The organism is Streptomyces sp. NPDC098789, assembly GCF_044759975.1.
GTDB lineage: Bacteria > Actinomycetota > Actinomycetes > Streptomycetales > Streptomycetaceae > Streptomyces.
Genome location: NZ_JBIWAJ010000011.1, coordinates 1 through 55,869 on the forward strand (window position 1 = coordinate 1; position 55,869 = coordinate 55,869).

The window sequence follows — 55,869 nt, forward strand, 5'->3', positions numbered from 1 at the left end:
GCGGCGCGGGTCCGGGCGGAGCCCGGGGCGGCCCGCCAGGGCCGTTGTCCCCTGCGGGGCTCCCGGGGCTCCGCCCCGGACCCCGCGCCTCAAACGCCGGCGAGGCTTGATTTGGCCGGCGTCGGCCCGGTGGCGCAGCGCCTCAAACGCCGGCGGGGCTGGGTCTGGCCGGTGTCAGCGGAGTAAGGAGCTGGCTCGGGTGAGGGTGGTGGTGAGGGCGGTGGCGGTGGGGGCCGTGGCCAGGATGTAGGGGTGGGGGTGGGAGAGGTGGACGCGGAGGACGCCCGGGACGGCGCGGGCCGCGGCCAGGGCGGTGGGGCGGGACGGGGCCGGGGGGAAGTCGACGTAGCGCACCCCCGCGTGGGTGGCGCGGGGGTGCAGGGGCGGGGCCGGGAGGTCCAGGCCCGCGGCGATGGCGAGGGCCAGGACGTCGATGCCGGTGGCGAGGCGCAGCAGGTCGGGCTCCAGGACGCCCGGGCGGGCGTGGGCCTCGACCAGGCGGGGGCCGCGGGCGGTGAGGATGACCTCGGTGTGGGAGGGGCCGTCCCGGTGCCGGACCAGGTCCAGGACCCGGCGCACGAGGGCCCGTACGGACGCGGCCGGGCGGGGGTCCAGGGGCACCGGGAGCTGGTGGCCCGCGGTGGTGAGCCGGGGGCCGGGCAGCCGGTGGCTCCAGCCGAGGATGCGGTGGCGGCCGGCCCGGGAGAGCGCTTCGACCGTGAGCTCGGGGCCTTCGAGGAACTCCTCCACGAGCAGGTCGGTGATTTCGGGGTAGGCGCGGGCGGCGGCGCGCGCGTCCGCGGGGCCGGTCAGCCCCCGCACGCCCTCCCCGTCGGCGCCCGCGCGCGGTTTGACCACGCACGGGTAGCCGATGAGGTCGGCGATGAAGGGGAGCAGGTCGGCGCGTCCGCAGCGGGCGAAGGAGACGGGGTGGCCGGGGTGCAGCAGGGTGTTGGTGCGGGCGCGCAGGGCGGCCTTGTCCATGAGGGCCGTGACCGCGCCGCTGGGGGTGCCGGGCAGGCCCAGCGCCTCGTTGGCGCGGGCGGCCGCGAGCGCGCTGGCCGCGTCGAAGCCGAAGACGGCGGCCCGGCCGTCGCGGACCGCGGCCAGCCGGGCGAGTTCCGCGGTCAGTGCCCGGTGGTCGCGCCAGTCCGTCCGTACCGGCCGTTCCGCCCCCTCTCGGACGGACGGTACGGACGCGACCGGCGCGACCACCACGGGGCGCGCACCCGCTCGGCGGGCGGCGGCGATCACGGCCGGACGCGGGCTCAGCAGGATGGCGGCGGGTCTGGGGCTCTCGCTCTGCACCGTGTCCACCCCCGGGTCCGGCTCGCGCCTCCCCCCGGAGGGCCGCTGCCGTGGGTCCACTGTGCCGGTTCGGCATATGCCGCGGGGCCGCGGCCACGCCTCGTCTTGGCGCCGTGCGAGAACCCGAGGGGTTTACAACCCAGGAGATTCCGGGACGAATATGCCTATGCCTGCCGATGACGAAACGGCCGACCTGAGTCCGGCCGCCCGGCGCCTGTACGCGTACGCCGTCGAGCGGCACGCCTTCGGCGCGGCCGAGGCCATCGGAGCCCTGGGCGCCCGGGCCGCGGTCGCCATCACGGAACTGGCGGCGGCCCAGCTGCTCCAGCCGGCCCCGGCGGGACCGGCAGGGGACGGCGCCGAGCGGTGGAGCGCGGTGTCCCCGCGGGCCGCCGTGGCGCGGGCGCTGGCCCCGCTGGCGCTGCGGGTGCGCGAGACGCACGACGAGATGGAGACCGTACGCAGGCGGCTGGACGCGCTGGTGCCGGAGTACGAGGCCGGGGCCGCCCGGCGGGACCTGGGCGGGCTGGCCCCGCTGGAGCTGGTGACCGACCTGGGCGCCGTACGGGGGTTGATCACGGAGCTGGTCGCCTCCTGCGAGCAGGAGGTGCTGACCTCGCAGCCGGGCGGGGGGCGTCCGGCGGACGCCTTGGAGGAGGCGATCGGGCGGGACGAGTCGGTGCTGGCGCGCGGGGTGCGGATGCGCACGCTCTACCAGCACACGGCGCGCTACTCCCGGCCGACCGCGGCGTACGTCGACCGGATGACGGCGCGCGGGGCGCAGGTCCGCACCCTGGGGGACGGGCTGATGCGGATGATCGTGATCGACGGGCGCACGGCGCTGATGGCGGTCCCGGACATCGCCGGGGCGGCGCTGCTGGTGCGCGAACCGGCGGTCGTGCACTTCATGACGGAGGCGTTCGAGCGGTCCTGGGTGGAGGCGGAGCCCTTCGCGTCGAGCGTGAGCCCGGACCAGGCGCGGTCGCTGTCGGACGGGCTGCGGCGGACGATCGTGCGGATGCTGGCGGAGGGGCTGGAGGACAAGGTCATCGCGCGGCGCCTGGGCATGTCGGAGCGGACCTGCCAGCGGCACATCGCGGAGGTGATGCGGGCGGTGGGGGCGAAGTCCCGCTTCCACGCGGGGTACCTGTTGGCCAGCGTCAACGTCGAGAAGGGGGAGGAGGAGCGCTAGCAGGCCGGCGGCCTCAGAGGTCGGGGATCAGGCGGCCCCGGCGCGAGAGCAGGAAGCGCTTGAACTCGGCCACCGGCGGGGTGTCGGGGTGGCCGTCGAGCCAGGCGAGGCCGATCTCGCGGACCGCGCGCGGAGCGGTGACGGTCAGTTCGACGACGCCGGGGCGGGGGACGGCGGGCGGCGGCAGGAGGGCCACGCCGAGTCCCGCGGCGACCAGACCGCGCAGGGTCTCGGCCTCTTCGCCCTCGAAGGCGACCCGGGGGGTGAAGCCAGCCTCGGCGCACAGGTCGTCGGTGATCCGGCGCAGCCCGTAGCCGGATTCCAGGGTGACGAAGGTTTCCTCGGCGGCTTCCGCGAGCCGGATCCGCTTGCGGCCGGCGAGCCGGTGGTCGTCCGGGACGACCAGGCGCAGCCGCTGTTCGTCCAGGCGGCGGGCGACCAGATCGGGGGCGTCCGGCAGCGGGGAGGTCAGGCAGAGGTCGAGCTCGCCGGCGCGCAGCCGCTCCAGCATGGCCTCGCCGTAGTTCTGCACGAGGGAGAAGCGGACCCGGGGGTGGTCGACGCGGAAGGCGCGGATGAGCCCGGGGACGGTTTCGGGGCCGAGGGTGTGCAGGAAGCCGAAGGCGACCTTGCCGGCCTCGGGATCGGCGTCGCGCTGGAGGGAGGCGGCGGCGCGGGCGATGCCGTCGAGGGCCTGTTCGGCGGAGGCGAGGAAGGTGCGGCCCGCGGTGGTGAGGGCGACGGTGCGGCCCTTGCGGGCGAACAGGGTGACGCCCAGGTCCCGTTCGAGGCGCACGATCGCCCGCGAGAGGGTGGGTTGCGGCACGCCGAGTTCCTGGGCGGCCCGGGTGACGTGCTCGTGCCGGGCGACCGCGACGAAGTACGCGAGGCGCGGGGCCAGCGAACTTGTCACGCTCATGTCTTCTTCGTAACGAGTCATTGACAGGCGCTCCCCTGAGCTGCACTCATGCGTGGATGAATCAATTATCGCCAATCCACGCATTGGACGCATAAAAACCAGGGGCCTATTTTCGAGGTATGCCTCCCGCTCATACCGGGGCGTCCACCACCGTGGCCGCCTCCGCCCTGCCGTTCCCCGCTCCGGAGCCCCGCTCCCCCGGCCGCCCCGGCTACCGCCGGATGAGCCTCGCGCTCTTCGCCGCCGGTCTCGCGACCTTCGCCCTCCTCTACTCCACCCAGGCCCTGCTGCCCGCGATCTCCGACGGCTTCGGGGTGACGGCGGGTCAGGCCAGCTGGACGGTGTCCGCGGCCACCGGTGCGCTCGCCCTCTTCGTCCTGCCGCTGAGCGCGCTGTCCGAGCGGTTCGGCCGGACCCGGATGATGACGTGGTCGATGGTGACCGCCGTCGCCGTCGCGCTGCTGGTGCCCTTCGCCCCGAACCTGGAGTGGCTGGTGGTCCTGCGCGCGGTGCAGGGCGCGGCGATCGCGGGCATCCCCGCCTCGGCGATGGCCTACCTGGCCGAAGAGGTGAAGCCGAAGGCGCTGGTCGGGGCGATCGGGCTGTTCGTCGCGGGCAACTCCATCGGCGGGATGAGCGGCCGGCTGGTCACCGGTTGGGCGGCGCAGGCCTGGGGCTGGCGCGCCGGGCTGCTCACCGTCGCTGTGCTGTCGCTGGCCTGTGCGGTGGCCTTCCTGGTGCTGCTGCCCCGGGCGCGGTTCTTCCGCCCGGCCTCGCTGAACCCGCGGGCGCTGCGAGGTACCGTCGCCGGGCACCTGCGGGATCCGCTGCTGCTGCGGCTGTACGGGATCGGCGCGCTGTTCATGACCGTCTTCGGGGCGGTGTACACGGTGATCGGCTACCGCCTGGTGGAGGAGCCCTTCTCGCTGGGCCAGGGCGTGATCGGGTCGATCTTCCTGGTGTACCTGGTGGGCACCGTCTCCTCCGCGGCCGCCGGGCAGCTGGTGGCCCGCACCGGGCGCCGGGGCGCGCTCTACCTCGCCGTGACCACGACGGCGCTCGGTCTGCTGCTGTCGCTGTCCGACGCGCTGCCCGCGATCCTGGCGGGGCTGGTGCTGATCACGGCGGGCTTCTTCGCCGGGCACGCCGTGGCCTCGTCCTCGGTGAGCCGGACCGCGCGGACGGGCCGCGCGCAGGCCTCCGCGCTGTACCAGTCGGCGTACTACCTGGGCAGCAGCGCGGGCGGCACGCTCGGCGCGCTCGCCTACCACTCGGGGGGCTGGGCGGCGACGGTCGGGATCGCCCTGCTGGCCGTGGCGGGGGTCGTGTCGATCACCCTGTACGGGTCCCACGCGGCCCGCGCCGAGCGCCGCAGCACGCACCTGGCGGCGGTCGCCCGCTGACCGCCGCGCCCCCTTCGGGTCGGGAGTGGCGTTGCGCTGGTTCCTCCGTTGTCGGCGCGCCGGATCGCCGACAGCCGGCCATCCACCCGTACGACCACACCCGCCACGGACACCGAACGGTGGGGGCTCTCCGCGCCGTGTGGATGAGTCATCCCGTGCGCCCTGGGCATGTCCGACGCTTCCGGGGCAGCTGCTTAGCGAACCCGCAGGACGTTGGCTAACGTGGTACCACCCTAGGGAGAAATTGAGGTCGACCATGCCCGAGACGGCGCGACAGATCGCCGACGACTTGCGGGCACGGATCGACTCCGGCGAGTTCGGTCCCGATGCTCGGCTGCCCGGCGAACCAGCACTGGTCAAGCAGTACGGCGTGGCCAAGATGACCGCGGCCAACGCCTTGAAGCTCCTCATCGGCGAAGGCGCTGCTTACTCGCGCCCGGGTTCCGGGACGTACGTTCGCGAGTTCAAGCCGATCCGCCGGGTGGCGGCCAAGCGGCTGGCCCACTCGCAGTGGTCTTCCGGGAACTCGATCTGGTCCGCCGATGTGAGTGGCCGTCCGATGGATGTCGTGGACATCGAGGTCTACGAGTCCGTCGCGCCGCGCTGGGTGGCGCGCGCCCTCGCCCTGGAGGAAGGCGCGGCGGTGCTGGTGCGTAGTCGCCGCTACGTGGTGGAGGGCTCGGCGGTGCAGAAGGCCACGTCGTATCTCGCTGCCGACCTGGTGCGGAGCACTCCGATCGCCGAACCGAACCCCGGCCCCGGTGGTGTCTACGCCCGGCTCGCCGACATCGGTCGAGGGCCGGTCGACTTCGTGGAGGAGCTGCGGGCTCGCATGCCCAGTCCGGAGGAGTCCGAGGCCCTTGACCTGCTGCCCGGTACTCCGGTCGTGGAGATCTACCGGACAGCCCTCACGGCTGAGGGAAACCCGGTAGAGGTCAACCACATGCTTCTCGACGCCGGTTCCTACGTGATGCAGTACAACTTCCAGAGCTAGAACCCTCACCAGCACGAAGGCCCACTTCGGTTGGCCCGCGGCCGTCCGGATCTGCGTGGTCTGCGACCGCCCGATCCGTACTGGCGGGCGGGAGTTCATCCGCCACTCGGCATCCGGCGCCCGCCCCTCGGACTGGGCGCACGTTCTCCGGGACCCGGCGTGCAAGCCGGTACGGGTGGGCGCGCGGTGAGCCGGGAGTCGCCGCGGCGCGCGGGCGACGGCCGGAGCGCGGGTTCGCCGTCGCCCGCTGACCCCGTACACCGAGAAGACCGAAGGCCCCCACGCCCCTCAGTTCTAGAGGCGGGTGGGGGCCTTCGGCCCGTTCCGGGACCGGACCGGGCCTGGTGCGGGCCTGGTGCGGGCCCTCGTACGGGCAGCTGTGCAGGAACGTTCACTCATGCGCAGTGCGCAGACCTGAGCCTTGGCCTCCCTTTCACCGCACCCTCCCGGCGCGTCACGCTGCTGTGCATGAAGCGATATCCGTGACGGGACCGACCGGGAGGTAGTTCATGACGGGCACGGCGCAAGCCACCGCCGGAATAGACGAGTTGCGCTCGAAGCTCGACCGGATCGACGAGCGGCTCCTCGAGGACTTACGGGCGCGCATCGGCGTATGTGTCGAGATCGCCCTCGTGAAGAAGGACCAGGGCATTCCGATGATGCAGCCGCACCGCATCGGGCTGGTCCAGGAACGTGCCGCGGCCTTCGGGACCGCCCACGGAATCGACCGGGACTTCCTGCGCGCACTCTATGACCTGGTGATCGAGGAGACCTGCCGGGTCGAGGACTTGGTGATCGGATCATGAGCACTGCACACGTTCCGGGGACGCGAATCCTGCGGACCCTGTTGATCGACAATCACGATTCGTTCACCTACAACCTCTACCAGTTGCTCGGCGAGGTGAACGGCCGCCCGCCGGTCGTCGTCACCAACGAGACCGACTGGTCGACGCTGTCGATGGACGACTACGACGCGATCGTCATCTCCCCCGGCCCCGGCCGCCCCGAGCGCGCCCGCGACTTCGGCATCAGCGCCCGCGCCATCCTGGAGGGCGGCCTGCCCGTCCTCGGGGTGTGCCTGGGCCACCAGGGCATCTGCCACCTCTTCGGCGGCGAGGTCGGCCACGCGCCGCAGCCCATGCACGGCCGGGTCTCCGAGATCACCCACATCGGCGGGGAGATCTTCGCGGGCATCCCCTCCCCCTATCCGGTGGTGCGCTACCACTCGCTGGCCGCGATCCGGCTGCCCGAGGAGCTGGAGCCGACCGCCTGGACCGAGGACGGCGTGGTGATGGCGGTGCGCCACCGCAGCCTGCCCGTCTGGGGGGTGCAGTTCCACCCCGAGTCGATCAGCAGCGGGTACGGGCGCGAACTCCTGGCGAACTTCCGCGACCTGGCCCTGGCCGAGGGCGCGCGCCGCACCGCGGGTGCGACCGCGGCAGCGGCCCCGTACGCCGTGCAGGTCCGCAAGGTCGCGATGCTGCCCGACACCGAGGAGGCGTACCGGGAGCTGTTCGCCGGCAACGACCACGGCTTCTGGCTGGACAGCAGCAACGTCACCGAGGGCCTCTCGCGGTTCTCCTTCATGGGCGACGGCACCGGCCCGCTCGCCGAGTACCTCACCTACCAGGTGCTGGAGCACACCGTCCGCGTCCAGCGCCGGGACGGGCGCGACGAGCTCGTCGAGGAGGGCGTCTTCGACTACTTGGAGAAGCAGCTGGCGGGCCGGCACATCAAGGTCCCCGACGGGCTGCCCTTCGAGTTCAACCTCGGTTACGTCGGCTACCTCGGCTACGAGCTGAAGGCCGACACCGGCGGCCACGGGGCCCACAAGGCCGACACCCCCGACGCGGCGCTCCTGTTCGCGGACCGCATGGTCGCCTTCGACCACGCCGAGGGCTCCACCTACCTGCTCGCGCTGACCCGCGGCGACGCCACCGAGGCCGACGCGGCCGACTGGCTGACCCGTACGGCCGCCCGTCTGATGGCGCTGGGGCCGGCTCCGGCCGGGGCCGCGGGCGCCACCGCGCCGCGCAGCTTCGCCACCACCGGGATGACCGACCCGGCGCTCGCCGACATCATCCGGATGCGGCACGACCGGGCCGGCTACCTGGAGCGGATCGCCGAGATCCACCAGGAGATCCACGACGGCGAGAGCTACGAGGTGTGCCTGACCAACCAGGTCGCCGTGAAGGCGCGCATCGACCCGTTGGAGACCTACGCGGCGCTGCGCCGGATCAGCCCGGTCCCCTACGGCGCGCTCCTCGACTTCCCCGGGGTGTCGGTGCTCAGCGGCTCGCCCGAGCGGTTCATGACCATCGGCACCGACCGCACCGCGGAGTCCAAGCCCATCAAGGGCACCCGGCCGCGCGGGGCCACCCCCGCCGAGGACGAGGCGCTGCGCCAGGACCTGCTCGACAACGAGAAGGACCAGGCCGAGAACCTGATGATCGTGGACCTGATCCGCAACGACCTCAACATCGTCGCCGAGGTGGGCTCGGTCCACGTGCCCAAGCTGTTCCACGTGGAGACGTACGCCCCGGTGCACCAGCTGGTCTCCACCGTGCGCGGCACGCTGCGCGACGGCGAGTCCGCGGTCACCGCGGTAAAGGCCGCCTTCCCCGGCGGTTCGATGACGGGCGCGCCCAAGGTGCGCACGATGGAGATCATCGACCGGCTGGAGGAGGGCGCCCGCGGGGTGTACTCCGGTTCGCTCGGCTGGTTCGCGCTCTCCGGGGCCGCCGACCTGAACATCGTCATCCGCACCCTGGTGGCGACCGAGGACCGGGTCACCTTCGGTGTCGGCGGCGCGGTCATCGCGCTGTCGGACGCCGACGAGGAGTTCGAGGAGACGGTCGTGAAGTCCCGTGCCATGGTCCAGGCCGTGGTGGGCACCGCGCTGCACCCGGTCGCGTCGCCCACCGTACTGGTGACCCCCGCACCCCCCGTGGCCTCCGTGACGCCGCGGTCGTCCGGGAGCGCGGCGTGATCCGCCGCGCGGTCATCGTCGGCGGGCAGGGGGCCGTCGGTCGGCTCTTCACCGAGAAGCTGTTCGGCAGCGGGATCATGATCTGCGTGGTGGACCCGGCGGGTGCCGGGGAGCCGGCGGCGGGCGGCGCCCGCCGCATCCACGGGGACATCACCGACATCTCACCGGCGTTGGAGAAGGAGCTGCGGCTCGCCGACGTGGTGATGCTGGCGGTCCCGGAGCCGGTGGCGCTCGCCTCGATCAAGGGGGTGGCGGCCGCGATGCGGCCGGGCACCCTGCTGGTCGACACGCTCTCGGTGAAGCAGCGCATCGCCGAGGAACTGAGCGCCCACCTCGACGGGGTGGAGGGCCTCGGCCTGAACCCCATGTTCGCCCCGGCCCTCGGCTTCGAGGGCCGGGTGGTGGCCGCGTCGGTGACCTACGACGGGCCGCTCACCACCGAGCTGCTGGGCCTGGTCGAATCCTGGGGGGCCCGGGTCGTCCGGGTCGACGCGGTCGAGCACGACCGGCTGACCGCCGTCTCCCAGGCGCTCACCCACGCCACGGTGCTCTCCTTCGGGTTGGCCCTGCACGGGCTCGGCACCGACAGCGTGGAGGTGGGGCGGATCGCCCCGCCCCCGCACAAGACCCTGGCCTCGCTGCTCGCCCGCGTCTCCTCCGGCACCCCGGAGGTGTACTGGGACGTGCAGGCCGCCAACCCGCAGGCCGCGGGCGCCCGTGCGGCGCTCGCCGAGGCCGCCCGACGGCTCGCCGACACCGTCAAGGACGGTGACGAGGCCGACTTCGCGGCCCTGATGGCCACGGTCCGCGGCGCCCTCGGCGCCGAACTCGACAACTACCGCGAGCTCTGCGCGCGGATCTTCGCCTCGGTCTGACCCCGGACCGCCCCCGAACCTCCCCCGTACGGCACCCGTACGGCGCGCGCACGACGCCCCGTTCAGCATCCCGTTCAGCATCCCGTTCAGTCATCCGACCGAGAGGCACGAGAGACATGACCGACTCCCGCCCGGGCTTCGCCGACACCGTTCTCAACCCCGCACAGCGCGCCGCGCTCGCGGCCGACGGGAGCGTCGGCGGCGGCAACCTGCTGCGCTCCGCGCTCGCCGCCAGCCCGAGCCCGACGACCCCCTTCGTCCACTCCACCCGGCCGATCACGAACCTGGAGGGGGTGGAGCAGTACGACTACAGCCTGGCGGAGATCGAGCAGCTCGCCCAGTCCTGGTCGGCCTGGTACCTCAGCCAGGGCGTGCAGCCCAAGGACCGGGTCGCGGTCTGGTTCGAGGACTCCTTCGCCTACTCCGTGCACTTCTACGCGATCGCCCAGATCGGTGCGATAGCCGTCCTCATCAACAGCAAGGCGACCCCGGCGATCGCCGAGTCCCTGCTGGAGCAGACCGCCCCGGTCGGTCTGTACGCCGACCGGGCCCGCCTCGACGGTCTCGCCGCGACCAGCACGATCCTGGACGGGCTGGACTGGACCCAGACGGAGGAGGAGCTGCCGGCGCCCCCGGCGGCCGAGCTGGAGCAGGGCGCGTACTGGCAGCACGTGGAGGAGGACCCGGTGGTGATCCTGCACTCCTCCGGGACCACGGGTCGCCCCAAGCCGACGATCCACACCCACAAGACCATCGTGGCGGGGCCGCAGTTCCGGCTGGTCGACTTCAAGGAGAACCCGGGCGCGCTGATGCTGACCGCGCTCCCGCAGTCCCACCTGGGCTGCATCGCCTTCACCGTGTACGCGGTGCTGGCCGGGACCCCGGTCGTCGCGCACAGCGACCGCGACGGGGCCGACCTGGCGGCGACGGTGGCCGCGCACCGGCCCACCGCGGTGATGGCCTTCGCGCACTCCTACGCCGAGCTGGCCTCCCTGGAGAGCGCGGACGGCGCCCTGGACAGCGTCAACTCCTGGGTGTCCATCGGTGACGCCGTCCACCAGGCGCACATCAACAAGGTGCTGTCGCTGCGCTCGGCGGAGCTGGACTCGGCGCAGTTCTTCGACCGGCTCGGCACCACCGAGCTCGGCTGGGGCGTGCTGCTGAAGATCCGCACCCGTGACTCGGAGCGCAACGACCGCTGCGCCGGCCAGCCGGTGGGCGTCGCCGAGGTGGCGATCCTGCGCAAGGACGGCAGCCACGCCGACATCGGCGAGGTGGGCTTCCTGGCCGCCCGCGGTCCGGCCATCACCCCCGGCTACTGGGGCGACTCGGCGACCACCTACCGCTACAAGCTGGCGGGGCACTGGCTGCCGGGCGACATGGCCTACAAGGACGCGAACGGCGACTTCTTCCTGGTGGACCGCGCCGCCGACCAGATCCAGACCGACCAGGGACCGGCGTACTCGGTGCTCATGGAGGAGGTACTGCTCAACGACGTGCCCGCCTTCGAGGACGTCGCGGTGGTCGCGGGCGGCGAGGGCGAGAGCATCGTCCCGGTGGCCGTGGTGACCACGAAGGAGGGCGCGGACGACGTCGAGAAGCTGCTGGTGCGCGCCAACGAGGCGCTGGCCGCGGCCGGGCACCCGACGCTGCGGCTGCTCGAAGTCGCCGCGGACGAGTCGGACTTCCCGGTCGGCGTCACCGGCAAGGTGCTCAAGCGCAAGCTGCGCGAGAAGTACGCCGACCTCGGCTCCTACCTGCTGGGCGGCGACGGCAAGACCCTCGCGGCGGCGGGCTGAGCGCAACCACACGGGACGGCCCTGTCCCGGGCCGGCGAGGGGCGGACCGGGACAGGGCGAGGGGAAGGCAAGCGGAACGGGGCCCGGATCAGGGTCGGCGTACGAAGGCCGCGGCCACCGCGAGAGCGGTGTCGTTGGCCTCCGGGGTGCCGATCGTGATCCGGACCCCCTCGCCGGGGAAGGCCCGAACGGCCACCCCGGCTTCCGCGCATGCGGCGCCGAACTCCGCGGCGCGCCCGCCGAGCCCGAGCCACAGGAAGTTGGCCTCGCTCTGGGCGGGCGCCAGTCCCAGGTCGGTCAGCGCGCGCGCCGTGCGCTCGCGCTCCTTGACCAACTGCTCGACCCGGGACAGCAGTTCGGACTCGGCGGCCAGCGAGGCCACCGCCCCGGCCTGGGCGGCGTTGTTCACCCCGAAGGGCACGGCGGCCGCCCGGATCCGCGCGGCGACCGGCTCGTGGGCGACGGCGTAGCCGATCCGCAGGCCCGCGAGACCGTAGGCCTTGGAGAAGGTGCGCACGACGACCAGGTCCGGGCGGCCGGCCAGCAGCGCGACGCCGTCGGCCGACCGGGGGTCGGTGACGAACTCCCGGTAGGCCTCGTCCAGTACGACGAGCACCCCGGCCGGTATCCGGTCCAGGAACCGCTCCAGGTCGACGCCGGGGACGGTGGTGCCGGTCGGGTTGTTCGGATTGCAGACGATGACCACCCGGGTGTGTTCCCCGACGGCCGCGGCCATCGCGTCGAGGTCGTGGACGGCGCCGGGGCCGAGCGGGACGCGCACGCTGGTGCCCCGGGCGATGTCGGTGAGGTGCGGGTAGGCCTCGAAGGACGGCCAGGCGTAGAGGACCTCGTCGGTGTCCGCGCGGACGAAGGACTGGAGGAGGTGCTGGAGCACCCCGACCGAGCCGGCGCCGAGGGCGAGCCCGGCGGCGGGGACGCCGAGGCGCTCCGCGAGGCGGTCGGTGAGCTCGGTGGCGGCGCGGTCCGGGTAGCGGTTGGCCCGGCCGGCGGCTTCGGCGAGGGCCTCGGCGACCGAGGGCAGCGGCGGGTAGGGGTTCTCGTTGGCGGCGAGCAGGTGCACGGCGGGTTCCTTTCGGGAAGGGGTGGAGCGGGCGGAGGAACGGACTCGGTGGCGCGGGCTCGCTCAGGAGCCCTCGTGCTCGGCGAGGCCCATCAGGTAGCCGAGCTGGAAGCGGTGCTGGGCCCCGAACTCGTCGCGCAGGCAGGACACGTGGCCCTGGACCGAGCGCAGGCTGATGCCGAGCCGGCGGGCGATGGCCTTGTCGGAGCGGCCCTCGATGAGCAGCTTGCGGATGGCCCGGCGCAGGTCCGGGATCACCTCGCAGGCGGCGTCCGCGGCGCGGACCGGTCGGAAGGGGTAGGGCTCGGCGCGGTCCCAGGCCTTCTCGAAGACGTCGGCGAGGTAGCCGGTGACGGCCGCGTCGCGGACCAGGACGGCGCGGGAGCGCGGCTCGTCGGCGGGGATGAAGGCCACCTCGCGGTCGATGACGATCATCCGGTCGAAGAGCTCCGGGAGGGTGCGGACCTGCGCGCCGCGGGCCTGTACGCAGCCCACGTACCGCTTGGTGGCCTCGTGGAAGCGCGAGCTGTGCTGGTAGAGGGTGCGCATGGCGACGCCGCGGTCGAGGTGGCCGCGGACCGCTTCGTACGCCTCGTCGAGGGTGGCGTCGGGGCGGGGGCCGTCGGGTTGGGCGGTGAGTATCTCGTGGCGGGCCTCGCGCAGTGCGTCGTGGATGGCCCCGGTTATCTCGGGGCCGCCGTGCAGGTAGGCGATGCCGGCGGCCGGTGCGGGTGCGGGTGCGGGCGGGAACGCCGAGGTGGCGTGCTCGGCGCTCTCGGCGGCGTACCGGGAGAGGGTGCCGAGGGTGTCGGCCATCCGCAGGAGGGTGTCGAGCGGGTCGATCGTGGAGGTGGCTCCCTGGGTGGTGTTCATGGCGTGGCCTCTCGTGGCGGGGGAGGAACGGTCCGGTGGGGCGGGGCGGACAACGGGCAGGGCCGCGGGGGGATGCAGCATCCCTCCGCGGCCCTCGGTGCGTCTGTGCTCACTCCCCCGGCTCCGGTTCGGCTGCGGCCGGGGCCGTGCGCAGCGCCAGCAGGGCGAGCACGGTGGCCAGGAGGGAGGTGGCGCCGACGGCGTACCAGAAGGAGTGGCCGAAGGCGGCGAACAGCCATCCGCCCGCCACCGGGCCGAGGGCGGAGCCCAGGCCGAAGGCGAAGTGGAAGCTGCCGAGGTAGTGGCTCTTGAGCGGGGTCGGTGCGATCACGGCCGGGTACGAGAAGATCGCCGGCCCGCCGATGATCTCGCCCAGGGTCCAGACGAGGGTGCCGGTGACGATGACGGCCGGGCCCATCGGCAGCCCGTAGAGGGCGACTCCGGCGCCCAGCAGGGCGAAGGCCAGGCCGATGGTGACCCGTACCGGCCAGTCCTGGGTGACTTTGGTGAGGACCAGCTCGAAGGCGATGACGAGCAGGCCGTTGAGGGACACCGCGGCGGTGTACCAGATGAGGCCCAGTCCGGCGGCGGCCACGTCGAGCGGCAGCGTGGAGAGGTACTGGGCGTAGACGGCGGTGTGCAGGACGGTGGCGACGAGGTAGAGGGTGAAGCGGCGGTCGCGCAGGACCGCCAGGTAGCTGCCGGTCGGGGCCGGCTCGTCGGGCCCGGCGGCTGTCCGGCCGGCGGGCAGGGTGCGCCAGGCCAGCAGGGCGAAGGCCAGGGCGATCAGCGCCTCGCCCCAGAACAGCAGGTGGTAGGAGTCGTGGCCGAGCCGGAAGAGGCCGAAGCCGACGAGCGGCGCGGCCATCGCGCCGAGGTTGAGCCCGAAGCGGTACATGGCGAAGACCATGATCTGGCGTTCGGGGCCCGCGAGTTCGGAGAGCAGGGCCGCCGAGGCGGGCCGGAACATCTGGCCGGCGAGGCCGGCGAGGACGATCACGGCGAGCAGGGCGGTGTAGTCGGTGAGGTAGAGCAGGGCCGCGGTGAGCACGGCCGAGGCGGCCATGCTCACGGCGCTGGTGTTGCGGGCGCCGAGGCGGGCGGAGAGCGAGCCGCCGATGAGCACGCCGAGCACGGTGCCCGCGCCGTAGCTGCCGAGCGCGAGGGTGGCCCGGCCCGCGGAGTGCCCGAGCGAGGTGAGGTAGAGGACGAGGAAGATGTTGAGGAACCCGCCGAGCCGGTTGATGAACACCCCGGCGAGCAGGGTCTTCACGGCGAGCGGCGCTTCGCTGAAGGTGGCGCGTACGGTGGCCCGCGCGGCCGGGGGTACGGCCGCGCGGGTCCCGTCGGCCGGAGCCGGGGCCGCCGGTTGTTGCGGGGCCTCGGCGTCCGGCTGTGGTGCGGTGTGCGTCACGCCCCGGCCACCGCTTCCGGCTCGGGCCCGGCGGGCGAGGTGCGGATGGTGATCGCGGCCCGGACGCGGGCTTCCAGTGCGTCGAGGGCGACGCCGGTGGGGGCGTCGATGAAGAAGTTCGCGACCCGGTCCTCGGAGCTGAGCAGCGGGCCGACCTCCGTGCCCTTCTCCTTCTGGGCGAAGACGGCGCGCAGGGTCGGCGGGTCGTTGGGGCGGCCGACGGGGACCTCGGGCCACAGGTCGCCCTCGCCGGCCCATTCGACGACGGCGCCGGGCCAGTCGACGCTGATCTCGTCGAGGATGCCGGGGTCGTGTTCGAGGTAGACCTGGCGGGCGTGGCGGGCGGGCTTGGGGTATTCGGCGGGCTCCCCGAGGGCGATCTTGATGATCTCCGGCTCCAGCGGGCGGCCGGTGGCCAGGTGGTAGAGGACGGTCAGGCCGTCGCCGGGGGTGCGGGCGGCGATCTCCATCAGCCGGGGGTGACCGCCGGCGTCCAGGCGCCACTCGGAGTGGGTCATGCCGTCCTTGAAGTCCAGCAGCTTCAGGGTGCAGCGGTTGGCGGCGAGCAGGGTCTTGCGCTCCAGGCCGACCGCGCCGGAGACGGTGTGGGACAGCTCGACGAAGGTGTCGGCGTGGGAGTCGGTGGTCTCCTTGACGGTGACGGACTCGAAGACGACCTTGCCGTGCTGGATCAGGGCCTCGACGGAGAACTCCTGCCCGGGGACCTTCTCCTCGACCAGGATCGTCTCGTGCGCGGGGTAGCCGGTGAGCAGCTCGGTGAGCTGCGCCGCGTCGGTGGCGGTCGCGACGCCCGAGCTGGAGTGCCGGGTGGCGGGCTTGACGACGACGGGGAAGGGCACCGACGAGGGGTCGAAACCTTCCCGGGCGCCGGGCGGCAGGACCACCGAGGCGGGGTTGAACTCGCCGAGGTGGAGGCGCTGGAGGTACTTGCTGCGGCAGACCCGGCTGGCGCGCAGGCCAGGTCCGGGCAGGCCGAGGGCGTCGGCGATGAGGCCGGTGGGCTCGACGAGGGTCTCGCCGGCCGCGTAGGCGCCGATGATCTCGTAGGAGGACTCCCAGGCGCGGACGGCCGCGACGACTCCGGGGGTGAAGGAGCCCTCGCGGTCGACGGAGCCGTCGACGAAGGCGATGTCGGCGATGTCGGCGGCGGGGTGGCCGGGCTCGTTCAGCCCGGCCAGGGCCTGCTCCCGCCACACGGACGGGGTGATGACGAGGATCTTCAGTCCGCGCGCGGCGAGTTCGGTGAGGTAGCGCGGGGCCCGGCAGATCGCCAGGAAGGATCCGGTCAGGAGGAAGGCCGAGGGTCTCCCCGACAACGGCGGCAGGGTCTCGGTCACGGGTGCGGTGCTCATCGCGCGGGCCTCCACAGGTCGGCGGCCAGGAAGGCCATGTCGAGTGCCTGGCCGCGGTTGAGGCGCGGGTCGCAGGCGGTGGTGTAGTTGCGGTCGAGGTCGTCGAGGGTGACCGGGTCGGTGCCGCCGACGCATTCGGTGACGTGGCTGCCGGTGAGCTCCAGGTGCAGGCCGCCGGGGTGGGTGCCCAGCGAGCGGTGGATCTCGACGAACGCCCGGATCTCGGCGGTGATGTCGCCGAGGCTGCGGGTCTTGAAGCCGTTGGGCGCGACCTGGGTGTTGCCGTGCATCGGGTCGCAGACCCACAGGACGTTCGCGCCGGCCGCGGTGACCTTCTCGACCAGGGCGGGCAGGACGGCGTGGATGCGGTCGGCGCCCATGCGGGTGATGAAGGTGAGGCGGCCGCCCTCGCGGTCGGGGTCGAGGATGTCGGTGAGGGTGAGGAGCTCGTCCGCGGTGGCGGTGGGGCCGACCTTGACGCCGATGGGGTTGGCGATGGAGGCGGCGAAGGCGACGTGTCCGCCGTCGAGTTGGCGGGTGCGTTCGCCGATCCACACGAGGTGGCCGGAGCCCGCGTAGCGGCGGCCGGTGGCGGGGTCGGTGCGCACGAGCGGGGTTTCGTAGTCGAGGAGCAGGGCCTCGTGGCTGACGTGGAAGGGCGCCCCTGCGGCGGGGTCGGCGAGGCCGTCGGGTCCGGTGAGCTCGTCGTCGGCGCCCGGCAGCAGTCGGATGCGCTCCAGGGTGCGGGCGGCGGTGCGGTAGGCGGTCTCCATGCGCCAGGGGTCGGGGGCCCGGTCGGCGGCGGTGAAGCCGAGGCCGTTGACGGAGTCGCCCCGGTAGGCGGGGAGTTCGACGCCGCCGCGGGTCTCGGTGGAGCTGGAGCGCGGCTTGGCGTACTGCCCGGCCATCCGGCCCAGCGGTACGACGGGCACGGCGGCGCCGTAGGAGATGATCTCCGCCATCTGGCGCAGGGTGGTGACCGTGCTCTCGGCCTCGCCGAGTGCGCGCGGGCCGAACTCCTCGGCGCAGTGGCCGCCCTGGAGCAGGAGTGCTTCCCCGCGGGCGGCGGCGGCCAGCCGCTCGCGCAGGGCGTCGGCCTCGGCCAGCGGGACGAGGGGTGGTAGTCCGGCGAGCCGGTCGGTGACGGTGCTGAGGGTCTGCGGGTCGGGCCAGTCCGGCTGTTGGGCCGAGTGGAGGGTCCCGCTGGGGGCAGTGATCATCGTGTACTCGCTCCTCGCTTCAGGGCCCGGTCGGTCAGCGGACCGGCCACCCCGGTGTATTGGGCGGGTTCCAGCAGGTCGCGCAGGTGCTCCGGGGTGAGGTCGGTGGTGCCCGAGAGGTGTTCGGACAGGAGGTCGGACAGGGTGGTGTACAGCGGGTCGCCGGTGGCGCGCGCGGCGTCGGTGGCCTCGGTGAGCAGCCGGCGGGCTGCCGCCTTGCCCAGGTGCGGGGCGAGGACGGCGGCGATCCGTTCGGTGACGACGGCGCTGCCGGTGAGGGCCAGGTTGGCGTGCATCCGGACGGGGTCGGGGGTGAGTCCTTCGGCGAGTTCGACGGCGGTGCGGGCGGCTCCGCCGGCCAGGCGCAGGCATTCGCGCAGGGCGTGCCATTCGCTGTGCCAGACACCGGCGGAGCGTTCCTCCTCGGTGACGAGGGCCTGGGCGAGTACGGCGGCCAGCGCGGGGACGGTGAGGGAGGCGGAGCGGATCAGGGTGGCCAGTACGGGGTTGCGCTTGTGCGGCATGGCGGAGGAGGCGCCGCGGCCCGCCGGGGCGGGTTCGGCGGCCTCGGCGGTCTCGGTGCGGACGAGGAGCAGGACGTCGGCGGCGAACTTGCCGAGGGTTCCGGTGGTGTGGGCGAGTACGGCGCCCAGGTCGGCGACCGGGGTGCGCAGCGCGTGCCAGGGCAGCAGGGGCGCGGCGAGGCCCGTCTCGGCGGCGAAGGCGGCGGCGAGGTCGTCGTGGAAGGTGTCGGGGTCGATGCCGCCACCGCTGCCGGTGGCGGCGATGCGGGCGTACTCCAGGTAGCCGCCGAGGGTTCCGGCGGCTCCGCCGAGGGATACGGGCAGCCCGCCGTCCAGGAGCAGGTCGATGCGGTGGACGGAGTCGAGCAGCCCGTGCCGCCAGCCCGCCGCCTTGAGCCCGAAGGTGGTGGGCACGGCGTGCAGGGCCAGGGTGCGGCCGGCGATCGCGGTGTCCCGGTGGTCCGCGGCGAGGCGGGCCAGCGCGTCGGCCGCGGCCAGCAGGTCGGCGCGGAGCGGGACCAGGGTACGGGCGGCGACCAGCATCATGGCGGTGTCGAGGATGTCCTGGCTGGTGGAGCCGCGGTGGACGTACTCGGCGGCGGCCGCACCCGCCAGGTGCGCGGTGAGGGCGGCGACCAGGCCGACGACGGGGTTGGCGGTCTCGCGGGCGGCGAGGGCCAGGGCCCGGGCGTCGAAGTGCTCGGCGCGGGCGGCGGCGGTGATCGCCTCGGCGGCGTCCGGGGGGACCGTGCCGAGGCGGGCCTGGGCCCGGGCGAGCGCGGCCTCGGCGTCCAGCATGGCCTGGAGCCAGGCGGTGTCCGAGGTCGAGCTCTCGGCCGGGGTGCCGGCCCGTACCGGGGAGAGCAGTCCGACGTCGATGTCGGCGCCGGTGGCGGGTCCGGGGCGGGGCGCGGTCACGGCCGGGACTCCGCTCCGGTGCCGGAGGCGTTGGCCAGGGGCGCGGTGACCGCGGACAGGGCCAGCGCGGCGTGGGCGATGGCGTCGGAGTCCTCCAGGGTGACCGAGCCGACGCCGGGGCGGATGCCGGCGGCGGTGACCCAGTGGACGGATTCGGTGGGCACCCCGTAGGCGAAGCGGCGGGGGTGCTCGCGGCCCTCGGCGTCGACGAGGCGGTAGGGGCGTTCGGAGACGGCGAGGCCGCCGGTCTCGTACTCGATGCCGCAGGCGCCCAGGATCTTGTAGGGGCGGCACTGGCCGCTCTCCAGCAGTTGGACGAGGAGCGCGTCGGTGGTGCGGCGCAGGTCGGGGTGGGGCAGTCGGGCCTCGATGAGGGCGGTGGTGCGGATGTCGGGGGCGTCGACGCCGGTGGCGGTGGCGACGAAGGCGGGCCCGTCCGGGCCGTCGGGGTCGGCCGTGACGCGCAGGCCGGGGCCGGTGAACTCGACGATGCCCGCGGAGGCGAGCGCGATCAGCTCGTCGATGCGGGAGACGGGCGGGCCGATGGAGAGGAAGGCGTTGAGCGGGGTGTACCAGCCTTCGAGTTCGTCGCGGTGCGAGGTGGCTTCGAGGCCGCCGTGGTCGACGGCCATCCGGATCTCGTTGCGCAGGTCGCGCAGGACGTCGAGGGCGGCCTTCAGGGGGCCGCTGACATTGCCGGCGCGGGCTTCGTGGGCGTCGCGCAGCAGGTAGGCGAGCATCCAGCGGCGGAAGTCGTCGCGGCCGGTGAAGCGCAGGTCGCCGTAGGGGCGCGAGAGGCTCTCCCAGTTCCAGCGCTGGCCCTCCTCGACGCCCGCTTCGAGCAGCAGGAGGTCTTCGGCGTCCTCGTCGGGGGCGGCGAGGTAGCGGTCGGTGAAGGAGGCCACGGTGGCGGGGTCTTCGCCACGGGCGGCGAGGAGGCGCTCGTAGTAGACGTTCTGCACCTCCTTCTGGATCAGCGGCCAGATGTGGATGCCGAAGTGGATCCAGTCGCCGTCCTTGGCGGCGGCGCGCATCGCGTCGACGCGGGCGACGGTGAGCAGCCGGGGGGCGTAGCGCCCGTCGGGGCCCTTCTCGTTCTCGCCGCGCGCCTGGTAGGGCAGGCCCCGGCGGGACCCGGCGTACATCTTGGGTTCCAGGCCGGAGGGCCGGTAGACGAGCCGGCCGTCCGCGCGGCGCTCGAAGAAGCCGCCGCGGCCGAGGGTGAACAGCGCCATGTGGTCGAAGAAGTTGAGGCCCAGGCCCCGCAGCAGGACGGGGCGGCCGGGGGTGATCGCGGTGAGGTCGGTGTCGGCGGGGTTGGCCGGGCCGGTGTACGAGAGGCCGTACTCGGTGGCGAAGTCGGCGAGCCGCTGCTCCTCGGGCGTGAGCTTGGCGGGCAGGTGGCCCTGGGCCAGGACGACCGCGGACAGGCCCGACAGCCGAACGCCGTCGGCGAGTTCGACGGACTGGGCGCCGCCGGGGATCTCCGAGTCGTGCAGGGCGATGGCGCGGGTGCGGTGGACCTGGATGTCCACGTGGGCGGGGGCCGCGTCGAGGGCCTCTTCGAAGGCCCACTGGAGGTAGTGGCCGTAGAAGGCGCGGGTGGGGTAGGTGTCGGGGCCCAGCTCGCGGGCCTCGGCGAGGGTCTGGGCGCCGTAGCGCTCCTCGTGCCCGGGGTCGGAGGGGTCCAGGCGGCGGGCCCAGGCGTAGAGGCTGGGGCCCTCCTCGATGGGTCCTTCTATGCGGACGCTGTCGTCGGTGAAGAGGGTGATCTGCGAGGCGACGGTGTTCATCAGCAGGTGGCGGGGCTGCGCGGTGCGCCACACGTTTCCGGCGCCGGGCGGTGCCGGGTCGACGATGTGGACGGTCAGGGCGTCGTGGGCCGGGGACTTGCGCTCCTGGGCGCAGAGCCGTTCGAGGACGGACAAGCCCCGGGGGCCTGCCCCGACAATGCAGATCTGGGCGTGGCTGTGCTGCATGGCTGATCCTTCTGTTCGGGCCGCGGATCACGCGGAGGGGATGTTCCAGCCGACGTCGGAGAGTCCGCACCTGGTGCACATGGCCGCTCCTTTCAGTCGCGGATGACGGTCTTGCTGCGCATGAGGAATTCGGCGAGGTAGCCGTCGTGCGGGAGCCCGGGGCCCATCCAGTAGGTGGGGTGGTCGCCGGCGTGCACGTTGCCGATGGAGGGCTCCGCGACGAGGTCGTCGAGGAGGCTTTCGTCCTGGGTGAGGGCGGTGACGACGAGGGAGCCGCGCAGCGGTGCGATCCCGTCCGCGCGGTCCCAGGGCGCCACCCACACGCAGGGGAAGGGGAGTTCGATGCCCGCTTGGGGGGCGTCGGCGCGTTCCAGCTGGTGGACTGCGGGGCGTAGGGCGGCGCTGCCGTCGCCCAGTTCCTCGGCGATGCCGTCGCCGCCGAGCCAGGCCCGGGCGCCCCCGGTGTGGGAGAGCAGGTAGCGCTCGATGGCGAGGGCGCTCTCCAGGGGCTGGACGGGCAGGACCGCCTTGTCGTCCTCGGGGCGCAGGGCGGGGAGCACGGCGAGGCGTTCGGCGAGCTGCTCGGCCAGGGCGGTGGCGGCCTCGACGCCTTCGACCAAGACGGTGGTGGTGTTCACGCAGCCGGTGCCGCCGTGTCCGGCGACGGAGGCGACGACGGTGTCGAGGTGGGCGCTCCAGTCGGTGTCGGCGGTGATCAGGATCTTGCTGCGGCCGGGGCCCTGGAGGTGGACGGCCGGGTTCCCGCCGTACTTGCGGATGACGTCCTCGCCGCCGTAGACCATGGCACGGTCCACGGCGCGCACGAGGGTGTCGGCCTCGGCGTGTTCGGTGGGCAGCAGCACGATCTGGTCGTCGCCGAAGCCGGCGGTGCGCAGGGCGGTGACCAGCCGGTGCGGGGTGAAGGGTTCGCGGCGGGAGGGGCGGACGGCGACCCGGTAGCCCAGCGCCAGGGCTTCGGGCCACAGGCTGTGGGTGCCGGGGTGGTTGCCGGCGGCCAGGACCGCGAAGGTCTCGCCGCGGCGGGTCCACACGGCGCGGCCGGTGCGGGTGAGCGGGGAGCGCCAGTGCTCGGCGGTGCCGGCCGGGCGGGCCTGGGTGAGGCTGTCGTAGACCCGGGTGAGGCGGGCGGCGATGTTGGTGGTGGTGGCCCGTACGACGGCCAGCGGGACGCCGCCGACGCGGCTGACGGCGCGCTCGTGGACCTCGATGGAGCGGCCGTCGAGCTCGGCGGTGGCGAAGAGCTTCGCGGCGCGCAGGACGGCGGCGATGCGGGCGTCGGCGTCCAGCGGCCGGGCCCGGTGCAGGGCCTTGGCGGCGCGGTCGACGAACAGGGCGGGGACCAGGCTGAGTTCGGCGGCCGGGGCGCCCGAGACGTCGGTGACGGTGAGCCGCTTGCGGGCGCGGAAGGAGCCGCGCGGGCCGAGGGCGTCGAGGCGCGGGACGGTGCTCACTAGTAGACCCCCTCGATGACGGGCTCGTCCTCGAAGGTGGCGACGGGGGCGATGTCGGCGACGGCGTCCCCGACGAGGGCGCCGTTGGCGGGCAGCCGGGTGGCGAGGTCGCGCTCCAGGTTGTTGGGCAGCAGGAAGCCCTTGCTGACGTGGCTGACCAGGACCTGGCCGCGCTCGCCGTAGGCCACCGGTTCGCGGGTGGCGGGGTCGACCACGGAGAAGGTGACGTAGGGGCTCAGCGGGTCGAAGACGCACGGCTCGTCGTCGGGCAGGCCGGCGCGCTCGCCGGCGAAGCCGAGGATCATCGTGCTGCCGTAGTTCCCGCAGAAGGCGACGTCGGGGAAGATCTCCGTCTTGTACAGGTGGCGGGAGTCGGGGTCGAGCTGGGTGCCGCCCCAGCGGATCGCCTTCACCTTGTGGTTGACCAGCTCGACGAGGTCCTCGCGGCCGGCGAGGCGCTCCAGGACGGACGGGGTGATGGTCAGGACGCCGATGTCCTGGGAGCGCAGCACGAACTCGGCCTGCTCCAGCAGGTGCAGGGCGTAGGCCCCGGCGTCGGCGCCGCGGCCCTGGGCGATGAGCTTCTTCACCCAGCGGGGGTCGAGGTCGATGGTGAAGCCGCGGGCGCCGTGGGTGGTGGCGGAGCGGTGGAAGAACTCGCCGACGATGTGCGGGCCGGTGGGGACGAGGCCGAGCCAGTTCGCGCCGCGCGGGAAGCCGTGGGCGTCGATATTGGCGTTGGACCACGCCACCATGCGCTCCAGCCAGTCGCGGGTGAGGACGACCCGCTTGGGGGCGCCGGTGGTGCCGCCGCTCTCGAAGACGCCGACGACGTCGGGGCCGGAGCCGTAGCCGCGCGGGATGAGGTCCTCGGCGCGCACGTGGCGCAGCTCGCCGGTGACGTTGGGGAAGAGCCGCAGGTCCGCGTGGGACTTGATGTCGCTGCGGGGGTCGAAGTCGAGGGTTTCCGCCCGTCGCAGCCAGAACGGCGATCCGGTCTCCGGGTTGAAGTGCCACTCCATCGCGGCCCGGACGAACTCGTCCGGATCGGGCTGCACGTCGTACGGGAGGTCCAGGACGGGGTGGGCGGGCGAGGGCACGGTGGTCTCCTTCGGGCGGGGCAGCGGGTACGCCGGCGGGGCCCGGCACGGGGGAATGGACGGCCCCGCCGGCGTACGCGCTGGTCTGGTGGCCCGGGTGGCCGGGCGCGTGCTTCTCAGGTCACGGGTCGGGGAGCGGCTAGTGCTGTGGCCGGGAAGGTTTGCCGGGTCGCGGTGTCCGGTGCGGTGCATCGCAAGGCGGAGGACCACGGCTCGTACTGGACGTACTTGCGTGGGCCGACAACGCAGGGGGCACCTCCCAGCGGTAGCTGGGGGAGAGGTGCCGTGCCGGGCGCCGTGACACGGTGAACCTTTCCGGTCACAGCACTAGACGCGGATCAAGGTGGCGCACCAGCGGCCGGTGGAGATGCCGCACAGGGCCACCAGGTCGCCGGGGTTCAGCTCGCCGCTCTCCACCTGGAGACCGAGCGAGATCAGCTGGTCGGCGCCGCCCATGTGGCCGTGGCCGGGGGCGATGGCCGCGTTGGTGCGTTCCAGCGGGATGCCGAGCGGTCCGGCGACGGCGGCGATGCTGGAGGGGACGTCGTTCAGGTAGATGACGTGGTCGAGGTCGGTGCGCTGGACCCCGGCCCGGCGGCAGGCGCCCTCGATGACCTCGACGAGGCGGGTGTAGCGCTCGCCGATGAAGGTGCGCAGCGCGGCGGGGTTGCCGCCGAACTGCTCGCGCACCTGGTCGTAGGCGGAGGGCGCGTCCGCGCTGGTCCAGCCGACGGGGGGCAGCGGGGTGACCGCGCCGCCGAAGTCGAGGCGCAGCAGGTCGCTGTACTCGGGGTCGGTGAACTGCTCGCTGGCCAGCCACTTGTTGGCGTCGTGGCCGCGCCGGACGACGACGGCGACGGCCGCGTCGGACAGCACGGTGTTGATGACGTTCATCCGGTTGCGGTGGAACTCGCTGACCCGGTTGACGACGACGAGCAGGGCGTACTCGGCTTCGGGCTGCATGGCCAGGGTGGAGGCGACGTAGAAGAGGCCGTTGACCCCGGACCCGCACCCTTCCTGCAGGAGCAGGGTCTGGGTGCGGCCGATCTTCAGCTCCCGGGCCAGTGCGGAGGCGCTGTCCCAGTAGGAGTACTCGGGCATGTCCGTGATCGCGACGACGACCAGGTCGAGGGCGTCGGCGGTGATCCCGGCGCGGGCCAGGGCCTGTTCGGCCGCACCCCGCGAGAGGTCGGTGCCGGTGACGCCGTCGGCGGCGCGGTGGAAGGTGTGGTAGCCCCACTTGACGACGCGTTCGGGGTCGCTGACGTAGTCGGCCGCGGCGGCGGCGACGCTCTGGTCCTCCCCGAACGCGTAGCCGAAGGAGACGATTCCGATGTCGACCACGGCGGCCTCAGGCTGCTTCCGCGTCGGTGGCGCTGATCCGGGTGATCCGCTCGGTCAGTTCGTCGGCGGCCTCGCCGAGCGGGCGCTCGAAGAGGACCAGCAGGTCGTACTCGATGCCGAAGCGCTCGTGGGCGTAGCGGCCGAGCTGGAGGGCCAGGGCGGAGTGGCCGCCCAGCTCCAGGAAGGTGTCCTCCAGGGTGACGTCGGGCTCTTCGAGGAGCTCGGCGACCCAGGCGAGAGTGGCCTCGCGGACCTCTTCGGGCAGGGCGACGGTGGTCGTGTGGTGCTGGGGGATGCTCATGCGGATTGGCTCCTCTGCTCTTCCCAGATGCGGGCCACCTCGGCCCGGTTGACCTTTCCGTTGACGGTGCGCGGCAGGTAGGCCAGCGGCAGCGCCTGGTAGACGGACGGGTGCATGTACGACGGCAGCAGGTCGCGGACGTGGGCCCGCAGGGTGCGGGTGCGCGGGTCCTCGGCGCCCTCGGCGACGACGTAGGCGCAGGCGAGCCGGTCGTCGCCGGGCTTGAAGGTGTGCACCCAGACGATGGCGTCGGCGACGTGCGGGTGGGCCTGGACGGCGAGTTCGATGTCGCTGAGCTCGATGCGGTGGCCGCGCAGCTTGACCTGGAGGTCGGCGCGGCCGCGGTAGACGAAGCGGCCGTCGTGGCGGCGGCTGACCAGGTCGCCGCTGCGGTAGTGGCGCACGCCGTCGACGGTCGGGAAGCGTTCCGCGGTCAGCTCGGGGCGGCCGAGGTAGCCGTCGGCGACCTGCGGTCCGGCCAGCCAGAGCTCGCCCTCCTCGCCGGGGGCGGCTTCGCGGCCGTCCCCGGTGACCACGCGGGCGGTGCCGGAGAGCAGGATGCCGACGGGGAGGTCGTCGCGGTCGAGGTCCTCCTCGGTCACCGGGTGGTAGGTGCTCAGGACGGCGGCCTCGGTGACCCCGTACATGTTGACCAGGGCCGGCTGGGCGAGGCCGAACCGCTTGGACCAGGGGCGCACGGTCTCGGGGGTCAGCTTCTCGCCGCCGAAGATGACGTAGCGCAGCTCGGGCAGGTCGACGTCCTCGCGCAGCACGATGGTGGTGAGCGCGCCGAAGGCGGTCGGCGTCTGGTTCAGGACGGTGATGCCCTCCTGGCGGATGAAGCGCAGGGTCGCCTCGGGCGAGCGGGCGGTCCCGGCGGGCAGTACGACGACGCGGGCGCCGGTGGACAGCGGGCCCCAGATCTCCCAGACGGAGAAGTCGAAGGAGATGGAGTGGAAGAGCAGCCAGCTGTCGCGCTCGTTGAAGGCGAAGGGCCCGTCCGCGCTGGCCAGCAGGACGGCCGCGGCGCCGTGCGGGACCAGGACGCCCTTGGGGCGGCCGGTGGTCCCGGAGGTGTAGATGATGTAGGCGATGTCGTGCGGGTCCGGGCCGGGTCCGGCGGGCGGGGCGGCCACGGGCCCGTCCAGCAGGGCCGCGAGGGTGTCCTCGGAGAGGACCGGGACGGCGCCGGTGGGGCAGCCGTCGGGGTCGCCGAGGAAGGCGGCCACCGCACTGTCGGAGACGATGAACTCGTTGCGGGCGGGCGGGTTGCGCACGTCGAGGGGCACGTAGGCGGCGCCCGCCTTCATCACGCCGATCATCGCGGCGATGGCCGTGGCGCCCGGCGGCAGCCGCAGCGCCACCCGGTCCCCGCCGACCACGCCGCGGCGCACGAGCAGGTCGGCGATGGCGTTCGCCCAGCCGTCGAGGAGGCGGTAGGTGTACGAGATCCCGTCGGCCGACAGCGCGGTGTGCTCCGGGAAGCGCGCGACGGACCCGGCGAGGAGGTCGGTGAGCGTGCGGTAGTCGGTGGCGCGTTCGGTGTGCGGCGGGCCGATGGTGGCGATGGTCATGGCGGGCTCCGGGCTCCGGGGTGCGGGCGGACTGGGCTGGTGGGTTGGCTCGGTCAGGCGTGCTTCACGGCGCGGGCGAAGCGGACGATGCGTTCGGCCTGGGCGCGGGCGGCGTTGCGGGTGGTGTCGTCCACGGGCCGGGACCCCTTGCCGCCGGACCAGTGGGCCGTGCCGTAGGGGTTGCCGTCGGTGAACTTGTCGGGGTGCGTGTAGCCGGGGGCGACGACGATGCCGCCGAAGTGGTGGAAGGAGGCGGTCAGGGCCAGCAGGGTGGACTCCTGGCCGCCGTGCGGGCTGGCGGTGGAGGTGAAGCCGCCGTAGACCTTGTCGGCGAGCAGGCCCTTGCTCCAGGCCGGGCCGAGGGAGTCGAGGAACTGCTTGAGCTGGGCGGAGACGTTGCCGAAGCGGGTGGGCGAGCCGAAGAGGACCGCGTCGGCCCACAGCAGGTCGTCGGGGGTGGCCACCGGGACGGTGGCGGTCTCGGCGGCGTGCCGGGCCCAGACCGGGTTGGCGTCGATCGCGGACTGCTGGGCGAGTTCGGCGACCTTGCGCAGGCGGACCTCGGCGCCCGCCTTCTCGGCGGTCTCGGCGATCTCCCGGGCGATCTCGGTGACGTGCCCGGTGGCCGAGTAGTAGATGACGGCGACGTTCACGGCGAGGCGGCCCTGGTCGGCGGGCGCGGCGGCGGGTGCGGTGGTGGGCGCTGCGGTGGTCACGGCGTACGGCTCCTCGGCTCGAAGGTTCACCAGTCGGCGATGTGGCAGGCGCTGAAGTCCTGCTCGGCCCGGGACGCGTTGGGCGTGGGCCGGGCGAAGGCGCGGTTGTAGTAGACGAGCGGGGTGCGGTCGCTCGTGTACGTCTCCTCGACGCAGCCGAGGAGGATGGTGTGGTCCCCCGCGTCGACCGCCGAGTGCATGGAGCAGGCGACGCGGACGCCGGCCGTCTGCAGGCCGGGCAGGCCCAACTCGCAGGTCTCCATGTCCCCGGCGGCGAAGCGGTCGATGCCGGAGGTCGCGAAGCGGCGGGCGACGGCGTGCTGTTCCTCGGTGAGGACGTTGATCAGGAAGTGCCGCGCGGTGGCGAACGCGGCGTGCGTGCTGGCGCCCTTGTCCAGACAGACCGAGACGAGCGGCGGGTCGAGGGAGACGGAGCTGAACGAGCTGGCGGTGAAGCCCCAGCGTTCGCCGTCGCCGTCGATCGTGGTCACCACCGTCACCGGGCCGGGTACGCGGGCCATCGTGCCGGTGAGCTGGGAGCGCTCCATCGCACGGTCCTTCCTTTCCGGTCGGGTCTCTTCGAATCGGTGCGGGGTCGGTGCGGGCTGGTGCGAGCTGGTGCGGGGCCGGTCAGGGCTGGAGGCGGCTGGTGTGCCAGTCGCAGCCGAGGCGGGTGTAGGAGAGCCGGCGGTGCAGCCGGTCGGAGGCGGCGTTCCAGAACTCGACCTCGGCGGGCTCCAGCAGGTAGCCGGTGAACCGGTCGGGGCGGGGCAGCGGCTGCCCGCCCTCGGCCAGTGACCACGCCCGCTCGCGGAGCGCGTCCAGGTCGGCGGCCGGGTCGCTCTGGTGGGAGACGGTGGTCATCGAGTGCAGCGGGGTGGGGCGGGCCGCCCACAGCTCGTCCGATGCGGCCGCCGACAGGGCGGTGACCGGGCCGGAGAGGATGAGCTGCTGGCCGGTCTCGCGCCAGTACAGGACGCCGGACGCCCAGCAGTTGTCGGCGAGTTCGCGGCCCTTGCGGCTGGTGCTGTGGGTGGTGAAGACGAAGCCGCGCTCGGTCTCCCGGGCGATGGTGACGATCCGGTTGGAGGCGTGGCCCATCCGGGTGGCGGTGGCCAGGGCCAGCGAGCGGGGCTCGCGGACCCCGCGCCGGACGGCTTCGGCGATCCACTGCCGGGCCAGGGCGAGGGGTTCGGCGGGCGGGGCGTCGTACTCGGGGAAGGGGAGGTCGGTGGCGCCGGTCAGGGACTCGTACTTGCTGGTGTCCAGGCCCGCCCGGACGGCGGGGCTCGTCGAAGTGCTCATGGCCGCTGCTGCTCCCTAGACGTAGATGGTTCCGCGGGCGATGACCGTGCCGTAGCCGCCCACCCGCACCCCGTTGACCCGGTCCGCCATGCCGTGCGCGGTGGCGCACATCCGTGACGGGCGGCCCATCTCGACCCCTTGCGTGATCTTGATGCGCTGTCCGTACGGGGCCAGCCCGTGCCGGGCCAGGTGGATGGCCAGCGGCCCCGCGGCCGAACCGGTCGCCGCGTCCTCCACCACCCCGTAGGCCGGGGAGAACATCCGGGTGCGCCACTCCTCCCCCGCGCCGGCGAAGCAGTTCGCCGCCATGTCGGGGAAGCGGGACAGCGCCCGGTGGTCGGGCTGTACGGCGGACAGCGCCTCGATGCTCTCCAGGCCGACGAAGACGTGCCGCGGGCCGTTGTGGTAGATCTCCACCGGGGCGATGGACTTGTCGACCCCGAGGGCCTCCAGCAGCTCCTCGGCGTGCTCGTACGCTTCCCAGCTCGGGTGCGGCTGGCGCATCTGGACGATGACCGAGCCGTCCCCGTTGTCCATGCCGACGTCGAAGGGGATCACGCCCATGCCGGTCTCCAGCCGCAGCCGCTCCTCCTTGCGGCCGACCCCGAGCGCCTTGCGGGACAACCCCAGCGCGACGGCGGTGCCGAGCATCGGGTGGCCCGCGAAGGGCAGTTCGTTCACCGGGGTGAAGATCCGGATCTTGGCGTCGGCCTCGTCGGCGTCGGGCGGCAGGACGAAGGTGACCTCGGAGAGGTTCATCTCCCGCGCGATGGCCTGCATCCGGTCCGACGTGAGGTCCTCGCTGCCGAAGAAGACGGCCACGGGGTTGCCTTCGAGCGGGTTGCGCGCGAAGGCATCCACGACCATGTAGTCATGCATGGGGAAGCGCTCCCTGACTGAGTGAGGTGGCGTCGGCGAACGCGGCGCCGAGCCCGTGGAGGGTGACGAGGGGGTGTACGCCCTCCACCGCGGCTTCGACCTCGAACCGCGACCGGTGCGTGGGCGGGCCGCCGATCAGCTCGGCGGCCCGGTTGGCGGGCAGGGTGTCGGTGGGAGGACGCTCGGTCCAGAGCATCACGGCCCCCCACCGGTTCCCGGGCCGGTCGGCGACCCAGAGCTTGAGGACCAGCCCGGGCACGTCGACCCAGGCGTCCACCGCCTCCTCGCGCAGGTGCTCGCGCAGCGAGTCGATGCTCGCGCCGGTCCCGGCCAGCTCCCACCAGGCGATGTCCACCCTCATCGGGCCGCCACCTCCAGCGACCCCAGGGCCCGCAGCAGGGCCTGCCCGAGGATCCGGGGGCCGTCGACGGTGAGCACCGATTCGGCGTGGAACTGCATGGAGGCGAAGCGCGCTCCGCGCAGGGCGTGCACCTCGCGGGTGTGCGGGTCGCGGCTGACCTCGACGATGCCGAGGTCACCCGCGTCGATCTTGTCCTCGGCGCTCTGGGCGGCGTAGGTGTTGTAGAAGCCCACCCGCTCCGTCGTCCCGAAGAGGTCGATCTGCCGCTGCACGCCCTGGTTGGGGGTGGCGCGGCGGACCAGGGGGAGGCCGAGGCGCAGGCTGAGCACCTGGTGGCTGAGGCAGACCGCGATGAACGGCCGCCCCCGCTCCAGGAGTTCTCCGGCGAGCGCGTTCAGGTGCACGATCCGCGGGTCGGCGCCGTCGCGCGGGTCGCCGGGGCCCGGGCCGAGGACGACCAGGTCGTGGGCGGCCGCGTCGTAGGGCTGGTCGAAGCGGCGCACGGTCACCTCCAGGCCGAGCGAGGCGAGCTGCTGGCCGATCATCGCGGTGAAGGTGTCCTCCGCGTCGACGACCAGCGCGCGCAGCCCGGCCAGCCGGGGCTCCCACGCCCCGCGGTCGCCGCGCTCGGCGCAGCCCCGCAACCAGAAGGAGGCGATCCCGGTGTTGCGGGCCGCCAGGGCCGCCCGCACCTCGGGGTGCGCGGCGAAGCGCACCGCGGTGCCGGATTCCAGGGCGCTGAGCAGCCCGGCGGCCTTGGCCCGGGTCTCGGCGACCTCGGAGTCGGGGTCGGAGTGGCGCACCAGGGTGGCGCCGACGCCGATCCGCATCCGGCCGTCCGCTTCGATGTCGGCGGTGCGGATCAGGATCGCGGAGTCCAGGGTGCGCCCGCCCGCGGGGTCGCGGCCGATCAGGGCGGCGATCCCGCCGTAGTAGCCGCGGCCCTCGGGCTCGTGGCGCCGGATCACCCGGGCCGCGCTCTCCAGGGGGCTGCCGGTGACGGTCGGCGCGAACATCGTCTCGTGCAGGATCTCCCGCACGTCGCGCTCCGTGGTGCCCTCGATGAAGTACTCGGTGTGCGCGAGGCGGGCCATCTCCTTGAGGTGGGGTCCGGTGACCCGGCCGCCGTCGGCGCAGATCCGGGCCATCATCTTCAGTTCCTCGTCGACGACCATGTACAGCTCGTCGGCCTCCTTGCGGTCGGCGAGGAAGCGGGTGACCCCGTCGAGGGTGGGCCCGCTGGGCGGGTAGCGGTAGGTGCCGCTGATGGGGTTCATGACGGCGGTGCCGCCGGCGAGGGAGACGTGCCGTTCGGGGGTGGCGCCGACGAAGGTCCGCCCGCCCGTGTGGATGGCGAAGGTCCAGTAGGCGCCCTGCTCGCGCTCCAGCAGCCGGCGGAAGAGGGCGGGCGCGGTCCGCCGCGGCGCGTGGTCCTCGATGGTGGCGGTGTAGCTGCGCTTGATGACGAAGTTGGAGCCGGCGCCGGTGCCGATCTCGTCGGCGATGATCCGCCGCACGGTCGCCGCGTACTGCTCGTCGTCGACGTCGAAGCCGCCGCCGCTCAGGTGCACCGGCTGGTCGGCGATCCGGTCGGGCAGCGCGGCGAGCGGGACCGTCTGGCGTTCGGTGACGGTCATCGCGAGCAGCGGGGCGCCGTCGTCGGGGGCGGCGAACCCGCGCTCGGCGAGCTGGCGGTAGGGCACGATCACGAGCACCTGGTCGGCGTCCAGCGGTACGTCGGCCAGCGCGGCCGGGGCGTGCACGGCGCCGGCGAGCACCTCGACGGTGTCGGGGGCGAGCTCGGGCCGGTGCAGCAGGGCGAAGTCGCGGACGTCTCCGGCCAGGATCCGGGCGAGCAGGTCTCTGTTCACGCGAAGACCTCCCCGGCGGATATGACCCGGCCGCAGCGCTGGGCGACGTACTCCAGTGCGCGGGCGTGTTCGAGGGCGGAGAAGTCGGCGACGGCGTCGGCGACGAAGAAGGGCTGGATGTCGTTGCTGAAGGCGTCCATGGCGGTGGCGAGCACCCCGATGTGGGCGTAGACCCCGCACAGGATCAGCTGGTCGCGGCCCTCGGCGCGCATCCGCTCCAGCAGGCCGGAGCGGAAGAAGGCGCTGTAGCGCCACTTGGTGAAGACCCAGTCCTCGGTGTCGGGCGCCAGCTCGGCGACCACCTCGCGGTCCGCGTCCCCGGTCCGCATGCCCGGACCCCAGAAGTCCTTGAGCAGGCCCCGCTGTTCGTCGGACATCCGGCCGGGCTGCGCCGTGTAGGCGACGGGGACGTCGAGGGCGGCGGCGCGCTTGCGGAGCTGGGAGGCGTTGTGCACGAGGTCGGCGCGCAGCGGGTCGGGCAGGGCGGCCAGGAAGTAGCGCTGCATGTCGTGGACGAGCAGCACGGCCCGGCCGGGGTCAGGGGTCCAGGAAACGGTGTTGGCGGGCAGTTCCGCGGCGGTGGGCAGCGGATAGGACTCGACGGGGGGCAGGCCGGGCATCGGGCATCTCCTTACTACGTGGGGATTCCTTCGCGCCGTACCTGCGGGACGTCGATCCCGAGGGCGCGGAACTGCTGGCAGGGGTTCATGAACTCGCGCTGCTGCTTGATCTTTCCGTCCTCGAAGAGGAAGGAGTGGATGAAGTGATTGGTGTAGTGACCGACGGGATATCCGGGGTAGACGATCTTTCCTTCGCCCCGGCATTCGACCCAGAAGCGGTTCGGGTCCTGGGTGGAGAAGATCTCGACGTCCGTCCAGGCCCAGTCGGGGAAGCAGCGCAGGGACCACACCGCGTGCTCGCCGAGCCGGTCGCGGCCGGTGATGGTGATCGGGTTGCCGGTCTCGTTGGTCCACAGGCCGCCGACGCCGTCCTCGGTGAAGAGGAGGTGGCGGCGCAGGCGGTCCTCGCCGCGGGTGTTCATGTACTGCTCGACGATGCTCCGGTTGTGCTCGCGGACCGCCTGCTCGTCCGCCGTCCGCTCGCCTGCCGTCTGCTCGTCTGCCGTCTGCTCGAAAGACACGGTGTTCCTTTCCGGTGGGAGGAGGGCGGCGGTCAGACCAGCAGGCTGATCTCGCGCGGGTCGCGGCCGACCAGGGCCCGGCCGTAGAGCTGCTGCGGGATGCCCATGCCGAAGCCCGCGTGGCGGCTGCCGACGTTCACGTCGCGCCAGATCCGCTGGAGCGGGTTGGCCTCGTTGAAGGCGGAGGAGCCGTACGCCGTCATCAGCAGGTCCACGGCCTCCCGACAGAGCTGGGCGACCTGCGTGGAGTACTGCCGGGCGGCGGCCCGGACCAGGACGTCCGCGAACTCCCCCGCGTACGCCGCCGCGTCGGCCGCGTCGGCGACCTTGGCGGCCAGCAGCTTCGCCGTCTCGATCTTCGTGGCGGCTTCGGCCAGGTCCAGCTGGAGCGAGGGCGACTCGGCCTGGTTCGGGTAGCGGGACCCGGCGGCGGGCCGCTTGGGGGCCGACTCGCGGACGAAGTCGAAGGCGGCGGTGGCCCCGCCGAGCAGCGAGCCGAGCAGGCCGATGGAGAAGAGGCCGACCAGGCTGTTGCGGTAGCGGTGGGCGGGGTCGATCAGCCCGTCCGTCTCGCCGTTGAGCAGCGGCAGGTAGGGCAGCAGGCGGCGCTCGGGCACGAAGACCCCGGAGGCGACGACGGTGTTGCTGCCGGTGCCGCGCATCCCGGCGAAGTGCCAGGTGTCCTTGATCTCGACCTCGTCGGCCCGCATCAGGGCGAAGTGGACGACCGGGTCGGAGCCCTCGACCGGCCGCGCGATCAGCACGCCCACCCAGTCGGCGTGCAGCGAACCGGAGACGTAGGCCCACTCACCGGTGACGAGCACCCCGCCGTCGGCGCTCTCGATCCCGCGGGCGGGCATCCCGAGCACGAGGGCGGTGCGGGCGTCCGGGTTCAGGCTCCACACCTCGTCCTGGACCTGGCGGGGGAAGAGGGAGGCGACGAAGTTGCCCGCGTTCAGCACGCCGGTGATCCAGGCGGTGGAGCCGCATCCGCGGCCCACCTCGGTGGCGACCTCCAGCAGGGTGCGGATGTCGGCCTCGTAGCCGCCCAGGCGCTGCGGGGTCATGAGCCGCATCAGGCCCGCGCCGGTGACCGCGTCGATGCTCCGCCCGGTCAGCCGCCGCGCGCCGTCGCTCTGCGGTGCGTCCTCCCACAGGCCCGCGCGCAGTGCGGCCGCCCGGGCCACCAGCTCCTCGCGGCCCGGGGCCACGCCGTTCACGGCTTCACTCTGCACGGTCTTCTTCCCTTCGAGGGTTCTGGCTCGATGTCGGGTTCGGTGTCTGGGTCGGGTTCGGTGTCTGTGTCGGGCTGTGTCGGGCTGCGTCTCGGGGGGGCTCAGTTGCCCTGGGCGGCGCGGGCGAGGGTGTCCCACTGCTTCCACCCGGCGAGGCGCTCCTCGTAGGCGGTGGTGATCGTGTCCAGCACGGTCGCGCCGAGCAGGACGCGCAGCGGCGGGTCCGGGTGGTCGACCAGCTCCAGGACGGGGCCGGCCGTGGCGGCCGGGTCGCCGGGGGCGGAGCCCGCCGAGGGGGCCTTGGCGAAGTCGGCGTACGCCTCGGAAGGCTCGGCCCAGACGGCCGAACTCCCGCGCCAGTCCGTCTTGTACGGGCCCGGCTCGACCAGGGTGACGTGGATGCCGAAGCGGCCCACCTCCTGGGCGAGGGAGTCGGTCAGGCCCTCGATCGCCCACTTGGAGGCGTGGTAGAGGCCGAGCATCGGCCAGGACGCGAGTCCGGCGATGCTGGACATCTGGAGGATGTGTCCGCTGCCCTGGGCCCGCAGCACCGGCAGGGCGGCCTGGGTCACCCACAGCGTGCCGAAGAGGTTGGTGTCGAGCTGCGCGCGGGCCTGCTCCTCGGTGATGTCCTCGACCGCGCCGAAGAGTCCGTAGCCCGCGTTGTTCACGACCACGTCGATCCGGCCGAAGTGGGCGTGGGCGGCGGCCACCGCCGCGAAGGCCGCGTCCCGGTCGCGGATGTCGAGCCGCAGGGGCAGGACCGCCTCGCCGTACGCCTCGACGAGGGGGTCGAGGGAGGCGAGGTCGCGGGCGGTGGCGGCGACCTTGTCGCCCCGTTCGAGGGCGGCCTCGGCCCAGACGCGGCCGAAGCCCCGGGACGTCCCGGTGATGAACCAGACCTTTCCTGTCACTGCGGAAGTCACTGCGGCTCCTTAACCCGTCGGTGAGGCTTGTGCTCCATTCATCCCGACGCGCCGCGGCCTGTCCATGAAAGGAATTCGGACACCCCGTCCAAGTGCGGAATTTCCTCGGACGGACGCGCAGGGGCATCCCCGGACACCTCACTCGGACACCAACCGCCGTTTCGGACACGGGAGTTGGCGGGTGATACTGCCGTGAATCCCGCACCTACGGATCCCCGAGATCGAATTCACCGCAAGGAGATTCGCGTGAGCGCCACGGAACAGACTTACGACTACGCCGCCGCCGACTTCAACGCCGTCTACACGGGCGGCGAACTGCTCGAAGGGGCCGCCATCAAGGTCGTCCCGTGGGACATCGGCGAGGCCCAGCCCGACGTGGTGGAGCTGGAGCGCCTGGGCCGCTTCAGCGGCGAGGTGCTCGACGTGGGCTGCGGCCCCGGCGACAACGCCGTCTTCCTGGCCGGCCGCGGCTACAAGGTCACCGCCGTCGACGCCGCCTCCGCCGCCATCGAGCAGGCCCGCGCCCGGGCCGGCGACCTCGACATCGAGTTCGCCGTCGCCGACGCGACCGCCCTGACCGGTTACGAGGGCCGCTTCGACTCCGTCCTGGACAGCGCCCTCTTCCACACCCTGCCGGCGCCCGCCCGCCCCCTGTACGCGGCCGCCCTGCACCGGGTCACCCGCCCCGGGGCGCGCCTGAGCGTGCTGTGCTTCGCCGACGTGCCCGGCGGCATGCCCGCGCCGCTGTCGGTGTCGGAGGAGGAGCTGCGCACGACGCTGACGGCGGCGGGCTGGACGATCACCTTGCTGGAGCTGTCGGAGTACGCGGGCGTCGCGGTCGGCATGGAGAAGTTCTTCGAGCGCACCGGCCGGCGCCCCGAGCTGGACGACAAGGGCCGCACCCGGCTGCCGGTGTGGAAGGTGTACGCCGACCGCGGCGCTGACGGGGCTGCGGCGTGAGCGGGGCGCACTCCTCGCTCCCCACCACCCCCGCACGTCCCGCCGCCCCCGCCGTGGTGCGGCGCGCCTTCCCCGTGCTGCGCGCCCGCCGGGTGGGGGACACCGCCGCCTTCTACGAGCGGCTCGGCTTCCGGGCCGGGCACCGCCACCCGGCGCAGGGCGAACCGGACTTCGTCGCCCTGCGCCGCGACGACGCGGAGCTGGCGGTGAGCCGGGACGACAAGGCCGTCGACCTGCCGGCGGGCGGGGTGGACCTGTTCGTCTTCGTGGAGGCCGTCGACGTCACCGTGGACGCCCTGCGGGCCGCCGGCGCCCCGGTGGTCCAGGAACCGGAGAACACCCCGTGGGGCGAGCGCGTGGCGTACGTGCGCGACCCCGCGGGCAACCGCGTGGGCCTGGGCTCCCCCGCCGCCTGACCCCGCGCACGCACCACAGCGCCCCGGGACCGGATCGCATCCGGTCCCGGGGCGCTGTCGCTGCGCGGGGCGCTGTCGTCGCGCGGGGCGCCGTACGTGCTGACGGCGCCGGGCGCGTGCTACGCGGCGGGCTCGATGTTCAGGTTGGTGCGGAAGAGGTTGGTCGGGTCGTAGACGCCCTTGAGCTTGGCCAGCCGGGCCCGGGTGGCCGGGTCGTACAGCTCGCCCGCGTAGGCGTCGGCGGTGCGCTCGCCGTAGACGAAGTTCAGCGAGCGGCCCAGGGTCCAGGGCGCGACGGCCTCGTCCAGGGCCGCGTGCGCGGCGCGGATCTCCGCCAGCGGCGCCTCGTCCGAGCCGGACAGGACGCGCAGGATGTAGGCGGCCTCGCGGAACGGCACCGAGTTGGGCACGGCGGGCTGGCGCGCCAGGGCCCCGCCCATGTGCCGCAGGTCGACGATGCAGTCCACCGGCGATCCGGGCCCGGCCAGGGTGCGTACGGCCGCCAGGACCTCGGGGGTCAGCTCGCTCAGCAGGACGCTGTTGCCGTCGTAGGCGTGCGAGAAGGTCGGCTCGGCATAGATCGAGCCGACCTCGGGGTAGGCCAGCTCACCGAGGTGCTCGTGGATGATCTCGGCGCCGAACGCGCGCCAGGGGGCGACCAGTTCGGGTCCCGCGGCCAGGTCCGTGGTGGCGAAGCGGATGTGCACGACGTGGCGGCCGCGCAGCGGCTCGGGGAACACCGGGATCGGCGGGTACTCGATCATGCCGAGGGAGGCGGTGACGCTCTCGGGGGCGGTCGCGGTCCAGCTCCGGAACTGCTCCAGGACCAGGTCGGCCTGCGCGGCGTCGAAGTACATGCCGCCGCCGTAGACCGTGGCGACCGGCAGCAGCGAGATCTCCAGGGCGGTGACGATGCCGAAGTTGTCGCGGCCGCCGCGCAGCGCCCAGAACAGGTCGGGATCGCTGTCGGCGGTGACCCGGCGGGCCTGCCCGTCGGCGGTGACCACCTCGACGGCCTCGACCAGGTCGGCGGCGTAGCCGAACTCCCTTGCCAGCAGACCGAGTCCGCCCGCGAGGGTGTATCCGACCACGCCGACGTGCCCGGCGGAACCGCTCAGCGGGGCCAGCCCGTGCGGGGCCGTCCGCTCGACGACCTGCTCCCAGCGGGCGCCGGCTCCGATGCGGGCGGTGCGCGCCGCGGGGTCGACGGTGACCTCCGTGAGGCGCCGGGTGCTGATGACCAGGCCGCCCCGGTCCAGGACGGTGACGCCGTGACCGGTGGCCTGGACGGAGACGGCGATCCCGTGTTCGGCGGCGAAGGCGACCGCGAGGCGGACGTCCTCGGCGTCGGCCGCGCCGAGCACGGCGGCGGGGTCGTGCCGGTATCCGGTCTGGAATCCGGTGAGTTCCTCCTCGTAGCCCTCCTGTCCGGGGGTGAAGACCGGTCCGGTCACCGAATCCGTAAGGGAGGTGAAGTCAATCCGGGTGTTGTCATGGGACATCAGGACTATTCCTTTCGATGGCACGCGATGCGGTGGTTCAGCCGACCTTTTGCAGGTCGGAATTCGGGGCGTCCAGCGGCTTCGCGACGGGTTCGCTCGCGTGCGCGGACTTTCCGGACGGCATGAGCAGGCAGGCGAGCGCGCCCACGAGCAGGACTACCACGGGAAGCAGCAGGGTCGTTCCCGACGCCTGCGCCAACCCCTCGTGGAACGCGTGGCGTTCGGCGGTGGTGGCGTTCTCGGCGAGGGTCTCGGTGGCGAGGCGGGAGGACAGCTGCGCCTGCATCAGCACCCCGACGGCGGCGGCGCCGATGACGCAGCCGACCTGCCGGATCGAGTTGTACATCCCGGCCCCCGCACCGATCTCCGTGACGGGCAGCGTGCCGGTGGCCACGTTGGCCATGGGCGCGAAGGCGGCGCCCGTACCGATCCCGGCGAAGAACAGCGCGCCGGCGAGCTGCCAGACCCCGCCCTCGGGGCGCATCGCCAGCACGATCATGCCGAGGCCCGCCGCGAAGATCAGGAATCCGGCGAGGACCACCCATTTGCCGGGGACCCGGTCGGAGAGGGTGCCGGCCAGCGGCCCGGCCAGCCCGCTGGAGACGGCGACGGGCACCATGAGCAGCCCGGCCTGCTGCGGGGAGAGCTCCATGACCGCCTGCATGTAGAGGGTGAGCGGCAGGTAGAGGCCGGTGACGGCGAAGCCGATGGCGGCCGCGGCGAAGGCGGCGGTGGAGAAGTGGCGGCGCCGGAAGAGGGAGAGCGGCATCAGCGGCTCGCGCGGGTTGAAGCGCTGCCAGAGCACGAAGACGACGAGGAGCACCACGCCCGCGGCGATGACCATCGGCACGGTGACCGGTCCGGCGACGGTGCCCCAGTCGTAGTGCTGGCCGTTCTGCAGCCCGAACACGAGGGCGAAGAGGCCGAGTCCGGAGAGCAGGGTGCCGAGCAGGTCGAAGCGGCGGCGGTTGCGGGGCTGGCCGCCGGGGACCAGCTTCACGGTCATGGCGAGCCCGGCGAGGCCGATCGGCACGTTGACCAGGAAGATCCACTGCCAGCCCGCGGAGCCGACGAGGAAGCCGCCGAGCAGCGGGCCCACCGTGGTGGCCAGGCCCGCGACGGCGCCCCAGATGCCGAGGGCCGCGCCGCGCCGGTTGGGCGGGAAGAGCGTGGTCACGAAGGCCATGGTCTGCGGGGCCATCAGCGCGGCTCCGACGCCCTGTACGGCGCGGGCGGCCATCAGCATCTCCGCGCTGCCGGACAGCCCGCACCACAGGGAGGCGGCGGTGAAGACGGCCATCCCGGCGAGGAAGACGGGCTTGCGGCCGAAGCGGTCGCCGAGCCGTCCGGCGACGAGCAGGGGGACGGCGTAGGTGAGCAGGTAGACGCTGTGGACCCAGGTGATCTGGTTCAGGTCGGCGTCGAGGCCGCTCATGATGCCGGGGATCGCGACGGTCACGATCGTCGTGTCCATCATGATCAGGAAGAAGCCGACACAGAGGGCCGACAGCGCGGCCCACGGATTCTTCGCGTTCGTCGCGGCGGTGGTGTTCGCGGTGGTCGTCATCGTGTCAACTCATCTTCTCTCAGCGGTTGTTCAGTTCTCTTCGGTGGCCGACCTCGCGCCGCGGTGTTCCAGTTCCGCGGCTATCTCGGCCCAGTGCGCGGCGCAGGCGCGGGCCATGGCGGCGATCTTGGGGGCCTGGTGGTCGGGGGCGCGCAGCACCACTCCGCTCTCGCCCTCGCGGATCATCCGGGCCTCCAGCCAGCGGATCATCGCGCGGCCCTCGTCGCTGTACTTGAGCGTGGGGTCGCGTTTGAGGGAGTCCAGGACGAGGGGGAGGTCGAGGGCGGCGCGGTCGGGGCGGCGGGCGCCCCCCTCGCCGTCCGGCGCGGGGGCGCGTACGCCCGTACGCCCACCGGGGCCGCCGCCGCGCGCTCCCGTACCGGCGCCCGTACGCACCCCCGCGCCGCTGCCGGGCAGGGGGCCCTCGCCGCGGCCGAGCCGGTCGCGCACGTCGCGGGCGGTCTCCACCGATATCCCGGCGGAGCGGGCGATCTCGCGCAACGAGGCTTCGGGGCGGACCGCGAGGTAGTCCATGGCCCGCAGCCGGCCCTCGGTGGCGTTGAGCGGGCGGGCCCGGCCGTCGCAGCCGACCCGGGCGGCGGGCAGTTCGCCGGGGGCCCCGGCCTCGCCGTTCTCGGCGGCGGCGCGGCGCAGCACCCCCACGGTCTTGCCGGACAGCCCGACCTTGGCGGCGACCGCCCGGTCCGACCAGTCGGGCCAGGCGCGCAGGATGCGGCGGGCGGACTCGCGGCGGTCGGAGAGGGTCAGCGGCAGCCCGTGCCGGTTGTTCGCCTCCACGGCCAACAGGAAGGCCTCGGGGCGGGTGCCGTCGAACCAGCGGACGGCGATGGACTCGCGGCCGCGCAGCCGGGCCGCGTGCAGCCGGTGCATGCCGTCTATCACCCGCAGGGTGGAGCGGTGGACGACGATCGGCGGCAGCTCCGTCTCCAGGCCCGCGAGCAGCCGTACGTGGTCCTGGTCCACCCCGGCCAGCCGCGGGGACTCGGCGTCCAGCAGCGCGTGCACGGGCACGCAGCCGGTCATCAGGGCCGAGGCCGGGGCGGGCAGCGCGATCGGGCGCAGCGCGGTGACGACGGGGAGCGCCGTGACGACGGGCAGGGCGGTGATCGCGGGCAGGGTGGTCACGACGGGCAGGGTGGTGAGGGCGGGCAGCTTGATCGCGCGGACGGGGGCTGCCGCCGTATCGACGGTCATTTCGACTCCTTGGGTGGCATCCTCGGGCACGGGGTGCGGAGCACGGTCAGCCGCTGAACGCGTGGGCTCGGGCGTGGACTTGGGTGGTGACACGGGTGGGCACGCGGGTCGGGGCGGGCTCGGGGGCGGGGACCCGCGCGGGGCGGACGGCCGCGCGCCGCGGTCCGCCCAGCAGGCGGTGGGCGGCGGCGGCCGAGACGAGGGTCATGTGTCGGTGCCACCCGGGGAAGGAGCGCCCCTCGAAGTCGAGCAGCCCGCACTCCTCCAGCACGTCCATCGAGGTGGCCAGCGACAGCGAGGCGGTGGCCGACAGGGAGAAGCGGGTGGCGGCCAGGGTGCGGGCGTCGGGGTCGGCGATCCAGTGCTTCACCGGCCGCTCCGGGGTGGCCGGGTCCCATTCGGTGAGCAGCGCCAGCGGTCGGGCCACCCCGGGGACGCGGATGAGCGCGGGCGCCCGGCGCAGCCGGCCGCCCGCGAGCGGGGAGGAGGCGGGGCCGAGGCGGGCGGCGAGCCGGGCGACGGTGGTGGTGTGGGGGGCGCGGTCGCCGGGCGGACCGCACAGGACCGGCGTGCCGAGCGGTACGGAGACGGCGAAGCCCAGACTGCGGGCGGCGAGGCCCGCGATCAGCCGCACCGCGTCGAGGGGGGCCTCGGTGGCGGCCTCGGCGACGACGGGCACGCCGGCGGCGGCCGCGTGTGCGGCGGCGGCCTCGGCGGCCTGGTCGAGGCCGAGCCCGGGGTGGGCGGCGGGTGCGGCCGGGGCGGTGCGCGCCGCGGCCGGTATCCGGGCCCGCTCGCACAGCTCGTCGTCCTCGCTCCAGCGGCCGGGCAGCACCAGCCTCCAGTCGACCGGCACGCTGCCGTGGTCGGTGACGAGGAAGAGCCCGAGCGCGAGCTGGCAGCTCAGGGTGCGCCCGCCCGCGGGGTCGAAGCGGCGGTGCACTCCGGCGGAGCACTGGCCGCGCTTGGGAATGACCACGGGCACCATGCGCAGCGCCCGTACCCCGGCCTGCTCCCCGCACCAGGCGGCCAGTTCCCGACGGACCGGATTCCAGTCCCAGGTACTGGCGTTGACGACCTGGTGCAACGACTGCGAGGCGGCTCCGAGCGCGGCGGTGGACCGCGCCATGTTCCGCACGGACTTCTTTCCGGGCGTACCCAACAGCCCGGACAGGTAGGCACCGGCCCAACGGCGCTGATCGGTACGGGGCAGGCAGTGGAAGAGACGCCGGGCGAGTAAGTCGGCGGTCGGCATGGCGGGCAGCTCCCTCCGGCAAGGCGGGTCGGGTCGGTTGGCCAGCGAAATAAAGAATAGCGAGTGTTCTCTATGTTTTGCGACCCCACGGCACCCCCGCAACGACTTTGTCACCTCCGCCGGGCCCCACGACCAAGCGCCCCGCCCCCGCAGCGCGCGGGGGCGGGGCGCCTACGGCACCCTCACACGCAGCGGCTCCGACCACCGGCCCGGAGCGGCTTGCAGCTCACCGCACTCTCGGTCGCCCGGTGGCGCTCGCGGTGGCGGCGATCGCGGTCACCAGCTCGAAGACGGTGGCAAAGCCGATCATCACGCCCGTCGGCTTGTGGAAGCCGAACACGAAGTCGAGCTGGGCGCTGAAGGTCACGCCGAGCAGTGGTTGCAGGACGAGGGTCATCACCGCCATCAGCACGCAGACGACGGCCAGGGTCCGGGCGACGGCGGCGGTGGTGCGGGTGAGCATGAGCACCCCCAGCAACGCCAGCAGGGCGGCGGAGACGCACCCGCCGATCACGTTCATCCGCATCGCGCCCGTCCACGGGATGTCCCCGCCGGCCTGCGAGATGTTGAGGACAGCGAACGCCGCCAACAGGCCGGCGGTGACCAGCGCGAGCAGCCCGGCGACGACGACGGAGAGTGGCCTGGGGTGCGGTGTGCGCCGCGGCGTCGGGCGGGCCGCGCCCGGCGGCCAGGCCGGCTGCGTCGGTACGGCCGCCGGCGCCGGCTTCTCGAACGGCGCCCGGACACCCCGTACCCGGTCCACCTCGGCCCGCATTTCCTCGGCCGTCGCGAACCGCAGCGCCGGGTCCTTCTCCAGCGCCCGGGACACCAGCAGCTGCACCGCGGGCGGCGCCTGCACCCCCATGTCCGCGAGGAGCGGGGGCGGCTGCGTCACGTGCTTGACGGCGATCGCGGTGAACGAGTCCCCGTCGAAGGGGAGCCTGCCGGTGAGCAGTTGGAACAGCATCACCCCGACCGCGTACAGGTCGGAGCGGCCGTCCAGCGGCAGCGCCTGCGCCTGCTCGGGGGAGAGGTAGTGCGGCGTACCGATCACCGCACCGGTCCGGGTGAGCTGGGTGACCGGTCGGTCGTCCTGCTGGGCACGGGCGATGCCGAAGTCCATCACCTTCACCACACCGCGGTCCGTCAGCATGACGTTCGCGGGCTTGATGTCGCGGTGGACCAGCCCCCGTTCATGGCTGGCCGCCAGCGCCGCCAGGACGTCCGCGGTGAGCGCCAGCGCCCGCGCGGGGTCCAGCCCGCCGCGGGGCCCGGCCTCGTCCCGCAGCACCTCGCCGAGCGTGCGGCCCGCCACGTACTCCATGACGATGTACGCCACGGGCGGCGCCCCGTCCGGCATCTCCTGCTCACCACTGTCGTGGACGGCGACGACATTCGGGTGGTTGATGCGCGCGACGGTCTGCGCCTCACGCTCGAACCGCTTCAAAAAGCCTTGGTCTAGGCCCAGTTCGGCGTGCATCGTCTTGATCGCCACGACCCGGTCCAGCCGGGTGTCGTGCGCCTCGTGGACAGCGGCCATGCCGCCGCTGCCCAGTAACCGGCCCAGCGTGTAACGGCCGTTGCCGACCGCACCGCCCAACCGGGTCGCCCACGCGTCGCCCTGCCCGTGCACCATCACAGCCCCCACCCGTCCTACCGATGACGACGCACCCTATCGGTGCGCACGGATCCCCCGGCCGGGATGGTTTCCCGGTCGGGGGATCCGTGCGCGCGGGGCCCGGGGGCGGGGCGGGCTCAGGCGGCCAGCTCCGCGAGGACCGAGTCGCGGTGCGCCAGGTTGGCGGGATCGGCCGCCCGTGCTGCTTGTCGCAGCACGGGCAGGGACCGCGGCCGAACTCCAGCGACCCGGCCGGTTCCCCCACGTACGTGGCGAGTACCCGGCGCAGCGCGATGTGCGCCGCCGCGTACAGGTAGCCGCCGGACTGGCGGCGACAGGCGCGGGCCCGCTGGAGTTAGTTCTCGTCCAGTTCGGTCATCTCCAGCACGCCGGTGATGTCGTCCGGCTTCGGCTGCCGCAGCAACCAGACATCCAGGTGAACGCGCCAGGCGCCCGGCGGGGGACGTCACTCTCCCCACCGGGCGCCTGGTGCGTACGGGCCCGGTCAGGGCCTGGGCAGTGGTAGGCCGGGCATCTGCGGGTGCCGCAGGTGCTGCCCACCGTCATAGACGTGCAGCGCGAACGTCTCCGGGCCCGGGGCACCGGCCGCGTCGTATGCGTCCAGGACCCGCTCGATCCGCTCCCACAACTTCACCGGCCCGCCCTCGCGCACGGCCCACCCGCCGTTGCCAGGGGTGAGAGTGGCTGCGGAACCGGTAACGACGTCGACCAGGTGCACCACCTCGTCCACGGTCGTCATCTGCACGTCCGGCACCGCGCTCTGGGTGAGGAACCGCAGGTGGAACGCCTCCTGGGTGGCGGCGCTGATCCGCTCCGGGCTGTGCGGCGTCGTACGAGCTTTCCCGGGAAGGCCCGCAGCCCAGTGGGCGGGGTTGCCGAACTTCGGTGCTGCGTGCGTGCGCGCGGACATGAACGACACCGTCCCGCCCAGGAGTCGGCCCTCGGCGGTCCCGTCGGCGCCGACCGTGAGAAGGACACGGGCGTATCCGTAGAGCCAGCCGGAGAGGGTGAGCAGGATCTTCCCGCCCGGCCGAGTCTGCGCAAGCAGGGCCGACGGCACCGCACGGAACGAGCAGGCAGCCACGATCCGGTCGAACCTCGCCTCGGGCCAGTACCCGTACAGGCCGTCCGCCACCGCGAGCGCGGGGGTGTAGCCCAGGCCGTACAGCGCACTCGCCGCCTGGCTGAGCCGGTGCGGGTCGACTTCGATCGAGGTGACGTCGGCCGAGCCGAGCCGTTCGCAGGCGAGCGCGGTCGAGTAGCCGGTCCCCGTGCCGATCTCCAGCACCGTGTGCCCCTCGCTCACGTCGGCGTCCGCCCACATCCGCACGACGAGCGAGGGCAGGGTGGAGGACGAGGTCGGGGCCCCGCCGTGACGTACGGCGGGCTGCTTCCAATCCGGTTCGTCGCTCTCGAACTGCGTGATCAGTGTGGTGTCGGAGTACGTGGCGGCCAGCCACCGGCCGTAGTCGCGTTCGGCGGTGACCGGCTCCCACACCGTCAGGCCCTGCTCGTCGCGCCCGGCGGCGGGCAGGTAGAAGCCGGGCACGAACCGGTGCCGCGGCACCCGCTCCACGGCCTGGCGCCAGGCCGGATCGGCAAGGACTCCGTCTTCGGCGAGGGCCTTGGCCATCGCGTGCCGCAGTTGCGCGGCATCAGTCTCAAGGTCGGTCGGCATCGTCATCGGGTGCCGCCTCCTTCCTGGGTGAGGATGTCGGCGAATGCTTCGGTGATGGCCGACGCGTCGGGCAGCCAGCCCCACTGTCCGTTCGGATTGCACTCGATGGCCGTCCAGTGCTCGGCAGCGCTCCCGTCGCCGGTCAGGGCGAAGTCGAAGCAGCCGAAGACCAGCCCGAACGATGCCAGATAGCTGCGGGCCGCGGCTGCGATGGGCGCGGGGACGTCGATGGGGGTGTGGACCAGCTGGTTCCAGTCGCCGCGGCGCCAGTCCAGGGCGCCGTCCGGCGCCTCGACGCGGCTGGCGAAGATCCGGGTCCCGACCACGGTCATCCGCACGTCGCCGGTCTTGGGCACCTCCGCCTGGAACAGGTGCGGCATCACGGCCAGGGAGTCGTCGAAGGTGGCCGCGTCGACGCGCTGGGCCCAGATCGCTCCGGCGTGCCCTTCCTCGCCCTGCGGCAGGCCGCGGAAGGGCTTGTAGATGATCGGTCCGTGCTCGGCGGCGAACTTGCGCGCCTGTTCCACGTCGTTGGTGACCAGTGTCGGAGGGATGGTGAGCCCGAGCTCCGCCAACCGCCTCAGCTGGGCGGGCTTGAATTCGGCCCGCGCGACGGCGAGAGGATGGTTGACGTACAGGGCGCCGTTCAGGCTGTGCAGGATGCCCCCGAGCCCGTTTCGTGCCTCAGCGGTCGCGAAGTCGCGCTGCTGAGCGGGGAGCTGCCCGTACCGGGCGGCGTACGGGGTGGGGCGGCGGTAGTACACCGCCGCCACCTCCCCTAACTCCACCTCCCGGCTCCCGGTGACCAGCCGCCCGCCCCACGCGGGCGCCCCCGTATCGATGCGGGCCGCGAAGGTCAGGGCGGTCCCGATGTCGGCGGGGTCGACCCGGACGACGGGCACCTCACGCTCGTTGAGCACGGAGATCACCATGTCTGCGGTGATGTCCTCCAGCGCGGTGACGACCAGGATGGTGGAGGTCATGGATCAGTCCGAGGAGTAGTCGGGGGTGGAGTCGTCCGCGGTCTGCGGCTGCGGTTCGGCCCCGTCACCGCCGCCGGACATCGACGTCGTCGGATTGGTCTGATTGGTTCCGTGCTCGCCCATCTTCACCACCTGGCCGGCGGTGTCGGTGTAGCGGGCCCTCTGCGTGGACGCGTCGAGCGTAACCGCCGCGTAGGACGGCGGGCCGATCGGCCGTCGGTCCGTGACCAACCGCATCGCCCATGGAGCTTGGGGTGCAAGCGTCGCCATGCCCATTCCCTTCCCCTGTACATCGAGCGGTAGCCGCCCGGCTGCCGCCTGAGCAGAATCGCTGCCCGGCAGGGGCCCACACCAGTACCGTGGGGGTCGCGAAACGTGGCGGAAATGCCACGCTCCGTATACGCAGACGGGGAGGGCGAGGCAGTGATGTCCAGCAAATCCGGCAACCCGCACCTGGCGCTGTGGATCGCGGCCACGGGCCTGTCCCACGGGGAGATCGCCCGACGGATCGCCGCAGCGGCCAAAGCCCAAGGCCATCGGCAGATCGCACCGGACGCGACCCGGATTCGACGCTGGACCGACGGGGAACGGCCCCGCTCACCAGTCCCCGCTCTGCTTGCCGACGTCCTCTCGGAAGCGACCGGGCAGGTGCTCACTGCCGGTGATCTCGGCCTGACCGCCGCGGGCCCGGTGTTGGATGGAATTCAGCTCCCGCTGCTGACCGAGGCGGCCGCTCAAACCCTTGCCGGATGGACGCAGATGGACCTGTTCATGAACCGCCGCGACACCCTCAAGCTCGCCATCGGCGCTCCACTGATCCTCGCCGCCGAAAGGATGCTCGGCGGCACCGCCCGCGCCCTGAACAACGACCACAAGGGCTTCGACACCGACACCGTCACTGCCCTCGAAGAGGTCACCGCCTTCTTCACCAAGGCCGACGCCTCCAAGGGCGGTGGCCTGTACCGCTCGGCAATCGTCGCCCAGCTCGCCGAAGTCGCCCGCCGCGTCCAGGACGGGGTGCCCCGCAGACTGCGGACCCGGGTGTTCGCGGCAACCGCCGACCTGGCGGCGCTCGCCGGGTGGGTGAGCCACGACAGCGGCCGGTACCCGACCTCGCAGCGGTACTGGAGCTACGGGATCTACGCGGCCGGAGAGGCAGGACAGCCGGAGCGCGGGGTGGAGATCGTCACCCGCATGTCACACCAGATGATCTACCTCGGCCGCCCGGAAGACGCCCTGAGTCTTCTCGGCGTGGCCGCGGCGAAGGCGAAGATGCCCGTGACCCGGGCGCTGGTCGCCTCACAGACCGGGAGGGTGCACGCGGCCCTCGGCGACGAGCGCCAGGCGGACCGGCACCTCGGTGACGCCGACGCACTCCTGGGCGACGGTCCCGGTGACGACGTCCCCGAATGGGTGGGCTACTTCGACGCCGCCGAGCACGCCGGCGCCCGAGCGGTCTCCGCCCGCGACCTCGCCGGACTCGGCCGTGGCCACCGGCCCGCCAGCCCTCACTTCGAGGACGCCCTCGCGCTGCGCAAGCCCGGCTTCGACCGGGTACGCGTCATGGACCGCATCGGGCTCGCCGCCGCCCTCTTCGACCAGGGCGAGGCCGAACGCGGGGCCCAGGCCGCACAGCAGGCGCTCGACGACGCGACCCGCATCGACTCCACCCTCGTGGCCTCCAGGCTGAACACGCTGCTGAACGCGGCCCGCCCCTATGAGACCACCGCGGTGAACGACGTACGCAACCGGGCGAAGGATCTCGCCGCGCGTCCGACGACGGTCGCGGCCTGAGAGCATCGAGCACATGGCCAAGCACCGTCGACCCGGACCACCGAACCAACCGTCCCGCGCCGTCCCGCGCGTGGACGGCGGCGACCCGCTCGCGGCGTACAACAAGCGGCGCCGCCCGCCGATGGACATCTACCGGCGCCACCGGCCCGTCAACGGCGGCGCCGGCCATCTCCGCCCCGACGAGCCTCGCGTCCTGGAGCAGTGGGACGGCTTCGCGTACCAAGTGATCGGTACTGCCTCCGGCCTCTGGGTGGCCCAGGCCTGGGTGAACGAACTCCAGATCGGCGACGACCCGCCACGCGATGATCCTTCGTGAAGGCCGCAGGCCCGCCTGGTCCGCCCGGCCCCCCGGGACGCAGCCAGTACCAGATCGTGACAAATGAGAGGACCATTCCCCCGTTCTCGGGCACCCGATCTGTCACTGCCTCCTGCCCTCCGGGACACAAGGTGATCGGCGGCAACTACCTCGTGAGCGAGCCCTTCCTGCCCGCCGGATTCCAGGCACTCGGGAGCCTCCCCAACCCGGACGAGACCGACTGGAGTGCCGTCGTGAACAACCAGTCCAGTTCCGCGGTCGTCGTCGCAGCGTTCGTGACCTGTGTAGTGATCGGGTCCTGACCATCGTTCCGGATCTCCGGAAACAGTGACCGCCCGGGCACGTCCCGCGGGTCGAGGCACCACGTAAGGGCCGCCCGCGAGGATCCCCCGGCCGGTGGACTTCCCCGGCCGGGGGATCCTCGTACGGGTGGCCCGCAGGCGTGCCCCGGTCAGGCGGCCAGCTCCGCGAGGACCGAGTCGCGGTGCGCCAGGTTGGCTCGGGTACCCGTGAACAGGCTCTCGATCGGGAGCCAGCGCAGGGTCACCGGGCCCGCCGGGGCGCCGTCGTAGCCGATCGCGGCCGCCGCCGTGTGGCGGGGGCCCGCCGGTACGTCGACCACCGACCAGCCCTTGGGGTGCCGATCGGTCTCCCACCCCAGGTAGTCCAGGGACAGGTCCCGGCCGAGGCCGGTGCCCAGCCCCTTGAGGTAGGCCTCCTTGCGGGTCCACAGCCGCCCGAAGGCGGAGGTGCCCGCGCATTCGGGGACCTCCGCCAGCTCGGCGCGCTCGTCCGCGTGCAACGCGGCGGTGCACACCCGGGCCGTCTCGGCCGTCGGTACCTTCTCGACATCGACGCCGATGGGTACGGAGGCCACCCCGATCAGCACGATCCCGCTGCTGTGCGACAGCGAGAAGTGCAGGTCGGAGGCGGGTTGTAGGAGGATCGGCCGCCCGTGCTGCTTGTCGCAGCACGGGCAGGGACCGCGGCCGAACTCCAGCGACCCGGCCGGTTCCCCCACGTACGTGGCGAGTACCCGGCGCAGCGCGATGTGCGCCGCCGCGTACAGGTAGCCGCCGGACTGGCGGCGACAGGCGCGGGCCCGCTGGAGTTCGTTCTCGTCCAGTTCGGTCATCTCCAGCACGCCGGTGATGTCGTCCGGCTTCGGCTGCCGCAGCAACCAGACATCAGCGCCGGCCGGCGGCGCCAGCTTCGCGGTCATCCGCCGGACCCGAGCAGCGTGACGACCATGGCCGCCAGCGCGTGCGTGTCCTTGGCCATGAGCAGCTCCGTCAGTTCGGGTGCGACGCCGAGCGAGGACTTCAGCCGGTACTGGAGCTCCAGCCCCAGCATCGAGCCGATGCCCACGCTGACCAGCGTCCGCTCGGTGTCCAGGGCGGCCGGGGTGACGCCCACGGAACGGGCGACCTCCCGACGCACGTAGTCGGTGACCAGTTCCATCCGCTCGGCCGCCGTCGCCGACGCGAGCGTGGCCGCCGAGGGTGCGGTCACGTCCACGGAGACAGGGCCGTCGGAGACCGGGGCGCCCGGGACTTCGCCCGGTACGTCCCAGTCGGGTTCGGTATTGAGCCAGTCGAGAACCGCTTGGTTCGCTGTCACAGGATTTCTCCTAGGAGGATCCGGCCTTCGGGCCGGGAAGGAATGGGTCCTCGGGGCGGAGCCACGAGGCGGCGGCGTTCCATGCGCATCTGTGTGGTGACCTCCTCTTTCCTTTGTTTTCACTGGTGTTGGGTAGGTTGGTCGCATGGCGATGGCAGCGATGACCGAGGGTGCCGGGCATGCCCGGTACACCTACCGGCTGCGCGTGTCATCCACCGCGCTCGCAGGGTTGGATGCGGAGTGGGCGCGGTGCCGGTGGGTGTGGAACGAGTGTGTGGCGATGTCCCGCAAGGTGCACGGATTGAACAAGGCCGCCACCGAACAGATCACGTGCGGTCCGGCACAGCTCGACAAAATGCTGACCGGGGCCCGGCATTCGATGGAGTGGCTGCGTGAAGGCAGTTCGGTGCCGCAGCAGCAGATCATCCGCGACTTCGCCAAGTCCCGCACCAGGGCGTTGAAGGACATCAAGGCGAAACTGCCGATGGGGCAGCGGGCGGGGATGCCCCGTATCAAGCGGAAGCGGGAAGCACTGCCCACGCTCAACTACACGCGGCGCGGCTTCTCCCTGAAGGAGGGCCGCCTGCACCTGGCCGGCGGGATCGCGCTGACGCCTGTGTGGTCGCGTGAACTGCCGTGTGACCCCACGTCGGTACGGGTGTACCGCGACAGCATCGGCCACTGGTACGCCTCCTTCGTCGTGGCCACCGCGGCGGAACCGCTGCCCGCGACGGGGCGTGTGATCGGCGTGGACTGGGGCGTGCGGGAAACCGCCACCACCACCTCCGACACCCACGACCTTCCCCACCCCCAGCACGGCAGGACGGCAGCACAGCGCCTCGCCCGGTATCAGCGGATGACGGCCCGACGCCGGACCCCGAAGAACCGGCCCGACACCGCCGGATACCGCAAGGCCCGCGCCCAGGCGGCAAAGGTGTCGAAGAAGACCGCCCGGCAGCGGCAGGACACCGGCCGCAAGTGGGCCAAGAAGGTCGTGCGGGACCATGACGCCCTCGCGGTGGAGGATTTCCGTCCGAAGTTCCTGGCCGGGTCGACCATGGCCCGTAAGGCCGCTGACGCCGCGATCGGCGCGACCAAGACCGCGCTGATCGAGATGGCCCGCAAGCACGGCCGTGCCGTGCACCTGGTACACCCCGCGCACACCACCATGGACTGCGCACGGTGCGGAGCGAGAGCCAAGCACGCACTTCCCCTCTCCGAGAGAACGTATACCTGCACCGCGTGCGGAACGGTGTCCCCCAGGGACAAGAACTCCGCACGCGTGATGCTGGTCCGGGCTGGTCTCAACCCGGCTAGTGCTGATCTTGTAAGTCCAGCTACCTGCTAGGTGCCAGGCAAAGTGAGCTAGGAATCCCCAGCTCCCAGGCGGGGGAGGTTTCAAAGCTCCTCCTTCGAGTCGTGGTGCAGGGACATCAGGGAGCGCACCCGCGCGGGGTGCAGCGGGAGGGCGCCGACGTCGCCGGGCAGTCCCAGGGCGTCCCGTACGGCGCCCGCGACGACGGCCCCGCTGCCCGCGGTGCCCCCCTCGCCGGCTCCGCGCAGGCCCAGTGGGTTGCCCGGGGCCGGCGCGTCCTCGTAGATCTCCACCTGGATCTCGGGGAGATCGGCGGCGCGCGGCCACAGGTAGTCGTCCAGGGTCAGGGACAGCGGACGGCCGCGCGCGTCGTAGCGGAACTCCTCGGACAGCGCGCCGCCGATGCCCTGGACGGCGCCGCCGACGAGCTGGCCGCGCACCGCCTCGGGGTGCACCGCGCGCCCGATCTCGTAGGTCATCGCGTACCGCAGCAGCCGCACCGCGCCGGTGCCCGGGTCGACCTCGACCTGCGCGAAGTGGGCGCCGTAGGGGTACGTCATGCCGTCCGCGGCGTACGTCGCCCGGCCGATCAGGCCGGCCTCCTCGCCGGTGCGGATCCACCGCGGGGTGAACGCCGCCGCGGCGAGCGCGGGCCAGCCGATCTCGACCGAGGAACCGGTCGAGCCGGGAGAGCCGGTCGCGCCGGTGGCGCCGAGGCCGCCGGGTACGGGGTGCACGGACTGCGGCGGGACGTCGAGCAGGCCCGCGGCCACCCGGACCGCCTTCTCGCGCACCGCCGCCGCCGCGCGGCGCACGGCCTCGCCGCCGACGACCGTGGAGCGGCTGCCGAAGGTGCCGCCGCCGTCGGGCAGGACGTCGGTGTCGGAGAGCACGACCCGCACCGCGGCCACCGGCACGCCGAGTTCGTCGGCGGCGATCTGCGCCATCACGGTCTCGATGCCCTGCCCGACGTTCGCACCGCCCATCGCGACCCGGACCGCGCCGGTCACGCCGATGTCGACGACCGCGCTGTCGTAGCCGAGCCCGGCCTTCTCCAGGATGACCGCGCAGCCGGTGCCGACGAGCCGTCCCGCGGCCCGGGCGGCCCGCGCCTCCTCGCGCCAGCGGGCGTAACCGACCGCGGCGAGCGCCTTGTCGAAGTGCTCCAGGTGGTCCTTGCCGTCGAGGACCAGGGGCGAGCCGAAGACCTGCATCGGCCGCCGGTGCGGGAGTTCGGCGCCGGTGAGCAGATTGCGCCGCCGCAACTCAACCGGATCGACGCCGAGTTGGGTGGCGGCCAGGTCGAGGGCGTGCTCGCGCACGAAGTTGTGCTGGAAGCGGCCCGGCGCCCGGTAGGTGCCGATCGGGGTCTTGTTGGTGGTGACGATGTGCACGCGCGAGCCGCACGCGGGGATCCGGTAGGCGCCCGAGATCATCGACGCGGTGAGCGCCGCGACGACCGCGCCGTGGGTGCGGACGTACGCTCCGTTGTCCAGCCAGGCCTCGTCGCGCAGCCCCAGCAGCAGTCCGTCCGCGTCGAAGGCCAGCTCGATCCGGTGCTCCTGCTCGCGCGCGTGGTTGGCGGCGACCATGTGCTCGGCCCGGTCCTCGGACCACTTGACCGGGCGTCCGGTGCGCAGGCACAGGAAGGGCACGAGGAAGTCCTCGGGATAGAACTCGCCGCGGATGCCAAAGCTGCCGCCCGCGTCCGTCTCCCGCAGGTGGATGCGGTGTTCGGGGACGCCGAGGAGGGAGGCCAGGACCCGGCGGTTGATGTGCGGGATCTTCGCCGCGCCCCGCACGACGATCCGCTCGTCCGGGCCGCCCGGGTCCTCCAGCTCGGCGAACAGGCCGCGCGGCTCCAGCGGGGTGCCGCTGTGCCGGCCGGTGCGCAGGTCGGCGCGGACCACGTGGGTGGCGGCGGCGAAGGCCGCGTCCACGTCCCCGTAGGTGAAGTCGACGGTGCCGACCCGGGCCGCGGGCGTCCCCGCGAGGGAGACGGGCCCGGGCCCGGCCGCGGCCGTACGGGCGTCCAGCGCCGGGGTCAGCTCCGCCAGGTCCAGGGCGACCAGCTCGGCGGCGTCCTCCGCGAGGTAGGGGTCCTCGGCGAGGACGACGGCCACCGGCTCCCCGGCGTACCGGACGTATCCGGTGGCGAGCGGCGGTTGGAGGTAGGCGGTGAAGTCCATCCCGGGGTGCGGTTGGCGGACCGGTATCCGCAGGTCCGGGGGCAGATCGGCGGCGGTGAGCACGGCTGCCACCCCGGGCAGGGCGGCGGCCCGCGCGGTGTCCACGCCGAGGATCCGGGCGTGCGCGAGGGGGGACCGTACGACGCGCAGCCACAGCTGGCCGGGGCGCGCCACCGCGTCGTGGAAGCGGCCGCGGCCGCGCAGCAGCCGGTCGTCCTCCAACCGGGGCACGGACCGGCCGACGGCGCCGGCGCCCACCACCCCGGTGCTCACGGCGTCTCCTCGGCGGCGGCCTCGGCGACGGCCTCGGCGCGGGCCGCCCCCGCGGCGGCCGACACCGCGTCCACGATCGACTGGTAGCCGGTGCAGCGGCACAGGTTCGCCGAGACGCACGCCCGCACCGCGCCGCGGTCCGGTTCGGGATCGCGGCGCAGCAGCGCGGTCGCGAGCATCAGGAAGCCGGGGGTGCAGAAGCCGCACTGGACCGCGAAGTTGTCGCGGAACGCGGCCTGGAGCGAGCCGAGTTCGCCGTCCGGCGCGGCGACGGACTCGACGGTCTCCACGCAGCCGCCGTCGGCCTGCACGGCGAGCACCGCGCAGGACCGCACCGGCTCGTCGTCGAGCAGCACCGTGCAGGAACCGCACACCCCGGTCTCGCAGCCCACCTGGGTGCCGGTGAGCCGCAGGTCACGGCGCAGCACGTCGGCCAGGCTGCGTCGCGCCTCGACGTCCAGGGCGCGGCGCTCGCCGTTGACGGTCAGCGCCACGGGTACGGCGCGGGCGGCGGGGGTGAGGGGGGTCGGTGCGGAGACGGACCCCGAGGCCGAGGGGGTCATACCGGCATCAGCTCCAGTCTGTCGCGGCGCAACGGGGCCAGTACGGCGGCCCGTGCGGCGGACTCGGCGAGCGCCCGGCGGGCCAGTACGGCGGCCAGCGTGCCCAGGTCACCGGTGGCCCCGGTGATCCGTACGGCCTTGGCGGCGGCCACCGCGAAGCTCTCCTGGCCGGGGCGGGCCCCGATCAGCAGGGCCTCGGCCGCCGGGATCCGCATCGGGCGCTCCAGCGGTCCCGCCAGGGCGAGGCGGGCGGAGCCGATCCGCCCGTCGGCGTCCAGGACCAGGGCCGCGGCGGCGGCCGCTTCCGGGATCCGGCCGGGCTGGACGGCGTACTCGACCAGCGCCGCGGCCGGCTCCGCGACCGGGAAGCGCACCTCGACCAGGATCTCCCCCGGCCGCAGGGCGGTGCGGTGGCGCCCCCGCAGGAAGGCGTCGGCGCCCACCACCCGCGTGCCGCCCGGCCCGAGCAGGGTCAGTTCGGCGCTCAGCAGCACCGCGAGCAGGCACCACTCGGCGCCGGGGTCGGCGTGCGCGAGGCTGCCGCCGACGGTCCCGCGCACCCGCACCGGCAGCTGCCCGATCAGCGCGGCCGCCTCGGGGAGCACCGGCAGCCGGCGGTTCAGCTCGCGGTCGGTGCTGCGCTCGACGGTGGCGTGCGGGGTGAGGGCGCCGATGCGGACACCGCGCCGGCCGGTCTGGATGCCGGTGAGCGCGGGCACCCGGCCGAGGTCGACGATCAGGTCGGGCCGCAGCGCGCGGCGGTTCAGCAGCGGGACGAGCGACTGGCCGCCCGCGAGCACCCGGGCGTCGCGCCCGGCCTCGTGGGCCGCGGCCAGCGCCCATACGGCCTCCGCCGCGCTGGCGGGGCGGACGTAGTCGAACGGGGCGGGCCTCACGGCGTGTCCTGCGGGGGCACTTGCAGTTCGGTGTGGCCGTACTTGCGCATCAGGTCGGCGAGGTCGAAGTGCGCCGACCGCTCGATGATCTTGTCCCCGCGGAACCGGTCGATGCCCAGCGCCGCGAAGGTGGCCGTGCGGCCGCTGGGCGGCAGCCCGCGGAAGGCGCCGAGCTGGGTGGCGGTGCACTCCACCCGGGAGATGACGGTGTCCCCCTCGGCCCACTGCTCGACGACGGTGTCCACCATGTCGGGGAAGGAGGTCCGGAAGGCCCGCACCCAGGTGCGCACCCCGTCCGGGCCGTGCAGGCCGAACTGCGGCCAGCTGAAGTCCTCGTGGAAGAGGTCGTCGGCGAGGTCGAGCTCGCCGTGCGTGATGATCCGTTCGAAGAGCTGCGCGGCCTTGGCCTTGCGCTCCTCCACACTCAGGGCCGTCCCCGGCATGTCACACCTTCCCCAGAATCTTCGACGGGTCCTTGACGTGCGGGTCCTCGGTCGCGGCTCCGGCCCCGGACCCGGTCCCAGCCGCGGTCTCGTCCTCCGGCCGGAGCAGCGCCCGGCTCGCGGCGGCCGCGACCAGCACCAGGACCAGTCCGATCCCGG

Annotated in this window: 52 protein-coding genes and 1 pseudogene (1 of these 53 only partly in view); 13 read left to right on the plus strand and 40 right to left on the minus strand. The window is 73.3% G+C overall.

The genetic code is table 11. From position 1 onward, the window contains the following. Positions 1-174 precede the first annotated feature (174 nt). Complete coding sequence (locus ACIQWR_RS21960) at positions 175-1,308, minus strand: acetyl-CoA carboxylase biotin carboxylase subunit family protein (RefSeq protein ID WP_404012051.1); 1,134 nt, start codon at positions 1,306-1,308, stop codon at positions 175-177. Positions 1,309-1,474: 166 nt separating this feature from the next. Between ACIQWR_RS21960 and ACIQWR_RS21965 the strand changes: the two genes are divergently transcribed. Continuing rightward, complete coding sequence (locus ACIQWR_RS21965; RefSeq protein WP_404012054.1) at positions 1,475-2,500, plus strand: LuxR C-terminal-related transcriptional regulator; 1,026 nt, start codon at positions 1,475-1,477, stop codon at positions 2,498-2,500. Positions 2,501-2,513: 13 nt separating this feature from the next. Here the strand turns inward: ACIQWR_RS21965 and ACIQWR_RS21970 are convergent, their stop codons facing one another. Beyond that, on the minus strand, positions 2,514-3,440 hold the full coding sequence (locus ACIQWR_RS21970) for a LysR family transcriptional regulator (RefSeq protein ID WP_404012056.1): 927 nt from the start codon (positions 3,438-3,440) through the stop codon (positions 2,514-2,516). Positions 3,441-3,538: 98 nt separating this feature from the next. Between ACIQWR_RS21970 and ACIQWR_RS21975 the strand changes: the two genes are divergently transcribed. Next, positions 3,539-4,822 (plus strand): MFS transporter, encoded by a 1,284-nt coding sequence (locus ACIQWR_RS21975; protein ID WP_404012059.1) that lies wholly within the window; start codon positions 3,539-3,541, stop codon positions 4,820-4,822. A gap of 44 nt (positions 4,823-4,866) precedes the next feature. Here the strand turns inward: ACIQWR_RS21975 and ACIQWR_RS21980 are convergent. Continuing rightward, a pseudogene (locus ACIQWR_RS21980) lies at positions 4,867-4,974 on the minus strand (NUDIX hydrolase); the annotation flags it as partial. Between the two features lie 104 nt (positions 4,975-5,078). Here ACIQWR_RS21980 and ACIQWR_RS21985 point away from each other — a divergent pair. The 5 genes from ACIQWR_RS21985 to ACIQWR_RS22005 all read left to right on the plus strand — a co-directional run bounded on the left by ACIQWR_RS21985 (position 5,079) and on the right by ACIQWR_RS22005 (position 11,479). Continuing rightward, positions 5,079-5,816, plus strand: coding sequence for a GntR family transcriptional regulator (locus ACIQWR_RS21985; protein ID WP_404012061.1), 738 nt, complete (start codon positions 5,079-5,081; stop codon positions 5,814-5,816). Positions 5,817-6,325: 509 nt separating this feature from the next. Beyond that, positions 6,326-6,622 carry a chorismate mutase family protein gene (locus ACIQWR_RS21990; protein ID WP_399259635.1) on the plus strand — a complete coding sequence of 99 codons (297 nt, stop codon included), beginning with the start codon at positions 6,326-6,328 and terminating at the stop codon, positions 6,620-6,622. Further along, a complete protein-coding gene (gene pabB, locus ACIQWR_RS21995; RefSeq protein WP_404012064.1) occupies positions 6,619-8,805 on the plus strand; it encodes an aminodeoxychorismate synthase component I in 2,187 nt (728 codons plus the stop codon). The genes ACIQWR_RS21990 and pabB overlap by 4 nt, the downstream gene beginning before the upstream one ends. Then, complete coding sequence (locus ACIQWR_RS22000) at positions 8,802-9,680, plus strand: prephenate dehydrogenase/arogenate dehydrogenase family protein (RefSeq protein ID WP_399259633.1); 879 nt, start codon at positions 8,802-8,804, stop codon at positions 9,678-9,680. The genes pabB and ACIQWR_RS22000 overlap by 4 nt, the downstream gene beginning before the upstream one ends. A 116-nt stretch (positions 9,681-9,796) precedes the next feature. Continuing rightward, positions 9,797-11,479: a class I adenylate-forming enzyme family protein gene (locus ACIQWR_RS22005; RefSeq protein ID WP_404012067.1), complete on the plus strand. Its 1,683-nt coding sequence runs from the start codon at positions 9,797-9,799 to the stop codon at positions 11,477-11,479. 88 nt (positions 11,480-11,567) lie between these two features. Here ACIQWR_RS22005 and ACIQWR_RS22010 read toward each other — a convergent pair whose 3' ends face one another. The 22 genes from ACIQWR_RS22010 to ACIQWR_RS22115 form a co-directional block, all read right to left on the minus strand. Next, on the minus strand, positions 11,568-12,560 hold the full coding sequence (locus tag ACIQWR_RS22010; RefSeq protein WP_404012070.1) for a histidinol-phosphate transaminase: 993 nt from the start codon (positions 12,558-12,560) through the stop codon (positions 11,568-11,570). Positions 12,561-12,623: 63 nt separating this feature from the next. Then, entirely contained in the window at positions 12,624-13,433 is an 810-nt protein-coding gene (locus ACIQWR_RS22015; protein WP_404012073.1) for a LuxR family transcriptional regulator, read from the minus strand. Positions 13,434-13,542: 109 nt separating this feature from the next. After that, the gene (locus tag ACIQWR_RS22020) at positions 13,543-14,847 is read right to left on the minus strand and encodes an MFS transporter (protein ID WP_404012076.1); all 1,305 of its coding nucleotides are present in this window, start codon (positions 14,845-14,847) and stop codon (positions 13,543-13,545) included. Beyond that, complete coding sequence (locus tag ACIQWR_RS22025) at positions 14,844-16,220, minus strand: acetyl-CoA carboxylase biotin carboxylase subunit family protein (RefSeq protein ID WP_404012078.1); 1,377 nt, start codon at positions 16,218-16,220, stop codon at positions 14,844-14,846. Before ACIQWR_RS22025 ends, ACIQWR_RS22020 begins: the two co-directional genes overlap by 4 nt. Further along, positions 16,217-17,440: a 3-deoxy-7-phosphoheptulonate synthase class II gene (locus tag ACIQWR_RS22030; RefSeq protein WP_404012081.1), complete on the minus strand. Its 1,224-nt coding sequence runs from the start codon at positions 17,438-17,440 to the stop codon at positions 16,217-16,219. The genes ACIQWR_RS22025 and ACIQWR_RS22030 overlap by 4 nt, the downstream gene beginning before the upstream one ends. Further along, on the minus strand, positions 17,437-18,882 hold the full coding sequence (locus ACIQWR_RS22035) for a lyase family protein (RefSeq protein ID WP_404012083.1): 1,446 nt from the start codon (positions 18,880-18,882) through the stop codon (positions 17,437-17,439). Before ACIQWR_RS22035 ends, ACIQWR_RS22030 begins: the two co-directional genes overlap by 4 nt. Further along, positions 18,879-20,861, minus strand: a complete 1,983-nt coding sequence (locus tag ACIQWR_RS22040) for an FAD/NAD(P)-binding protein (RefSeq protein WP_404012085.1) — start codon at positions 20,859-20,861, stop codon at positions 18,879-18,881. Before ACIQWR_RS22040 ends, ACIQWR_RS22035 begins: the two co-directional genes overlap by 4 nt. 92 nt (positions 20,862-20,953) lie before the next feature. Next, on the minus strand, positions 20,954-22,333 hold the full coding sequence (locus ACIQWR_RS22045) for an aldehyde dehydrogenase family protein (protein ID WP_404012088.1): 1,380 nt from the start codon (positions 22,331-22,333) through the stop codon (positions 20,954-20,956). Continuing rightward, the gene (locus ACIQWR_RS22050; RefSeq protein ID WP_404012091.1) at positions 22,333-23,433 is read right to left on the minus strand and encodes a phenazine antibiotic biosynthesis protein; all 1,101 of its coding nucleotides are present in this window, start codon (positions 23,431-23,433) and stop codon (positions 22,333-22,335) included. The genes ACIQWR_RS22045 and ACIQWR_RS22050 overlap by 1 nt, the downstream gene beginning before the upstream one ends. A 327-nt stretch (positions 23,434-23,760) precedes the next feature. Beyond that, entirely contained in the window at positions 23,761-24,777 is a 1,017-nt protein-coding gene (locus ACIQWR_RS22055) for a 3-oxoacyl-ACP synthase III family protein (protein ID WP_399259623.1), read from the minus strand. 7 nt (positions 24,778-24,784) lie between these two features. After that, positions 24,785-25,078 (minus strand): phosphopantetheine-binding protein, encoded by a 294-nt coding sequence (locus tag ACIQWR_RS22060; protein WP_399259622.1) that lies wholly within the window; start codon positions 25,076-25,078, stop codon positions 24,785-24,787. Continuing rightward, complete coding sequence (locus ACIQWR_RS22065) at positions 25,075-26,652, minus strand: amino acid adenylation domain-containing protein (protein WP_404012094.1); 1,578 nt, start codon at positions 26,650-26,652, stop codon at positions 25,075-25,077. Before ACIQWR_RS22065 ends, ACIQWR_RS22060 begins: the two co-directional genes overlap by 4 nt. A 53-nt stretch (positions 26,653-26,705) precedes the next feature. Further along, positions 26,706-27,305: an NAD(P)H:quinone oxidoreductase gene (gene wrbA, locus ACIQWR_RS22070; RefSeq protein ID WP_399260123.1), complete on the minus strand. Its 600-nt coding sequence runs from the start codon at positions 27,303-27,305 to the stop codon at positions 26,706-26,708. Between the two features lie 89 nt (positions 27,306-27,394). Then, positions 27,395-27,916: a flavin reductase family protein gene (locus ACIQWR_RS22075; RefSeq protein ID WP_354379809.1), complete on the minus strand. Its 522-nt coding sequence runs from the start codon at positions 27,914-27,916 to the stop codon at positions 27,395-27,397. A gap of 82 nt (positions 27,917-27,998) precedes the next feature. Further along, on the minus strand, positions 27,999-28,673 hold the full coding sequence (gene phzG / locus ACIQWR_RS22080; RefSeq protein ID WP_404012097.1) for a phenazine biosynthesis FMN-dependent oxidase PhzG: 675 nt from the start codon (positions 28,671-28,673) through the stop codon (positions 27,999-28,001). A 15-nt stretch (positions 28,674-28,688) separates the two neighbouring features. After that, entirely contained in the window at positions 28,689-29,552 is an 864-nt protein-coding gene (locus ACIQWR_RS22085; RefSeq protein WP_404012099.1) for a PhzF family phenazine biosynthesis protein, read from the minus strand. After that, positions 29,545-29,913 (minus strand): hypothetical protein, encoded by a 369-nt coding sequence (locus tag ACIQWR_RS22090; RefSeq protein WP_354379812.1) that lies wholly within the window; start codon positions 29,911-29,913, stop codon positions 29,545-29,547. The genes ACIQWR_RS22085 and ACIQWR_RS22090 overlap by 8 nt, the downstream gene beginning before the upstream one ends. Next, positions 29,910-31,784, minus strand: a complete 1,875-nt coding sequence (locus tag ACIQWR_RS22095) for an anthranilate synthase family protein (RefSeq protein ID WP_404012102.1) — start codon at positions 31,782-31,784, stop codon at positions 29,910-29,912. Before ACIQWR_RS22095 ends, ACIQWR_RS22090 begins: the two co-directional genes overlap by 4 nt. After that, entirely contained in the window at positions 31,781-32,404 is a 624-nt protein-coding gene (locus ACIQWR_RS22100; RefSeq protein ID WP_404012103.1) for an isochorismatase family protein, read from the minus strand. The genes ACIQWR_RS22095 and ACIQWR_RS22100 overlap by 4 nt, the downstream gene beginning before the upstream one ends. Before the next feature lie 14 nt (positions 32,405-32,418). Further along, positions 32,419-32,925 carry a PhzA/PhzB family protein gene (locus ACIQWR_RS22105; RefSeq protein ID WP_404012106.1) on the minus strand — a complete coding sequence of 169 codons (507 nt, stop codon included), beginning with the start codon at positions 32,923-32,925 and terminating at the stop codon, positions 32,419-32,421. Between the two features lie 32 nt (positions 32,926-32,957). After that, a complete protein-coding gene (locus ACIQWR_RS22110; RefSeq protein WP_404012109.1) occupies positions 32,958-34,160 on the minus strand; it encodes an acyl-CoA dehydrogenase family protein in 1,203 nt (400 codons plus the stop codon). A gap of 101 nt (positions 34,161-34,261) precedes the next feature. Next, positions 34,262-35,086 (minus strand): SDR family NAD(P)-dependent oxidoreductase, encoded by an 825-nt coding sequence (locus ACIQWR_RS22115; RefSeq protein WP_404012112.1) that lies wholly within the window; start codon positions 35,084-35,086, stop codon positions 34,262-34,264. A gap of 246 nt (positions 35,087-35,332) precedes the next feature. On the opposite strand from ACIQWR_RS22115, the gene ACIQWR_RS22120 reads away from it, so the two are divergent. Together ACIQWR_RS22120 and ACIQWR_RS22125 are read left to right on the plus strand one after the other, a co-directional pair. Continuing rightward, positions 35,333-36,046, plus strand: a complete 714-nt coding sequence (locus ACIQWR_RS22120) for a class I SAM-dependent methyltransferase (protein ID WP_404012115.1) — start codon at positions 35,333-35,335, stop codon at positions 36,044-36,046. After that, positions 36,043-36,462, plus strand: a complete 420-nt coding sequence (locus tag ACIQWR_RS22125; protein ID WP_404012118.1) for a VOC family protein — start codon at positions 36,043-36,045, stop codon at positions 36,460-36,462. The genes ACIQWR_RS22120 and ACIQWR_RS22125 overlap by 4 nt, the downstream gene beginning before the upstream one ends. 119 nt (positions 36,463-36,581) lie before the next feature. On the opposite strand, the gene ACIQWR_RS22130 is transcribed toward ACIQWR_RS22125, so the two are convergent. From ACIQWR_RS22130 to ACIQWR_RS22165, 8 genes are all read right to left on the minus strand, one after another. Beyond that, positions 36,582-37,964, minus strand: coding sequence for an FAD-binding oxidoreductase (locus ACIQWR_RS22130; RefSeq protein WP_404012120.1), 1,383 nt, complete (start codon positions 37,962-37,964; stop codon positions 36,582-36,584). Between the two features lie 37 nt (positions 37,965-38,001). Further along, positions 38,002-39,531 (minus strand): MFS transporter, encoded by a 1,530-nt coding sequence (locus ACIQWR_RS22135; protein ID WP_404012123.1) that lies wholly within the window; start codon positions 39,529-39,531, stop codon positions 38,002-38,004. A 30-nt stretch (positions 39,532-39,561) separates the two neighbouring features. Beyond that, entirely contained in the window at positions 39,562-40,746 is a 1,185-nt protein-coding gene (locus ACIQWR_RS22140; RefSeq protein ID WP_404012125.1) for a ParB/RepB/Spo0J family partition protein, read from the minus strand. A 46-nt stretch (positions 40,747-40,792) separates the two neighbouring features. Then, positions 40,793-42,001: a transposase gene (locus tag ACIQWR_RS22145; RefSeq protein ID WP_404012128.1), complete on the minus strand. Its 1,209-nt coding sequence runs from the start codon at positions 41,999-42,001 to the stop codon at positions 40,793-40,795. 226 nt (positions 42,002-42,227) lie between these two features. Further along, positions 42,228-43,637, minus strand: a complete 1,410-nt coding sequence (locus ACIQWR_RS22150) for a protein kinase (RefSeq protein ID WP_404012131.1) — start codon at positions 43,635-43,637, stop codon at positions 42,228-42,230. 487 nt (positions 43,638-44,124) lie between these two features. Then, positions 44,125-45,324 (minus strand): ATP-grasp peptide maturase system methyltransferase, encoded by a 1,200-nt coding sequence (tgmC, locus tag ACIQWR_RS22155; RefSeq protein WP_404012134.1) that lies wholly within the window; start codon positions 45,322-45,324, stop codon positions 44,125-44,127. After that, positions 45,321-46,301 carry an ATP-grasp ribosomal peptide maturase gene (gene tgmB / locus ACIQWR_RS22160; protein WP_404012136.1) on the minus strand — a complete coding sequence of 327 codons (981 nt, stop codon included), beginning with the start codon at positions 46,299-46,301 and terminating at the stop codon, positions 45,321-45,323. The genes tgmC and tgmB overlap by 4 nt, the downstream gene beginning before the upstream one ends. A 3-nt stretch (positions 46,302-46,304) precedes the next feature. Beyond that, positions 46,305-46,571 carry a putative ATP-grasp-modified RiPP gene (locus ACIQWR_RS22165; protein WP_404012139.1) on the minus strand — a complete coding sequence of 89 codons (267 nt, stop codon included), beginning with the start codon at positions 46,569-46,571 and terminating at the stop codon, positions 46,305-46,307. Positions 46,572-46,727: 156 nt separating this feature from the next. On the opposite strand from ACIQWR_RS22165, the gene ACIQWR_RS22170 reads away from it, so the two are divergent. From ACIQWR_RS22170 to ACIQWR_RS22180, 3 genes are all read left to right on the plus strand, one after another. Continuing rightward, entirely contained in the window at positions 46,728-48,095 is a 1,368-nt protein-coding gene (locus tag ACIQWR_RS22170; RefSeq protein WP_404012142.1) for a Tat pathway signal protein, read from the plus strand. Positions 48,096-48,108: 13 nt separating this feature from the next. Then, positions 48,109-48,411, plus strand: coding sequence for a DUF6087 family protein (locus ACIQWR_RS22175; RefSeq protein ID WP_404012145.1), 303 nt, complete (start codon positions 48,109-48,111; stop codon positions 48,409-48,411). Between the two features lie 131 nt (positions 48,412-48,542). Next, positions 48,543-48,713, plus strand: coding sequence for a hypothetical protein (locus ACIQWR_RS22180; protein ID WP_404012148.1), 171 nt, complete (start codon positions 48,543-48,545; stop codon positions 48,711-48,713). Positions 48,714-48,862: 149 nt separating this feature from the next. Here the strand turns inward: ACIQWR_RS22180 and ACIQWR_RS22185 are convergent, their stop codons facing one another. Then, positions 48,863-49,633, minus strand: a complete 771-nt coding sequence (locus ACIQWR_RS22185; protein WP_399259598.1) for a 4'-phosphopantetheinyl transferase family protein — start codon at positions 49,631-49,633, stop codon at positions 48,863-48,865. Then, positions 49,630-50,031, minus strand: coding sequence for an acyl carrier protein (locus ACIQWR_RS22190; protein WP_404012151.1), 402 nt, complete (start codon positions 50,029-50,031; stop codon positions 49,630-49,632). The genes ACIQWR_RS22185 and ACIQWR_RS22190 overlap by 4 nt, the downstream gene beginning before the upstream one ends. A gap of 145 nt (positions 50,032-50,176) precedes the next feature. On the opposite strand from ACIQWR_RS22190, the gene ACIQWR_RS22195 reads away from it, so the two are divergent. Then, positions 50,177-51,379, plus strand: a complete 1,203-nt coding sequence (locus ACIQWR_RS22195; RefSeq protein ID WP_404012153.1) for an RNA-guided endonuclease InsQ/TnpB family protein — start codon at positions 50,177-50,179, stop codon at positions 51,377-51,379. A 50-nt stretch (positions 51,380-51,429) separates the two neighbouring features. Here the strand turns inward: ACIQWR_RS22195 and ACIQWR_RS22200 are convergent, their stop codons facing one another. The 5 genes in view from ACIQWR_RS22200 to ACIQWR_RS22220 are tightly spaced (at most 1 nt apart) and all read right to left on the minus strand, a layout consistent with a single transcriptional unit that may run on beyond the window. Next, on the minus strand, positions 51,430-53,808 hold the full coding sequence (locus ACIQWR_RS22200; protein WP_404012156.1) for a xanthine dehydrogenase family protein molybdopterin-binding subunit: 2,379 nt from the start codon (positions 53,806-53,808) through the stop codon (positions 51,430-51,432). Further along, positions 53,805-54,371 (minus strand): (2Fe-2S)-binding protein, encoded by a 567-nt coding sequence (locus tag ACIQWR_RS22205; protein ID WP_404012159.1) that lies wholly within the window; start codon positions 54,369-54,371, stop codon positions 53,805-53,807. The genes ACIQWR_RS22200 and ACIQWR_RS22205 overlap by 4 nt, the downstream gene beginning before the upstream one ends. Next, positions 54,368-55,267: an FAD binding domain-containing protein gene (locus ACIQWR_RS22210; RefSeq protein WP_404012162.1), complete on the minus strand. Its 900-nt coding sequence runs from the start codon at positions 55,265-55,267 to the stop codon at positions 54,368-54,370. The genes ACIQWR_RS22205 and ACIQWR_RS22210 overlap by 4 nt, the downstream gene beginning before the upstream one ends. Next, positions 55,264-55,710 carry an ester cyclase gene (locus ACIQWR_RS22215; RefSeq protein ID WP_404012165.1) on the minus strand — a complete coding sequence of 149 codons (447 nt, stop codon included), beginning with the start codon at positions 55,708-55,710 and terminating at the stop codon, positions 55,264-55,266. The genes ACIQWR_RS22210 and ACIQWR_RS22215 overlap by 4 nt, the downstream gene beginning before the upstream one ends. 1 nt (position 55,711) lies before the next feature. Beyond that, positions 55,712-55,869, minus strand: the 3' end of a protein-coding gene (locus ACIQWR_RS22220) for an MFS transporter (RefSeq protein WP_404012168.1). Its footprint extends 1,384 nt past the window's final position; 158 of the gene's 1,542 nt are visible here — the last part of the coding sequence; its start codon lies off the right edge, out of view — the gene reads right to left on this strand; it ends in the stop codon at positions 55,712-55,714.

What these genes read in the sequence shown, in the direction of transcription:
- ACIQWR_RS21965 (WP_404012054.1), top strand. Translation starts at nt 1,475, where the DNA reads ATGCCTGCCGATGACGAAACGGCCGACCTGAGTCCGGCCGCCCGGCGC.
- ACIQWR_RS21970 (WP_404012056.1), bottom strand. Translation starts at nt 3,440, where the DNA reads ATGACTCGTTACGAAGAAGACATGAGCGTGACAAGTTCGCTGGCCCCG.
- ACIQWR_RS21975 (WP_404012059.1), top strand. Translation starts at nt 3,539, where the DNA reads ATGCCTCCCGCTCATACCGGGGCGTCCACCACCGTGGCCGCCTCCGCC.
- ACIQWR_RS21985 (WP_404012061.1), top strand. Translation starts at nt 5,079, where the DNA reads ATGCCCGAGACGGCGCGACAGATCGCCGACGACTTGCGGGCACGGATC.
- ACIQWR_RS21990 (WP_399259635.1), top strand. Translation starts at nt 6,326, where the DNA reads ATGACGGGCACGGCGCAAGCCACCGCCGGAATAGACGAGTTGCGCTCG.
- pabB (WP_404012064.1), top strand. Translation starts at nt 6,619, where the DNA reads ATGAGCACTGCACACGTTCCGGGGACGCGAATCCTGCGGACCCTGTTG.
- ACIQWR_RS22005 (WP_404012067.1), top strand. Translation starts at nt 9,797, where the DNA reads ATGACCGACTCCCGCCCGGGCTTCGCCGACACCGTTCTCAACCCCGCA.
- ACIQWR_RS22015 (WP_404012073.1), bottom strand. Translation starts at nt 13,433, where the DNA reads ATGAACACCACCCAGGGAGCCACCTCCACGATCGACCCGCTCGACACC.
- ACIQWR_RS22025 (WP_404012078.1), bottom strand. Translation starts at nt 16,220, where the DNA reads ATGAGCACCGCACCCGTGACCGAGACCCTGCCGCCGTTGTCGGGGAGA.
- ACIQWR_RS22030 (WP_404012081.1), bottom strand. Translation starts at nt 17,440, where the DNA reads ATGATCACTGCCCCCAGCGGGACCCTCCACTCGGCCCAACAGCCGGAC.
- ACIQWR_RS22040 (WP_404012085.1), bottom strand. Translation starts at nt 20,861, where the DNA reads ATGCAGCACAGCCACGCCCAGATCTGCATTGTCGGGGCAGGCCCCCGG.
- ACIQWR_RS22060 (WP_399259622.1), bottom strand. Translation starts at nt 25,078, where the DNA reads ATGAGCATCCCCCAGCACCACACGACCACCGTCGCCCTGCCCGAAGAG.
- ACIQWR_RS22065 (WP_404012094.1), bottom strand. Translation starts at nt 26,652, where the DNA reads ATGACCATCGCCACCATCGGCCCGCCGCACACCGAACGCGCCACCGAC.
- ACIQWR_RS22075 (WP_354379809.1), bottom strand. Translation starts at nt 27,916, where the DNA reads ATGGAGCGCTCCCAGCTCACCGGCACGATGGCCCGCGTACCCGGCCCG.
- phzG (WP_404012097.1), bottom strand. Translation starts at nt 28,673, where the DNA reads ATGAGCACTTCGACGAGCCCCGCCGTCCGGGCGGGCCTGGACACCAGC.
- ACIQWR_RS22085 (WP_404012099.1), bottom strand. Translation starts at nt 29,552, where the DNA reads ATGCATGACTACATGGTCGTGGATGCCTTCGCGCGCAACCCGCTCGAA.
- ACIQWR_RS22090 (WP_354379812.1), bottom strand. Translation starts at nt 29,913, where the DNA reads ATGAGGGTGGACATCGCCTGGTGGGAGCTGGCCGGGACCGGCGCGAGC.
- ACIQWR_RS22100 (WP_404012103.1), bottom strand. Translation starts at nt 32,404, where the DNA reads ATGCCCGGCCTGCCCCCCGTCGAGTCCTATCCGCTGCCCACCGCCGCG.
- ACIQWR_RS22130 (WP_404012120.1), bottom strand. Translation starts at nt 37,964, where the DNA reads ATGTCCCATGACAACACCCGGATTGACTTCACCTCCCTTACGGATTCG.
- ACIQWR_RS22135 (WP_404012123.1), bottom strand. Translation starts at nt 39,531, where the DNA reads ATGACGACCACCGCGAACACCACCGCCGCGACGAACGCGAAGAATCCG.
- ACIQWR_RS22140 (WP_404012125.1), bottom strand. Translation starts at nt 40,746, where the DNA reads ATGACCGTCGATACGGCGGCAGCCCCCGTCCGCGCGATCAAGCTGCCC.
- ACIQWR_RS22145 (WP_404012128.1), bottom strand. Translation starts at nt 42,001, where the DNA reads ATGCCGACCGCCGACTTACTCGCCCGGCGTCTCTTCCACTGCCTGCCC.
- ACIQWR_RS22150 (WP_404012131.1), bottom strand. Translation starts at nt 43,637, where the DNA reads ATGGTGCACGGGCAGGGCGACGCGTGGGCGACCCGGTTGGGCGGTGCG.
- tgmC (WP_404012134.1), bottom strand. Translation starts at nt 45,324, where the DNA reads ATGACGATGCCGACCGACCTTGAGACTGATGCCGCGCAACTGCGGCAC.
- tgmB (WP_404012136.1), bottom strand. Translation starts at nt 46,301, where the DNA reads ATGACCTCCACCATCCTGGTCGTCACCGCGCTGGAGGACATCACCGCA.
- ACIQWR_RS22165 (WP_404012139.1), bottom strand. Translation starts at nt 46,571, where the DNA reads ATGGCGACGCTTGCACCCCAAGCTCCATGGGCGATGCGGTTGGTCACG.
- ACIQWR_RS22170 (WP_404012142.1), top strand. Translation starts at nt 46,728, where the DNA reads ATGTCCAGCAAATCCGGCAACCCGCACCTGGCGCTGTGGATCGCGGCC.
- ACIQWR_RS22175 (WP_404012145.1), top strand. Translation starts at nt 48,109, where the DNA reads ATGGCCAAGCACCGTCGACCCGGACCACCGAACCAACCGTCCCGCGCC.
- ACIQWR_RS22185 (WP_399259598.1), bottom strand. Translation starts at nt 49,633, where the DNA reads ATGACCGCGAAGCTGGCGCCGCCGGCCGGCGCTGATGTCTGGTTGCTG.
- ACIQWR_RS22195 (WP_404012153.1), top strand. Translation starts at nt 50,177, where the DNA reads ATGGCGATGGCAGCGATGACCGAGGGTGCCGGGCATGCCCGGTACACC.
- ACIQWR_RS22205 (WP_404012159.1), bottom strand. Translation starts at nt 54,371, where the DNA reads ATGACCCCCTCGGCCTCGGGGTCCGTCTCCGCACCGACCCCCCTCACC.
- ACIQWR_RS22215 (WP_404012165.1), bottom strand. Translation starts at nt 55,710, where the DNA reads ATGCCGGGGACGGCCCTGAGTGTGGAGGAGCGCAAGGCCAAGGCCGCG.